The 56,352-nt window shown below is 67.5% G+C and carries 57 protein-coding genes (1 of these 57 running past the window's edge); 27 read left to right on the top strand and 30 right to left on the bottom strand.

Features of this window, described 5'->3' with window-relative positions:
• Positions 1-46 precede the first annotated feature (46 nt).
• Genes TBIF_RS25690 through TBIF_RS12845 form a run of 3 tightly spaced genes read left to right on the top strand, consistent with a single transcriptional unit; the run spans position 47 to position 3,326 of the window.
• On the top strand, positions 47-868 hold the full coding sequence (locus tag TBIF_RS25690) for an MBL fold metallo-hydrolase (protein ID WP_158506343.1): 822 nt from the start codon (positions 47-49) through the stop codon (positions 866-868).
• 20 nt (positions 869-888) lie between these two features.
• Positions 889-1,719: an MBL fold metallo-hydrolase gene (locus tag TBIF_RS12850; protein WP_158506342.1), complete on the top strand. Its 831-nt coding sequence runs from the start codon at positions 889-891 to the stop codon at positions 1,717-1,719.
• On the top strand, positions 1,716-3,326 hold the full coding sequence (locus TBIF_RS12845; RefSeq protein WP_024795199.1) for an FAD-dependent oxidoreductase: 1,611 nt from the start codon (positions 1,716-1,718) through the stop codon (positions 3,324-3,326). Before TBIF_RS12850 ends, TBIF_RS12845 begins: the two co-directional genes overlap by 4 nt.
• Before the next feature lies 1 nt (position 3,327).
• On the opposite strand, the gene TBIF_RS12840 is transcribed toward TBIF_RS12845, so the two are convergent.
• The 8 genes from TBIF_RS12840 to TBIF_RS12805 form a co-directional block, all read right to left on the bottom strand.
• Entirely contained in the window at positions 3,328-4,266 is a 939-nt protein-coding gene (locus TBIF_RS12840; protein WP_024795198.1) for an alpha/beta hydrolase fold domain-containing protein, read from the bottom strand.
• A gap of 4 nt (positions 4,267-4,270) precedes the next feature.
• A complete protein-coding gene (locus TBIF_RS24505) occupies positions 4,271-5,110 on the bottom strand; it encodes an alpha/beta fold hydrolase (RefSeq protein WP_024795197.1) in 840 nt (279 codons plus the stop codon).
• On the bottom strand, positions 5,103-7,028 hold the full coding sequence (locus tag TBIF_RS12830) for a flavin-containing monooxygenase (RefSeq protein ID WP_024795196.1): 1,926 nt from the start codon (positions 7,026-7,028) through the stop codon (positions 5,103-5,105). The genes TBIF_RS24505 and TBIF_RS12830 overlap by 8 nt, the downstream gene beginning before the upstream one ends.
• Positions 7,029-7,064: 36 nt before the next feature.
• Positions 7,065-7,826 carry an SDR family NAD(P)-dependent oxidoreductase gene (locus TBIF_RS12825; RefSeq protein ID WP_024795195.1) on the bottom strand — a complete coding sequence of 254 codons (762 nt, stop codon included), beginning with the start codon at positions 7,824-7,826 and terminating at the stop codon, positions 7,065-7,067.
• A 79-nt stretch (positions 7,827-7,905) separates the two neighbouring features.
• Complete coding sequence (locus TBIF_RS12820; protein WP_024795194.1) at positions 7,906-8,829, bottom strand: SDR family NAD(P)-dependent oxidoreductase; 924 nt, start codon at positions 8,827-8,829, stop codon at positions 7,906-7,908.
• A 71-nt stretch (positions 8,830-8,900) separates the two neighbouring features.
• Positions 8,901-9,317, bottom strand: a complete 417-nt coding sequence (locus TBIF_RS12815) for a Zn-ribbon domain-containing OB-fold protein (protein WP_024795193.1) — start codon at positions 9,315-9,317, stop codon at positions 8,901-8,903.
• 7 nt (positions 9,318-9,324) lie between these two features.
• Positions 9,325-10,083 (bottom strand): enoyl-CoA hydratase/isomerase family protein, encoded by a 759-nt coding sequence (locus TBIF_RS12810; RefSeq protein ID WP_051461521.1) that lies wholly within the window; start codon positions 10,081-10,083, stop codon positions 9,325-9,327.
• A 66-nt stretch (positions 10,084-10,149) separates the two neighbouring features.
• Positions 10,150-11,415 carry a cytochrome P450 gene (locus tag TBIF_RS12805; protein ID WP_024795191.1) on the bottom strand — a complete coding sequence of 422 codons (1,266 nt, stop codon included), beginning with the start codon at positions 11,413-11,415 and terminating at the stop codon, positions 10,150-10,152.
• Positions 11,416-11,662: 247 nt separating this feature from the next.
• On the opposite strand from TBIF_RS12805, the gene TBIF_RS12800 reads away from it, so the two are divergent.
• Complete coding sequence (locus tag TBIF_RS12800; protein WP_024795190.1) at positions 11,663-12,304, top strand: cysteine hydrolase family protein; 642 nt, start codon at positions 11,663-11,665, stop codon at positions 12,302-12,304.
• A 23-nt stretch (positions 12,305-12,327) separates the two neighbouring features.
• Here TBIF_RS12800 and TBIF_RS12795 read toward each other — a convergent pair whose 3' ends face one another.
• The 3 genes from TBIF_RS12795 to TBIF_RS12785 form a co-directional block, all read right to left on the bottom strand.
• Positions 12,328-13,116, bottom strand: a complete 789-nt coding sequence (locus TBIF_RS12795; protein ID WP_024795189.1) for an SDR family NAD(P)-dependent oxidoreductase — start codon at positions 13,114-13,116, stop codon at positions 12,328-12,330.
• A 93-nt stretch (positions 13,117-13,209) separates the two neighbouring features.
• Positions 13,210-13,428: a hypothetical protein gene (locus TBIF_RS12790; RefSeq protein WP_024795188.1), complete on the bottom strand. Its 219-nt coding sequence runs from the start codon at positions 13,426-13,428 to the stop codon at positions 13,210-13,212.
• 36 nt (positions 13,429-13,464) lie between these two features.
• Complete coding sequence (locus tag TBIF_RS12785) at positions 13,465-14,685, bottom strand: amidohydrolase family protein (RefSeq protein ID WP_024795187.1); 1,221 nt, start codon at positions 14,683-14,685, stop codon at positions 13,465-13,467.
• Positions 14,686-15,460: 775 nt separating this feature from the next.
• Between TBIF_RS12785 and TBIF_RS12780 the strand changes: the two genes are divergently transcribed.
• On the top strand, positions 15,461-16,660 hold the full coding sequence (locus TBIF_RS12780; RefSeq protein ID WP_024795186.1) for an acyl-CoA dehydrogenase family protein: 1,200 nt from the start codon (positions 15,461-15,463) through the stop codon (positions 16,658-16,660).
• Positions 16,657-17,817: an acyl-CoA dehydrogenase family protein gene (locus TBIF_RS12775; RefSeq protein WP_024795185.1), complete on the top strand. Its 1,161-nt coding sequence runs from the start codon at positions 16,657-16,659 to the stop codon at positions 17,815-17,817. Before TBIF_RS12780 ends, TBIF_RS12775 begins: the two co-directional genes overlap by 4 nt.
• 279 nt (positions 17,818-18,096) lie before the next feature.
• Here TBIF_RS12775 and TBIF_RS12770 read toward each other — a convergent pair whose 3' ends face one another.
• Positions 18,097-18,879, bottom strand: a complete 783-nt coding sequence (locus TBIF_RS12770) for an enoyl-CoA hydratase (protein WP_024795184.1) — start codon at positions 18,877-18,879, stop codon at positions 18,097-18,099.
• Between the two features lie 536 nt (positions 18,880-19,415).
• Here TBIF_RS12770 and TBIF_RS23575 point away from each other — a divergent pair.
• The gene (locus TBIF_RS23575; RefSeq protein ID WP_235174709.1) at positions 19,416-20,441 is read left to right on the top strand and encodes a TIGR03617 family F420-dependent LLM class oxidoreductase; all 1,026 of its coding nucleotides are present in this window, start codon (positions 19,416-19,418) and stop codon (positions 20,439-20,441) included.
• Between the two features lie 103 nt (positions 20,442-20,544).
• Here the strand turns inward: TBIF_RS23575 and TBIF_RS12760 are convergent, their stop codons facing one another.
• A complete protein-coding gene (locus TBIF_RS12760) occupies positions 20,545-21,051 on the bottom strand; it encodes a TetR/AcrR family transcriptional regulator (RefSeq protein ID WP_235174707.1) in 507 nt (168 codons plus the stop codon).
• 213 nt (positions 21,052-21,264) lie between these two features.
• Here TBIF_RS12760 and TBIF_RS12755 point away from each other — a divergent pair, with 213 nt between their 5' ends.
• On the top strand, positions 21,265-22,059 hold the full coding sequence (locus TBIF_RS12755) for an SDR family NAD(P)-dependent oxidoreductase (protein ID WP_024795182.1): 795 nt from the start codon (positions 21,265-21,267) through the stop codon (positions 22,057-22,059).
• Between the two features lie 23 nt (positions 22,060-22,082).
• Here the strand turns inward: TBIF_RS12755 and TBIF_RS12750 are convergent, their stop codons facing one another.
• Together TBIF_RS12750 and TBIF_RS12745 are read right to left on the bottom strand one after the other, a co-directional pair.
• Positions 22,083-23,066, bottom strand: coding sequence for an o-succinylbenzoate synthase (locus TBIF_RS12750; protein ID WP_024795181.1), 984 nt, complete (start codon positions 23,064-23,066; stop codon positions 22,083-22,085).
• A complete protein-coding gene (locus TBIF_RS12745; protein ID WP_038170971.1) occupies positions 23,063-23,710 on the bottom strand; it encodes a PaaI family thioesterase in 648 nt (215 codons plus the stop codon). The genes TBIF_RS12750 and TBIF_RS12745 overlap by 4 nt, the downstream gene beginning before the upstream one ends.
• A 54-nt stretch (positions 23,711-23,764) precedes the next feature.
• Between TBIF_RS12745 and TBIF_RS12740 the strand changes: the two genes are divergently transcribed.
• Positions 23,765-24,664 (top strand): 1,4-dihydroxy-2-naphthoyl-CoA synthase, encoded by a 900-nt coding sequence (locus TBIF_RS12740; protein ID WP_207165168.1) that lies wholly within the window; start codon positions 23,765-23,767, stop codon positions 24,662-24,664.
• Positions 24,665-24,740: 76 nt separating this feature from the next.
• On the opposite strand, the gene TBIF_RS12735 is transcribed toward TBIF_RS12740, so the two are convergent.
• Positions 24,741-25,232, bottom strand: a complete 492-nt coding sequence (locus TBIF_RS12735; RefSeq protein WP_024795178.1) for a DUF732 domain-containing protein — start codon at positions 25,230-25,232, stop codon at positions 24,741-24,743.
• 513 nt (positions 25,233-25,745) lie between these two features.
• Between TBIF_RS12735 and TBIF_RS12725 the strand changes: the two genes are divergently transcribed.
• From TBIF_RS12725 to TBIF_RS12680, 10 genes are all read left to right on the top strand, one after another.
• Positions 25,746-26,618: an LmeA family phospholipid-binding protein gene (locus TBIF_RS12725; protein WP_024795177.1), complete on the top strand. Its 873-nt coding sequence runs from the start codon at positions 25,746-25,748 to the stop codon at positions 26,616-26,618.
• Positions 26,619-26,808: 190 nt separating this feature from the next.
• Positions 26,809-28,053: an inorganic phosphate transporter gene (locus tag TBIF_RS12720; protein WP_024795176.1), complete on the top strand. Its 1,245-nt coding sequence runs from the start codon at positions 26,809-26,811 to the stop codon at positions 28,051-28,053.
• The gene (locus TBIF_RS12715) at positions 28,050-28,310 is read left to right on the top strand and encodes a hypothetical protein (protein ID WP_024795175.1); all 261 of its coding nucleotides are present in this window, start codon (positions 28,050-28,052) and stop codon (positions 28,308-28,310) included. Before TBIF_RS12720 ends, TBIF_RS12715 begins: the two co-directional genes overlap by 4 nt.
• Positions 28,311-28,316: 6 nt before the next feature.
• Positions 28,317-28,619, top strand: a complete 303-nt coding sequence (locus TBIF_RS12710; protein ID WP_024795174.1) for a DUF3349 domain-containing protein — start codon at positions 28,317-28,319, stop codon at positions 28,617-28,619.
• Positions 28,616-28,939, top strand: coding sequence for a DUF3349 domain-containing protein (locus TBIF_RS12705; protein WP_024795173.1), 324 nt, complete (start codon positions 28,616-28,618; stop codon positions 28,937-28,939). Before TBIF_RS12710 ends, TBIF_RS12705 begins: the two co-directional genes overlap by 4 nt.
• Positions 28,940-30,097 (top strand): o-succinylbenzoate--CoA ligase, encoded by a 1,158-nt coding sequence (menE, locus tag TBIF_RS12700; protein WP_024795172.1) that lies wholly within the window; start codon positions 28,940-28,942, stop codon positions 30,095-30,097.
• 96 nt (positions 30,098-30,193) lie between these two features.
• The gene (locus tag TBIF_RS12695; protein WP_024795171.1) at positions 30,194-30,715 is read left to right on the top strand and encodes a hypothetical protein; all 522 of its coding nucleotides are present in this window, start codon (positions 30,194-30,196) and stop codon (positions 30,713-30,715) included.
• Between the two features lie 39 nt (positions 30,716-30,754).
• Entirely contained in the window at positions 30,755-32,320 is a 1,566-nt protein-coding gene (locus TBIF_RS12690; protein WP_024795170.1) for a flotillin family protein, read from the top strand.
• Between the two features lie 170 nt (positions 32,321-32,490).
• Positions 32,491-33,450 carry a daunorubicin resistance protein DrrA family ABC transporter ATP-binding protein gene (locus tag TBIF_RS12685; protein ID WP_024795169.1) on the top strand — a complete coding sequence of 320 codons (960 nt, stop codon included), beginning with the start codon at positions 32,491-32,493 and terminating at the stop codon, positions 33,448-33,450.
• Complete coding sequence (locus TBIF_RS12680; protein ID WP_024795168.1) at positions 33,447-34,277, top strand: ABC transporter permease; 831 nt, start codon at positions 33,447-33,449, stop codon at positions 34,275-34,277. The genes TBIF_RS12685 and TBIF_RS12680 overlap by 4 nt, the downstream gene beginning before the upstream one ends.
• Here the strand turns inward: TBIF_RS12680 and TBIF_RS12675 are convergent.
• The gene (locus tag TBIF_RS12675) at positions 34,259-37,513 is read right to left on the bottom strand and encodes an AfsR/SARP family transcriptional regulator (RefSeq protein WP_024795167.1); all 3,255 of its coding nucleotides are present in this window, start codon (positions 37,511-37,513) and stop codon (positions 34,259-34,261) included. The two genes, TBIF_RS12680 and TBIF_RS12675, sit on opposite strands and share 19 nt — an antisense overlap.
• Before the next feature lie 101 nt (positions 37,514-37,614).
• Here TBIF_RS12675 and TBIF_RS12670 point away from each other — a divergent pair, with 101 nt between their 5' ends.
• Together TBIF_RS12670 and TBIF_RS12665 are read left to right on the top strand one after the other, a co-directional pair.
• Positions 37,615-38,631: an isopenicillin N synthase family dioxygenase gene (locus TBIF_RS12670; RefSeq protein WP_024795166.1), complete on the top strand. Its 1,017-nt coding sequence runs from the start codon at positions 37,615-37,617 to the stop codon at positions 38,629-38,631.
• A 97-nt stretch (positions 38,632-38,728) separates the two neighbouring features.
• Positions 38,729-39,247, top strand: a complete 519-nt coding sequence (locus TBIF_RS12665) for a MarR family winged helix-turn-helix transcriptional regulator (protein WP_051461513.1) — start codon at positions 38,729-38,731, stop codon at positions 39,245-39,247.
• A 17-nt stretch (positions 39,248-39,264) separates the two neighbouring features.
• On the opposite strand, the gene TBIF_RS24500 is transcribed toward TBIF_RS12665, so the two are convergent.
• Positions 39,265-40,197, bottom strand: coding sequence for an alpha/beta fold hydrolase (locus tag TBIF_RS24500; RefSeq protein WP_024795164.1), 933 nt, complete (start codon positions 40,195-40,197; stop codon positions 39,265-39,267).
• A gap of 931 nt (positions 40,198-41,128) precedes the next feature.
• On the opposite strand from TBIF_RS24500, the gene TBIF_RS12650 reads away from it, so the two are divergent.
• Positions 41,129-41,320, top strand: a complete 192-nt coding sequence (locus TBIF_RS12650; protein WP_024795163.1) for a hypothetical protein — start codon at positions 41,129-41,131, stop codon at positions 41,318-41,320.
• A 15-nt stretch (positions 41,321-41,335) separates the two neighbouring features.
• On the opposite strand, the gene TBIF_RS12645 is transcribed toward TBIF_RS12650, so the two are convergent.
• Positions 41,336-41,749 carry a DUF2628 domain-containing protein gene (locus TBIF_RS12645; protein WP_024795162.1) on the bottom strand — a complete coding sequence of 138 codons (414 nt, stop codon included), beginning with the start codon at positions 41,747-41,749 and terminating at the stop codon, positions 41,336-41,338.
• Between the two features lie 147 nt (positions 41,750-41,896).
• On the opposite strand from TBIF_RS12645, the gene TBIF_RS12640 reads away from it, so the two are divergent.
• Positions 41,897-42,766: a 1,4-dihydroxy-2-naphthoate polyprenyltransferase gene (locus TBIF_RS12640; RefSeq protein ID WP_024795161.1), complete on the top strand. Its 870-nt coding sequence runs from the start codon at positions 41,897-41,899 to the stop codon at positions 42,764-42,766.
• Here TBIF_RS12640 and TBIF_RS12635 read toward each other — a convergent pair whose 3' ends face one another.
• The 3 genes from TBIF_RS12635 to TBIF_RS12625 are packed head-to-tail and all read right to left on the bottom strand — an operon-like array spanning position 42,767 to position 43,928.
• Positions 42,767-43,159: a phage holin family protein gene (locus TBIF_RS12635; protein WP_024795160.1), complete on the bottom strand. Its 393-nt coding sequence runs from the start codon at positions 43,157-43,159 to the stop codon at positions 42,767-42,769. It lies immediately after the preceding gene.
• A gap of 26 nt (positions 43,160-43,185) precedes the next feature.
• Positions 43,186-43,707 (bottom strand): Clp protease N-terminal domain-containing protein, encoded by a 522-nt coding sequence (locus TBIF_RS12630; protein WP_024795159.1) that lies wholly within the window; start codon positions 43,705-43,707, stop codon positions 43,186-43,188.
• Between the two features lie 5 nt (positions 43,708-43,712).
• Positions 43,713-43,928: a hypothetical protein gene (locus TBIF_RS12625; protein ID WP_024795158.1), complete on the bottom strand. Its 216-nt coding sequence runs from the start codon at positions 43,926-43,928 to the stop codon at positions 43,713-43,715.
• A 77-nt stretch (positions 43,929-44,005) separates the two neighbouring features.
• Here TBIF_RS12625 and TBIF_RS12620 point away from each other — a divergent pair, with 77 nt between their 5' ends.
• Together TBIF_RS12620 and TBIF_RS12615 are read left to right on the top strand one after the other, a co-directional pair.
• The gene (locus TBIF_RS12620; protein WP_024795157.1) at positions 44,006-45,814 is read left to right on the top strand and encodes a hypothetical protein; all 1,809 of its coding nucleotides are present in this window, start codon (positions 44,006-44,008) and stop codon (positions 45,812-45,814) included.
• Positions 45,811-47,052: an acyltransferase family protein gene (locus TBIF_RS12615; RefSeq protein ID WP_235174705.1), complete on the top strand. Its 1,242-nt coding sequence runs from the start codon at positions 45,811-45,813 to the stop codon at positions 47,050-47,052. Before TBIF_RS12620 ends, TBIF_RS12615 begins: the two co-directional genes overlap by 4 nt.
• Here TBIF_RS12615 and cds1 read toward each other — a convergent pair.
• Both cds1 and TBIF_RS12605 read right to left on the bottom strand, forming a co-directional pair.
• A complete protein-coding gene (gene cds1, locus TBIF_RS12610; RefSeq protein WP_024795155.1) occupies positions 46,953-48,041 on the bottom strand; it encodes an L-cysteine desulfhydrase Cds1 in 1,089 nt (362 codons plus the stop codon). The genes TBIF_RS12615 and cds1 overlap by 100 nt on opposite strands.
• Positions 48,041-48,358: a DUF4229 domain-containing protein gene (locus TBIF_RS12605; RefSeq protein ID WP_038170964.1), complete on the bottom strand. Its 318-nt coding sequence runs from the start codon at positions 48,356-48,358 to the stop codon at positions 48,041-48,043. Before TBIF_RS12605 ends, cds1 begins: the two co-directional genes overlap by 1 nt.
• Before the next feature lie 83 nt (positions 48,359-48,441).
• Here TBIF_RS12605 and TBIF_RS12600 point away from each other — a divergent pair, with 83 nt between their 5' ends.
• Positions 48,442-48,621 (top strand): hypothetical protein, encoded by a 180-nt coding sequence (locus tag TBIF_RS12600; protein ID WP_024795153.1) that lies wholly within the window; start codon positions 48,442-48,444, stop codon positions 48,619-48,621.
• Between the two features lie 54 nt (positions 48,622-48,675).
• Here the strand turns inward: TBIF_RS12600 and ccsB are convergent, their stop codons facing one another.
• The 6 genes from ccsB to hemL are packed head-to-tail and all read right to left on the bottom strand — an operon-like array spanning position 48,676 to position 54,776.
• Complete coding sequence (gene ccsB, locus TBIF_RS12595) at positions 48,676-49,683, bottom strand: c-type cytochrome biogenesis protein CcsB (RefSeq protein ID WP_024795152.1); 1,008 nt, start codon at positions 49,681-49,683, stop codon at positions 48,676-48,678.
• A 15-nt stretch (positions 49,684-49,698) separates the two neighbouring features.
• Complete coding sequence (gene resB, locus TBIF_RS12590) at positions 49,699-51,378, bottom strand: cytochrome c biogenesis protein ResB (protein WP_024795151.1); 1,680 nt, start codon at positions 51,376-51,378, stop codon at positions 49,699-49,701.
• Positions 51,375-52,181: a cytochrome c biogenesis CcdA family protein gene (locus TBIF_RS12585; RefSeq protein WP_024795150.1), complete on the bottom strand. Its 807-nt coding sequence runs from the start codon at positions 52,179-52,181 to the stop codon at positions 51,375-51,377. The genes resB and TBIF_RS12585 overlap by 4 nt, the downstream gene beginning before the upstream one ends.
• A 5-nt stretch (positions 52,182-52,186) precedes the next feature.
• Positions 52,187-52,792, bottom strand: a complete 606-nt coding sequence (locus tag TBIF_RS12580) for a TlpA family protein disulfide reductase (protein ID WP_024795149.1) — start codon at positions 52,790-52,792, stop codon at positions 52,187-52,189.
• Positions 52,789-53,448, bottom strand: a complete 660-nt coding sequence (locus TBIF_RS12575; protein WP_024795148.1) for a histidine phosphatase family protein — start codon at positions 53,446-53,448, stop codon at positions 52,789-52,791. Before TBIF_RS12575 ends, TBIF_RS12580 begins: the two co-directional genes overlap by 4 nt.
• A complete protein-coding gene (hemL, locus tag TBIF_RS12570; RefSeq protein ID WP_024795147.1) occupies positions 53,445-54,776 on the bottom strand; it encodes a glutamate-1-semialdehyde 2,1-aminomutase in 1,332 nt (443 codons plus the stop codon). The genes TBIF_RS12575 and hemL overlap by 4 nt, the downstream gene beginning before the upstream one ends.
• A 130-nt stretch (positions 54,777-54,906) precedes the next feature.
• Here hemL and TBIF_RS12565 point away from each other — a divergent pair, with 130 nt between their 5' ends.
• Positions 54,907-56,352 carry the 5' portion of an acyl-CoA dehydrogenase family protein gene (locus TBIF_RS12565; protein WP_024795146.1) on the top strand. It continues 534 nt past the right edge of the window, so the window shows 1,446 of its 1,980 coding nt (coding positions 1-1,446); the start codon lies at positions 54,907-54,909; its stop codon lies off the right edge, out of view.

The following is a 56,352-nucleotide window of genomic DNA, read 5'->3' as shown; positions in this document are numbered from 1 at the left end:
ATGGATCGTCAGATTGTGACCATCGTTCTGCGAGACGGAGTACCCGATGAGCCCCGATCCTGTGGAAATCGTGCCCGGCAAGCTGTATGCCCTCGGCGACACGGTGCCGAATGATGGCCGAATCTCCTGGGCAGCCCCGGACGCCTACCCGCATGAGCCGATCGCCGCGTATCTCCTGCTGGAGACAGACACAGCGCTGCTGGTGGACACTGGCGTCGCGGCCCACGAGCAGACCGTCCTCGGCCAACTTTCCGGCCTGATCGGCCCGGAGGTCGAGTTGTCTGTGTTCTGCACCAGGTTTGAGGGTGATTGCCTCACGAACCTGGGACCGCTGATCCAACAATTCAACGTGGTAAGCATCTTCGGCGGCGGCGTCAGCAACCCATTCGACTTCTTCGACGACGTGAGCCCGCAAGAGCAGATCAGAACGGACCACGCCATTGAGATCCTGCGCAAGCGGGCGGGCGACAAGCTGAGCCTGGGTCCCGGCCGAGACGTCGAGCTGGTGGCGACCTCGCTGCGAGTGCTCACCACATTCTGGTTGTTCGACGAGGCCACCGGCGCCTTGTTCACCTCAGACGGCCTCGGCTTCGAGGGTCTGCACAACGCCGGGCTCGAGGGCCTCGTGCGCGATGCCCCTCCCGAGACGCTCGAGCTGGCCGATCTGGCGCCGCGGCTGTTCACCAAGTTCGACTGGCTGTTGAGGGCCGACACCAGACCGTTTGCCGCAGAGCTGGAACGGTTGTTCGCCACGCGCGACATCCGCATCATCGCGCCCGGGCACGGCCGTGTCATGCGCGGCCCCGAGACGGTCGAGTTCTATTACGCCGCGACACAGTCACTGCTCGAGACCTGTGTCCAGTCGTGACTACGAGAGCAGAGGGCAACGTGTCAAAATCCACCGAACTACGCGACCTGCCAAGGGAGATTGCGCCGGGCGTGCACTGGCTGGGCGATTGCCTCAAGTTCCTCTATGGCGAGGCGACCTGGCATGGCCACGTCTCCACCTACCTGATCGTCGGCGAGGACAAAACCCTGCTGATCGACACCGGCCACCCCTCGCACTGGGACGTGGTCGAGGCTGCGCTAGACCAGATCCTCGGGGACCGGCCACTCGACTACGTGCTGCCGACCCATCCCGAGATGCCGCACGCGGGCAATTTGCCGCACCTGGCCCGGCGGTATCCGCAATTGACCATCGTCGGCGACACCCGCGACTACCACCTGTACTACCCGCAGCTCGAAGCCCACCTCCAGCCCTCGGCGGTGGGCGACGAAGTCGACCTCGGCGGCCGTTCCGTCATCACGCTGCCCGCAGTCTGGCGCGATCTGCCCAACACGATGTGGGCCTATGACACCGGCGCTCGAATCATGTTTGTGGCCGACGGGTTCTCCTATTCGCACCATCACCTCGCCGGCGAGTGCGCGCTGTACTCCGGCGAGCTGCCTGCGGAGCCCGATCTTGAGCAGACAGTGTTCCTCAACGAGCGGGCCCTGTTCTGGACCCGCCATGTCGACGCCACGCACAGCGAGCCCGACATGGCGGAGCTGTTCGACCGTTACCCGCCCGCGCTGGTGGCTCCTGCGCATGGCAGCGTCATCAACACCTTGGACGCCATGATCCCGCTGCTGCAGGCGGGAATGGCGGAGAGCCGTAAGCGCACCCATCTCGTCGAGGCGCGGTGGGCGCCCACCGCGCCCACCGAGGACGCTTCGTGAGGGCGTGGACCACCCTGGACCTCAAGACCTTTGACGTGGTCGTCGTCGGCTCCGGCGCGGCGGGGCTGGTCGCGGCGGCCGCGGCCGCCAGCCGTGGCCTCTCCGTGGCGGTCCTCGAGCGATCGGACTATTTCGGCGGCACCTCGGCGATCTCCGCCGGCACCCTGTGGGTGCCATGCAATCCCTACCAGCGGGAGGCAGGCGTGCCCGACTCCCCTGCGGCCGCTCGCGGCTACCTTGAATCGGTGTGCCGCGGCCGCACCCCTGGCGAGGTGCTCGACGCGGTAGTCGCCGCCGGCCCCGAGATGATCGAGTTCGTCCGCTCGGAATGCGACCTGCACTTCGACGCAGCCACCGACTTCCCCGACTACCGTCCCGATTTCGATGGCTTCGGGACCGGCCGGGCGTTGCAGGTGCGCAATTACGATGGCGCCCTTCTGGGGCCGTTGCGGCAGGCCCTGCGCCCGCACAAGCAGCTCCCGTTCTCCATGAGCGAGTTCAGGGAATGGGGACCCTGGCTGAACTTCCCCTGGGCCGAGCTGCAAGAGCGCGCCGCGGCCGGCATAGTCGCGAAAGGCAATGCCCTGATCGCCGCACTGCTCCAGGCGTGCCGATCACTGGGGGTGGCGTTGGCCACCGGAGTCCGGGTGGAGTCGCTGCTGCGCGACTCGGGCCGCGTGTCCGGGGTCGAGGCAGACGGCCTGGCACTGCACGCCCAGCGAGGCGTTGTCCTGGCCTGCGGCGGTTTCGAGTGGAATCCGCAGCTCGTCGGCGAGCACCTCACGGGACCGCTCCAGACGACGTGCAGCCCGCCGCACAACACGGGCGACGGGCTCCGGATGGCCGCGGAGCGGGGCGCCGCACTGGCCAACCTCGACCAAGCATGGTGGGTGCCGATGGTGGTGGTCCCCGGCGAGCAGACCGACGGTCGGCCGGTGGGCACGATGGTCCGCGCCGAACGGCAGGGCCCGGGCAGCATCATGGTCAACCGCGCCGGCAAGCGTTTTGCCAACGAGTCGCAGAACTACAACGACCTCACCCGATCGATGATCCAACGGGATAGCACCGGCGCCACCCCGGATCTGCCGGCGTTCGTGGTATTCGACCAGTCGTTCCTGGAGCGTTACGGCTTCCTCAGCCATCGCGCCGGCAGTGACGTCCCCGAGTGGATCGCCTCTGCGCCCACGCTCTCGGAGTTGGCCGCGGGGCTTGACGTCGACGGCGCCGCCCTCGAGTCCACCGTCGCGCGGTTCAACTCCGGGGCGATCCGCGGCGTGGACCCTGATTTCCACCGGGGCGCCAACGTGTTCGACGAATTCTATGGGGACGCCGCGAACCCCCACCCGAACCCCGCGCTGGCGCCGCTCGACGCGCCGCCGTACTACGGCGTCGAACTTGTGCCCGGCGCCTTCGGCACCAGCGGCGGAGTGCGGACCGACGGCCGGGCGCGGGCGCTCGACCTCGCCGGCGCACCGATTCCGGGCCTGTACACGGTCGGGAACGCGTCCGCGCACCCGACCGGTGCGGGTTACCCAGGGGCCGGCGGCACTCTCGGACCCGCGATGACCATGGGGTATCTAGCCGGCCGCGATCTCGCGCTCGGCTGAGTCAGTCGGCCCGCCGCAGTGCCGCACGCAACACCGCGACTTCCTCCGCACTCTCTCGGCGCGAGATCGCGGAGTCGGTCAACACCGCGGAGCAGTGGAACGTGCCGGGAAACAGGTGGGCCTCCACCGGCACCCCCGCCGCCGCGAGCGCGCCCGCGTAGCCCAACGCCTCATCCCGCATGGGGTCGAACTCCATCACCCCGATATAGGCCGCCGGCAGACCCGAGAGGTCGACGGCCCGGGCTGGGGCCGCATATTCGGTGGGCGCGGCTCCCGGCCCGAGGTAGTGCCCCCAGCTCTGCTGCGCGCTGCGCCGGGTCCACATCGGAGTGTCCACGAACCGGCGCATGCTGGCTGTGTCGCACCGGTCGTCGAGCTGGGGCGCGCTGAGATACTGAAAACAAACTCGTGGGCCGGACTCGTCGCGGGTTCGCAGTGCCAGCGCCGCCGCGAGACCCCCGCCCGCGCTTCGGCCGTGCAGCGCGATCCGTTCGACGTCGACGCCGAGCTTGCCGGCCTGCGTGACCATCCACGCCAGCGCCAGCGCCGCGTCGTCGAGCGCTGCCGGGTACACATGCTCGGGCGCCAAGCGGTACTCCACCGCCACGATCACGGCCCCGACAGCGCTGCTCAACGCCATATTCCGCACATCCGCCGCATCGACGGAGCCCATGACAAAACCGCCCGAGTGCAGATGCAGTATTCCGGGGACGAGGTCCTGCTCGCGGCGCGGGCGGTATACCCGGACCCGCAGCGGCGAACCTTGGGGCCGCGCCACAACGTGGTCGGCGGCGTCCACGCCCACGTCGCCCATAGCGGCCCCGGGGTCGATACGCCGGCGGGCCGCGCTCGCCGCGCGCGCCGCCGCCGGATCGAGGAGGTCGGGCGCCGGGAATCGCTCTGCCGCCGCGCGCAATTCCGGATCGAGACGGTAGGCCACGACGCTAGCCGACGGCCATCTGCCGCGCCGCCGCGCTGATGAGCTCTGCGCATTCGGCGGGACGCTCGAGGATCAGATGGTGGTGCGCGCCGACCACCATGCTCATCGCGGTCGCGGCCGGAAACGACTCTCGCACGTTCGCCAGGACTGTCGCCGTCACCACCGCGCTGTGCTCGGCATAGACGTAGCGGGTCGGGACGGCCAAGCGCGCGATGCAGTCCGACACAAAGTCGTAGTCGACGATCAAGGGCGAGACGTTGTCGAATTTCCAGGTCCACCCGCCCTCGACCGGCCGCAGCGAGTTCTCCGCGATCGGCGCCATGAACTCCGCGGCCGGCGCCGGCTGCGGGGGCAGCACCCGGAAGCGGGCCAGCGCCTCCGCCCGGGACCCGTACACTCGCCTGCGTCCGCGGGGAATCTGCGGCAGCTCCGAGCCCTGTCCCACGATGTACGTGTCCATGAGGACCAGCCCGCACACACGCTCCGCGTGATTGGCCGCCGCGGCGATCGTGACGCTGCCACCCAGGCTGTGCCCCACCAGCACCGCGTCGCTCGAGTCCACCGCGTCGAGCACCTTGGCGACCTCCCGCGACCACTGCGCCACGGAATACTCCGCCCGATGCCCGCTGTCCCCGTGTCCGCTGAGGTCCACCGTGACCACCCGCCAGTCACGCTCGAGGATGGGCGCCACCGCGTGCCACCACCAATCGTGTGCGAGGTGCCCATGCACCAGGATCAGGTCGCGGCCGCCGCGGCCGCGCACCCGATAGTGGATGGCCGCGCCCTCCACCTGCACCGAGCCCACCTGCGCCGAGCCGACGACGCCATCTGCCACATCAGTCATGCCGAACCTCCAAAATGTAGTCATCGGGATCGGGGCGACGGGTCCGCTGCCAGAACTCCAGTGTGCTCAGCGGCCAGTTCTGCGAGACTCGGCCCGACGCGCTCTTGTACCAGCTGTTGACGCCCGCGACGCCGAAGGCCATCCGCCCGCTGGCCTCGTCCACCCGGGCATAGAACTTCTCCAGCGCCTCCGCTCGGCACTCCATCGCGCCGGCCGACGCCGCCAAGATCTCCTGGAGACAGGCCATCACATAGTCGACCTCGGCCTCGGAGAAGAGGACGATACTGCCATTGACCACCAGGTTGGTGTTCGGTCCGTAAAGAAGGAAGAGGTTCGGGAACTGCGGAACGGTGACACCGACGTTTGCCCGTGCCTCCCCGCCCCAGTGCTCGTGCAGGAGAACCCCTCCTCGCCCGGACACCTCCATCGGGACCAAGAACTCCGAGGCCGCGAACCCTGTGCCGTAGATGATGACGTCCGCCTCGTGGAGCGAGCCGTCCGCCGTGACCACCCCCGCTGGGGTGATCTTCGAGATCGCGTCGTCCACCAGCGTCACATCGTCGCGTTTGAGGGTCTCCGCCCAGCGTCCGTCGTCGCGGAGCATCCGCTTCGCATAGGGCGGGTAGTCCGGGACCACCTTTGCCAGCAAGTCGGGATGATCTGCGAACTCCCGCTCCAGATAACCTGCCAGGCCGTCACGCAGTGCCTCGTTCTCCGGGGACACCGAGTCGCGCTTGGCCCAGCCCGGCTGGACCACAGCGTATTTCCGGCGGCCCTCGACACTGACCCAGAATTGGTAAAAGCGGAACCAGCGGTGATAGTCCGGAATGTGCTGGAACAGCCACCGCAGGCCCGGCTTCAGCAGAGAGTGGTAAGTCGGGGTCGGCATGATCCAGGGCGGGGTCCGTTGGAACACCGTCAGGTGCTCGGCTTCCCCGGCCACCTCGGGGACCACTTGGAACGCGCTGGCGCCGGCGCCGATCACCGCAACCCGCTTGTCCCGGAGATCAGTCTGGTGGTCCCATCGCGCGGTGTGCCAGGATCCCCCCGCGAAAGTCTCCCGCCCTGGGACGTTGGGATAGCTGGGCTTGTTCAGTTGGCCGACGGCGCTGACCACGACGTTCGCCGTCATGCGCCGCACCGAACCGTCGGGATCGGTGTACGTCACCTGCCAGGTGGCGGTGGCCTCGTCGTACCTGGCGGCCGAGACCTCGCAGCCGAGGAGGATGTGATCGCGCAGCGCCTGGTCGCTGGCGAAACGCTGGAAGTAGGCCAGGATCGAGTCGCGCCGCGAGTATTGGTACTGCCAGGACGCTTGTTGGGCGAAGGAATAGCTGTATGAGAAGTTGCTCGTGTCGAGTTGGCAACCCGGGTAGCTGTTCTCCAGCCACACCCCGCCCACATCCGTGTTGCGCTCCAGCACCACGAACTCGACCCCGGCCTGCCGCAGCCGGTAGGCCGCGGCCAACCCGGACATACCGGCGCCGATGACCACCACCTTGAACTCGCGATCCGGCGCCACCGCGGCCTTGGTCCACGACGTCTCTCCCCCGAGCCCCAGCTGGCTCATGTGCAGGGCCACCGAGTCGGCGTCGGCCGGTCCTGTGATGAATTCGAGTATCGGCTCCAGTTCGACGGCGCCGTTCCCCCGCCGATCCGGCCGTCCCTGGGAGTTCCAGCTGCGCAATGCCTCGAAGGCGTGCTTACGGGCAAGGTCCTGCGCCTCCGCGGACAGCCCGCCCTGCGGCTCGAGGCCCAGCGGGGTCGAGTTGACGGCCGGGCGCAGGAGATCGGCCAACACGGCAGTATCACCGGTGAGATGGGCGATCGCGGGCAGCAGCGACGGCAGCTCGGCATCGGCCAACGCGAGCCGAAGCTCCTCGTCCTCGAACGGCGGGAAGTCGCTCAGCAGATCCATTGGCTCTACTTTCCTAGGGGTAGTTTGCCTCGCGCGTCACATGCCGAGCGGATAGCCACCGGACACCCGCACCGTCTCACCGGTGACGAAGGAGGCCGAGTCAGAGCACAGAAACAGCATCATCGAGACGACATCGTCCACTCCCCCAAGCCGAGGTATCAGCTGACGATTCTCGACGAAGTCCGCCACCATGCCCGGCGGGAGGTCCGCAATCGCGTTCTCAGTGGCCATCAGACCGGGTGCGATCGCGTTGACGCGGACGCCGATCGGTGCGAGCTCACTGGCTAGCGCCACCGTCAAGCCCCGCACCGCCAACTTTGAGACGCCATACGGGGTGGTGCTGAGGTAACCGCCGATCGACGAGATATTGGCGATGACGCCGCCGCCCGTCGGGGCCATGGCCTGCGAGGCGGCGAGGGCGCAATTCACCACGCCGACGACGTTGACGTCCAGCAGCCGCCGAAGTTCGGTCGCGCCGAGACTGCCGAACGGCTGGTTGTACTTGGTCAGATGCAGGCCCGCGTTGTTGATGAGCACGTCCAGCCGCCCGAAGCGCGCAACCGTGGCGTCCACCGCCGCCCGTGCGTCGGCCTCGTCGCTCACATCGCAGCGCACAGCCAGCGCGCCGGACCCCGCGGCCGTCAACTCCGAGGCCTCGCGCTCGGCCTCGTCGATGTTCACGTCGATCAGCGCCACCTCGGCGCCGGCGGCGTGAAAGGCCCGCGAGAAGGCGAGGCCGAACCCCTGTGCCGCGCCCGTCACCAGGACGACTTTGCCATCGAATCGCTGTCCCGCCACTTGCTGCCCTTCCTCAGTTCTGCCGCTCCGAGCCCCACTGCAGGGCTCGGAGCGGCAGTGGCCCCGTGTCTTCTTCCAGCTAGCCGCCGAAGCGCAGGCCCGGGGCGCGGGTGCCGAACACGTCAGTCGCCAGGATTGCGCCCAACTTGTTCGCGTCCCAGCGCTTGCCGCCATTGGAGACGGTTGCGGCGGGCGTCCAGCCCCGCAGCCACTGGATGTCCTCGCCCATCGCCCGGATCACCTGTCCGCTCACATGCGCGGCCTCGGGGCTTGCCAGCCACGCCACCACTGGCGAGCCCAGCGACGGGTCCTTGGGGTCGAACTCGTCCTCGCCGCGCTCGTCGGGCTCGATGGCGGCCTGCCCACCGGACATCGTCGCCGACATACGGGTGCGCCCGCCGGGGCTGATCGCGTTGACCGTCGCGCCGATGGAGGCCAGTTCCAGGCTCAGGGTCTGGGTCAGCCCGACGATAGCGGCCTTGGCGGCGCCATAGTTGGTCTGCCCGAAGTGTCCGTGCAGTCCAGCCCCGGAGGTCGTGTTGATGATGCGGCCGTAGACCGGGGCGCCCGCGGCCTTCGACTCCGCCCGCCACTTGCGTGCCACCGCCCGGCTGGTGAGCCAGCTGCCGCGCACGTGGACCCGCATGACGAGGTCGAAGTCGTCGGCGCTCATGTTCCACACCGCGCGGTCCCGCACGATGCCGGCGTTGTTCACCACGATGTCGAGGCGACCCAGCTCGGCATAGGCCCGCTCGACGAGCCGGTCGACCTGAGCTTCGTCGCCGACGTCGCTGAAGTCTGCGATCGCCTTGCCGCCACGGTCCTTGATGATCTGGACGACCTCGTCGGCGACCTTGCCGGTGCCCTCGCCGTCGATGGACGTGCCCAGGTCGTTGATGATGACGGTGGCGCCGTGCTTGGCCAATTCGAGTGCGTGCCCGCGGCCGATGCCGTGGCCGGACCCGGTGACTACGGCAACTTTGCCGTCGAGCAATCCGCTCATGTTGTCTCTATCTCCCTGTTCAGTGCCTACTCATGGACAATTACGTACTGCTCTGGGCCGGATTCCGCCAGTCAGGGGACAGGCTGGAAGACGGTCGCGTCGATCTCATCGGTGATGGGACGGAAGGCGACCTGCACGGGCATGCCCACTTCGAGATCGGCCGGCTCGCAGTCCACCATGTTGGTCATCAGGCGCGGCCCCTCCTCGAGTTCGACCATCGCCGCGATATACGGGAGCCGCTCCTTGAACGGATGCAGATCGTTCATGTACACCGTGGAATAGGTGTAGAGGGTGCCCCGGCCGGAGGCCTCCACCTGGACGATCTCCTCGCTCCAGCACGACGGGCAGAACGGCCGCGGGTAGTGGTGGACCTTCTCGCAGGCCAGGCACTTCGCGATCAGCAGCTTTCCCGCCTTCGCCGCGTCCCAGTACGGCTTGGACGCGTCCTCGATCGTCGGCAGGTCCGCGCGGGGCTTGTTGTCACTCATCTGCGATTCACCATCCCAAGTAATTCGTGTCGCGCTTCTCGACGAACGCCGCGATGCCCTCTTTGGCGTCGTGCGAGAAGGACTGGATCTCCTGCGCCATGGCCTCCGCCACGAACGCGCTGGCCCTATCAGTGTCTGGCGAGTCGTTGAACAGCCTCTTGCCCAGCGCGATCGCGCTCGTGGGAGCGACAGCCAGCCGGTCGACGTAGTCGGCCACCGCGGCCTCGAGCTCCGCCGCCGGCACCACCTTGTTGACCAATCCCAGAGTCAGCGCCTCGTGCGCCGGCAGCTTCTCGCCGAAGAACGCCATTTCCTTGGCCTTCTGCATCCCGATCCGCCGGGGCAGCATGTACGCGCCGCCGCCGTCGATCACCAGGCCGCGCTTGACAAAGGACTCCGCGAAATAGGCGTCGTCGGTAGCCACGATCAGATCTGCCGCATACGCGAGATGTGCGCCCAGCCCCGCGGCACCGCCTTGTACCACCGCCACAACAGGTTTCGCGCAATCCAGGACCGAGGCGATCAATCGCTGCGCGCCCGTCATGATCACGTGCATCGCGCCGGTCACCCGCTTGACGTTCTTCTTATGCCCGTCGGCCAGTCGGACCACGTCCGCGCCGCCGCAGAAGTGTCGACCTGTCGAGCGGAGCACCACCACCCGGATCTCGGGGTCGCCACTCGCCTCGTTGAACAGCTCGATCAGCGCGTTGCGCGCGTCGGGCCGGATGGCGTTGGCCGCATCGGGCCTGTTGAGGGTGATGGTCATGACGCCGTCGGCGACATCGCGGAGGACCGTCGTGCCCAGGCTCGGCTCAGTGGTCGTCACAGTCGATCAGCTCGCTTCGGTGTGGGTGTAGGTGGCCTGCAGGTGCTTGATCCCGTTGAGGAAGTTCGATCGGAGCCGGTCCGGCTCGCCGACGGCCTTGATGTCCGGGAACCGCCTGAACAGCTCGCGGAACGCCACGTCCAACTCGAGCCGCGCCAGGTGCGCGCCCAAGCAGAAGTGCGGCCCCGGGGCACCGAAGGCCAAGTGGGGGTTCGGGTCTCGTTCAATATCGAAGGTGAAGGGATCCTCGAAGACAGACTCGTCCCGGTTCGCCGATCCGTACCACATGACGACCTTGTCGCCCTTGGAGAATTCCTGATCGCCCAGCATCACCCCGTCCCTGGTGACGGTGCGGCGCATGTGCACTACGGGGCTGGCCCAGCGCAGCAACTCCTCGATGGCGGTGCGAGAGTGGGCCTCGTAGTCCGAGAGCCACTTGTCGCGTTGGTCGGGGAACAGCGTCAGCGTCAGCAGCCCGTGGGTGATGACGTTGCGGGTGGTCTCATTGCCGGCCCCGACCAGCAGGATGAAGAATCGCGCCATCTCGCCGGGCGTGAGGTTCTCGTCCTCCTTGGCCGCGACTAGCTGCGAGATCAGGTCATCCTCAGGATTCTCGATCCGCGCCTCCGCCAGTCCGCTGAGCAGCCGGATCAGCTCCTCGCTGGCGGAGGTGACCGCCAGGCCGATCCCATGCGCGGACTGGTCGGGGATGTACTCCGCATCCGACGCGCCCAGGATGACATTCGTCGCCTCGAGCAGGAACGCCTCATGCTCGCGCGGGATGCCCAGGAGCTCGCAAATGATCCGCAGTGGCAGAACCGCCGCGAATTCGCTGACGAAGTCGCATTCCCCAGACTTGGGCATCTGGTCGAGGATCTCCAAGACCGTGTTCTCGACCTCGCCGCGTAGCGCGCCGAGGTTGCGGCTGGTGAACCCGCGCGAGACGATCCGTCGCAGCCGCGAGTGCTCGGGGTTGTCCATGTCGATGATCGAGCCGCGGTACTCGCGGAGCTTCTGCGGCTGGTCGAAGATCTGGGTGCCGTCGCCCGAGCCGAAATCCTCCGGCCGACGGCTCACGGCCACGACGTCCTCGTGCTGGGTCAGGGCCCAAAACCCCTTCACCACGCCGTCCGGACCCGTGCCCAGCGGCACGAAGGGGCGGGGGTTGTCCGCCCGCAACGACGCGAACAACGCGTCTCGCTCGCCAGGGTTGCTCTGCCACCAGTCCAGATCGACCAACGGCAATCTCTGCACACTGTCGGTTTTCGTCATTGGCACTGCCTCGCTTCGACTCAAGTGGATTCCGCATACCCCACGACCTCAGCCAGCGGCACGATGCCGCCCGAACTCGCTGACCGCGACGCAATCCAGATTCTTTGTTAGACCGATTCTGGCATTCGTGTCACTATTTTACAACCATCTTGACCTGCTAGGTTACGAGAGACTTCACAAAGCTCACTCTCCCAATCGGACATAGCGTCACTTTTGAGGAGCGTGGGACCGGCAGATTGGAAACACCATGTCCACAGCCGCACCGGCCAGCTCCCACTCCCACTACGTGGCGCCTGCGCTGATCATCAGCGAGTGCCAGCGGGGCATCCTCGAGGCAGAGCGGACCGTCTCCCCCGGGCTCGCCGAGCAGGTCGCCGCCCGCGACGTCGTGACGCGCACCGCCGAGCTGGCCCGCGCCTTCCGGGCCAGAGGCCTGCCCGTATTCCACTGCGTCATCGAGCATCGGGAAGACCAAAAGGGCATGCTCCCCAACTCGTACCTGGGCACCATGGCCCTGCGTCATCACCGGATGACCGTCGGCACCACCGATGTGGAAATCCCCGCCGAGCTCGGACCGGAGCCCTCCGATGTGGTCAGCCGTCGCGCGACCGGCCTCACCGCGTTCTACGGCACAGACCTCGACGCACTCCTGCGCCTGCAGCGGGTCCAGACCGTCGTCCTGGCAGGGGTGTCCACCAACGTGGCCCTGCCCGGACTGGCGCTGGACGCCGTCAACCGCGGCTACGACGTCGTACTCGCCGAGGACTGCACCGCCGGCTCGTCCGCCGAGGCGCACGAGTTCATGGTCGCGAACCTCTTGGGCATCCTCACCCGGGTGACCCCGGCCGCCGACGTCGTCGGCCGGCTGCCGGGGTACGCGACGCCGTAGCGTCTCGCGCTCAGCGGGCTAGCTCAGCTAGGCGCCGATGCCTCCGCATCCTGCACCGCGTCGCCGTTGATCGAGAACCCGCCATCGACAGTGACCATCGATCCGGTGGCGAAGGCCGCCTCGTCCGAGACCAGCCAGGTCGCCGCGTGGGCGATGTCCATGGGGTTGCCGATGCGCGTCAGCCGCCCCCCGCCTGTGTGGTGGCCGGAGTCGCCTCGGCCCGCAACCACCCGGCCCACCAGGATGCAGTTCGCGCGGATCCCGTCGGCGCTGCCCTCTACCGCCAGGGACCGGGTGAGGCTGTTGACGGCGGACTTGGCGGCGCCATAGGCGCCGAATCCCTTGAAGCCCGAAAGCGACTGGCCCGAGGAGATATTCAGTATTGATGCGCCCTCCGCCGCGACCAGATGGGGCCAGGCGTACTTCGAGGCCCAGAACACGTTGCCGGTGACCGTGCCTGTCATGATCCGCTGCCACTCCGCATTGGAGTATTCGTGGATCGGCTTGATCGTGGTGGCCACCGCCTCCGTCGGCGCGGCGTTGTTCACCAGGGTGGTGAGCGCCCCGAAGCGGGCCACGGTCGCGGCGACCACGTCCCTGACGCTGTCCTCCGAGGTGACGTCCAGGGGGAAGAACTCCGCCTCCCCGCCGACCTCCCGAATGCGGGCGACCACCTTCTCGCCACGGTCGACCGTGCGCCCGGTCACCGCGACCTTCGCGCCCTCCGACGCGAAGTGCTCGGCCATCGACCGCCCGATGCCTCGGGTGGATCCAGAGATCAGCACAACCTTGCCGTCTAGCCTTGTTCCCATATCGACTCCTCAACGTCGTCAAACTCGTTGCCATCAACCATTTCCACAAAGCACAGGGGTGTGGCCACCGAATCGGTGGACACACCCCTGGTGTCAGAGCGTCTTGTGCACGTTCTCCATCGCGGTAAGCCGTCGGCTGACCAAGGCCAACGACGATGCGGTGCCGGGGTCGTCGCCGGGCAAGGCCTCGAGCTCGCTCTTACGCACCCGCAGCTTCGCCATCTCCTCTACGAGCCGCTCCGCCGCCAACTCGCGCGTCAGCAGGTCCTGATCGGTCCAGTCCGCGGCCGCGATATCCTGCTCTTCTGCCATGATTCGCCCCAAGCCCCTTCTATGCTCGTCGTCGGCTCAGTTGGCGCGCGGGAAGTTGTAGAGCCTGCGGGCGTTGAGCTCCACGATCTGGTGCGCCTCGGCATCCGGAACCTCCTGCAACAGCTTCTCCGTGTACTGGCGGCTATTCGGCCAGTTGGAGTCCGAGTGCGGGTAGTCGCCCTCCCACATGATGTTCTCGATCCCGATCTGGTGCCGCCGGGCCACACCCTCGAAGTCGTCGATGAAGCACCCGAAAATATTCTTGCGGAAGATATCCGAGGGACGGATCTCCTTGTTCACGTTCTGGTACCAGCGATGCTTCTCCCACGTGAGGTCGATCCGCTCGAGCAGGTACGGCATCCAGCCGATGCCGCCCTCGGACATCGCCACCTTGAGGTCCGGGAACTTGTAGAACACCGGCGAGAACAGCAGATCCGTCGTCGCGTACATGGAGTTGGTGCCGAACAGCGCGATCATCACAGCCATCGGCGCCTCGGGAGAGGTCATCGGGGCCTTGCCCGACGAGCCGAAGTGCATATTCAGCGGCATCTTCGTCTCCTCCGCGGCGCGGAAGACCGGATCCCAGTGGTCGGTGTAGAACGAGGGCAGACCCAGGCCCACGGTGTTCTCCGGGAAGGAGATCGCCCGGGCGCCCTTGGCCGCGCAGCGGTAGATTTCCTTCGCCGATTCCTGTGGATCCCACAGCGGCAGGATGATCTGCGGGATGAAGCGGTCCGGCGCCGCCGCCGCCCACTCGTCCAGGTGGAAGTCGTTCCACGCCTTGACCGAAAGCAGCGCGAGCTCCTTGTCCTTGCCCTCCAGGAACACAGTTCCGGCAAACCTAGGGAACGAGGGGAAAGACATCGTCGCCTCGACCCCGTCGAGGTCCATGTCGGCAAGGCGGGCGACCGGGTCGTAACAGCCCGGCAGCATGTCGGAGTAGCGCGTGGGGTCCATCCCGTATTCCTGGGGCTTCTTGCCGGCCACCGCGTTGAGCCCAATGTTGGGGTAGATCCGACCCTCGTAGGTCCACACCTCCGCCAGCTTCGGCGCGGCGGGCGCGGCCTTGCCTTGACGCGCCGTCTCGAGCAGCAGCGCCGACAGGCCTTCGTCGCCCGAGTTCTGGCTCATGTCCATCTCGACGATGCGAGGGCCCTGTTCTTGGAACTTCCTCGGCAATCGATCGGTCCACACGTTTGGCGGCTCGATCAAGTGGTCATCCACGGAGATCAAATGCATATGGTCCTGAAGCGGCACGGCAACTCCTACTGACGGCTAGACAGGGCACTCGGTATTCGCACCCACTCAGATGTGTTCTGACACTCTGTACGCTAGTGATGGCAATCACAAACGTCAAGGGGCCGGCCAGGCAGAGTAGGTTCAACCTCCCCCCGACCGTCAACAGACCTGCCGCCAAGGCCACGGTTGCGCCACACCCGTCCACCGAGGCCGGGCCGCGTCGACAGATCGTTCTCAGTTTGCCCCCCACGCCCAAACCCGCACGCCCAACCCGAAAGCCGCCCAGCGCTCGGCCAGCGAAAATGGGCCCCCATAGCCGTCCCCACATGCGGGAGACCAGGCCGATCACCCGAGGAGCCCTCTGGATCTGCACGCCGGCGGACCTCGACCCGGCGGCCACCGGCACCGAACTACAGGCCAGGCGGAGTTGACGATCGCATGAGGCCCCATTCGCCCATCCGGCTGGGCGGAAATAAGGTGGCCGATCTTCTCCGGAATCGCCGATACGACTAGATCTTAACGATCATTCGAGCCGCGGAGCCAGCAAAAGTATGTACAGTGAACCCAATCTGGCGGTATTGTCACATCAGGCTCGGAGGCTCGACAACATGGGACTTGGCATCTGGGACGAGAGCCCCCGCAAGCGGGTGGGCGCGCCGGAGACCCAAGAGCCTCCCATCGCAACCCCAGCAGGGGCCGTGGACGGGCCGGGGGCTGAACACGATGTCGGCTCCGATTCCAGTCGCAACTCCTTCCACCAGGAAGTCGCCGCACCCACCCTAGGAGCACTTGTATGACGTCGGCCGCAGGTCCCCCGACCACTGAGTCGGACGTGCTCACAGTGGTAGAGAATTTCCTGAAGACCAACGCGCCGAGAGGGCTGTCCGAGCGCGAGTTTCTCGGCCGCCGGTTCGATGCTGGCCTCGCCTGGATACATTTTCCGATCGGCTCAGGCGGCCTAGGCGCACCACGCTCTCTGCAGGGCCTAGTCGAATCGATGCTCTCCGGTGCTGGCGCGGAGCCTGCGGACAACATGCGCAATCCTGTCGGACTTGGGATGGGAGCACCAACCGTCGTGCACCACGCACCAGAAGATTTGAGACGCCGCGTTCTACGCCCGTTGTGGACGGCTGAGGAAATCTGGTGCCAGTTGTTCAGCGAGCCCGGTGCGGGCTCAGATCTCGCAAACGTGTCCACCAAGGCTGTGCGCGATGGCGACGACTGGATTGTGAACGGCCAGAAGGTGTGGACATCGCTCGCACACCTCTCTCGATGGGCGATGTTGCTGGCACGTACGGACCCTGCCCAGCCGAAACACCAAGGGCTGACGTATTTCATCCTCGACATGCACACCCCCGGTGTCGAGGTGAAACCCCTACGACAGGCCACCGGCGAGGCCGATTTCAATGAGGTGTTCCTCACCGACGTGCGCATACCGGACGCCATGCGCATCAGCGCAGTCGGTGACGGCTGGGCCGTGGCCCGCACAACTCTCATGAACGAACGAACTGCCATTGGCGGTAAGCCAGCGCCTCGGGAGGAAGGCCATGTCGGTCGGCTCACCAGTTTGTGGCGCTCACGCCCGGACGTGCGCACGCCCGGTTCCCACATCGAGTTGATGCGAATCTGGGTCGAGGTCGAAGTTGCGCGGCTAACGAACGAACGAAGCCGACAGCTCGCCGCCATGCGCGAGCCCGGACTCGAAGGCTCGGGAGCCAAAGTGACCATGGCACGGAACAACCAGCAAGTCACAAAGTTGCTCGCGCGCTTGAGCCCGCAGGACGCTCTGAGGTACGACGCGTGGTCGATGGGAAGTGCCCCTGAACATCCGCGAGACCGCCCGGAGACATTCCACTATTTGCGGGCTCGTCCGAACTCCATCGAGGGGGGTACCACAGAGATCCTTCTCGGCCAGATCGCCGATCGGGTGCTGAATCTTCCACGTGAACCGAAAATCGACCTAGCACTCGCCTGGCAGGACATTCCCAAATGAGCACTTCCACGGTCCCTTCCCTCCTCTACGACGCCACCCAAGACGAACTTCGGTCAGCCCTACGCCGGATGCTGGACTCACATTCGACGACTGCGCATCTGCTGGCACTGGCGCATGAGGGCACGGGATACGACAGCGCCCTGTGGATGACCGTGGCCCGCGACATGGGACTTGCAGGGCTTCTCATCCCTGGCCAGTTCGGCGGCGCGGGCGCCTCGGTCCGCGAGGTCGCCGTCGTGATGGACGAACTAGGTCGGGCACTCGCGCCGATTCCCTATCTCGCGAGCGCAGTGCTTGCCACCGCTGCCCTGACGAGTGGACTTGAAACAGGCCAGCTTGCGACGTCAGGACCAGGCGGTGCCGCGCTGCGTCGACTGTCCGACGGGGAGATAGCCACTTTGGTCGTGCCGGCGACCAGCGGCCCACGGTCCCACCCCGCGGCGCTTCCCGGCCGGCGTGCAAACAATGATCAGCGTATTGCCCTGACCGGCACGGTGACAAGTGTGCTCGCGGCCGACTGCGCGGCAATGCTGGTAGTCCCGGCAATTGTGGACGGAACCCATGTGGTCACGCTCGTCGAACGCAGTAGCCCGGGCATCTCGGTGACCGCGCCGGTAAGCATGGACATCACGCGTCCAGTGTTCGATATCCACTTTGACAGCACGCCGTCCGATGTTTTGATCATCGGGCCAAGCGCCGTCCACGCAGTCGAAGACGCCCTGAGAATCGGCACTGCCATGGTGGCGTCCGAGCAGGTCGGCGTCGGGGATTGGGCACTCGGGACTGCGCAAAGGTATTTGACAATTCGCCATCAGTTCGGCAGGCCGATAGGCTCCTATCAATCGTTACGACACCGAGCAGCCCAACTATGGATCGATAATCAACAGGCGCGGGCAGCCGCACAGTATGCCGCGGCGATGCTTGCCGCCGATTCTGGTGACAGCCGTGTCGCAGCCTCCTTGGCAAAATCCTACTGCGCAAACGCGGCTTTAATTGGCGTCGAGGAGTGCCTTCAGATGCATGGGGGGATTGGGTTCACGTGGGAACACCCGGTGCACTTCTACCTCAAACGGGCATTCACATCTACCGTAATTCTTGGCAGCGAGGAAGAGCACTACAATGCTCTAGGCGATCTAGTGGGCCTGCCCGCCCCATAGCTTCACAAGAAATGGAATATATTCAACCGAAGATTCATTTGCGGTGGGTGGATCTGCTCACTTCAACGCCCATCATATTTTCCAGCGCCACGTTGTTAAACCTGGATATTATCGGTGGTCCAGCGAATCTACTCGACAGCCGTCGTGGCATCATAGAGAATCACGGTCGAATCCTCCCCGCGGCGAATATGCTGGGCACACCAGCCTTGCCGCCGAAGGATCCATCCGTGATTCTCACGACCACATTCGCATCTCTAGAAGTTGCCCTCACCCCACATTCTAATAGTCCCCAGACTCTCTGTGTCCGTGTTCGACCACGCTCTTCGCGCGGGTCGCCACCTCGTTCGCCGCGATACTCCATCCCCGGTTGATCACCGATTCGCGGTCGACCCCCGCGGTTGTGCCCTCGGCAGATATCGCGTCATAGAGGCTCCAGACTGCGGCCAGGGTTCGCGCGTCGGCCACCATGATGGATTCCGCGATCGCCCAACCACGCTCATGCAACTCCGAAGCCGGCACGATCTCGTTGACCAGACCCCATGCCAGTGCGGTAGCTGCATCCAGATATGAACCGGTGGAGCTCATCTGGCGCGCGCGCCGGACCCCAACAGCTTCGCTCAGCCGCGCTGTCATGCCGCCACCAGGGACGATTCCCACTCGGCTGTGGGTGTCCGCGAATCGCGCGTCGGGGGCCGCAAGTAGGAAATCGCACGCCAGTGCCAGTTCAAACCCGCCGGTCACGGCCGGCCCGGACACAAGCCCGATGACCGGCGTTTTCACCGCAGCAAGGTGCGTGATGCAATTTTCGCCGCCGGAATCTCCACCGTCGAATCCGTGCTCGGCAAGATCCCTCAGATCGACTCCCGAGCAGAAGGCGCCGCCTGCTCCAGCCAGCAGGATGACCCGAGTGCCAATATCACGATCCGCCGAATGCAGTTCGTCGATCAGCGCATCGCTCAGCGCCTTGCTGAGCGCATTACGGACATGTGGCCGATTGAGAGTCAGTAGTCTTGCCTGGCCTCGTTGCTCGACGATCACCAGTGCGTCTTTCGAGTCATTCATGACGATGTGTCTACTTTCATAGCGGGGAAATTTGTCCAGTAGGAGACCTGCGTCGAACCACGGCTGGGGCCGCCCACTTGGCGTGCGCGTAGAGGCTCAGCTGTCGCCGAACGCAACGAGTCAAACCAACCCGGGGTTGTGCATGTACATCCGTCGGAGCCCTGTCCAATCCAGCGTGCGCCTGCGCGAACCCGGCCATACCATTGCCGATACTTTAAGCATTTATTCGAACACATTAAGATCGCCTCCAAATCCTCGTGGATCAGCGACTGTCAGACATAGACTCCTTCCATCAGTTCCGGTGCCGGAATCGAGGACTCCGCCCGCGGCCCAGGCTGCTGACGCAATCCAGTAATCGGACCGTGGTGCAAACTTGGAGGCGCGCCGAACAGGATTGCCCACCATTCGGCATGGGTGCTCTCAGCTTGCGGATCATGTAGACAGATCGAACTGTATCTGGTCTACTGATTTCAAGGAAGTAGCTCGACACTTATCGCATAGCGATTATCATTTTGTCAGAATTGGGGTAAAGGCCTGTGGTTGCGAAGAGCTCCTCGTTCGATGTTCTCGTCGACCCCGGCATGGGGAAGGTGGCCACCATTGCAGGACGCGCCGAAGCGGTAGGTTTCGACGCATTGTGCTTGGGCGAGACCAACCATGACCCGCTAGTGCTTCTCGCCGCCGCGACACAAAGCACCACCGAAATTCGACTGGCGACCAGCATTCTTGTGGCGTTCGCGCGTAGTCCGATGGTGACCGCCACAGCAGCCAACGATGTGCAGGCGCTTGCCGGCGGACGGCTCCAACTCGGATTGGGCAGTCAAGTCAAGGCTCACGTCACTCGACGATTCGGCATGCCGTGGTCTCGACCCGCGGCCAGGATGCGCGAATATGTGCAGGCTCTACACGCGATTTGGGATGCGTGGGAGAATGGCTCGCAGCTGAAATTCGAGGGCGAATTCTATTCACACACGCTAATGACACCGATGTTCGATCCTGGACCCAATCCGTTCGGACGACCTCCGGTCATGATCGCCGGCGTGGGCGCCGGTATGTCGAGAGTCGCAGGCGAGGTGGCTGACGGGTTCCAAGTGCATTCGTTCGTGACCGAGAAGTACCTGACAGACGTCATCTTGCCGAGCGTCGAAGAGGGCCTCGCAGCGTCGGGTCGATCTCGCGAAGATCTGATGATTGGCGTCACCCCGATGCTCGCGACCGGTACGTCGGAGGACGAGATCGCCGCCGCAATCCAGCATGTGAGAGGTCAGATTGCGTTCTACGGGTCCACGCCCGCCTACCGCGGAGTGTTCGAGTTACACGGGTGGGTCGGCTTGCACGAGGAGCTGAACGAACTATCCAAATCGGGGCGATGGGACACCATGGCCGCGCTGATTGGCGACGATATTCTCGCCGAATTCGCCGTCGTCGGTTCGATGGCAGACGCGGCGCTAGAACTCAGGCGTCGATGGGGACCGCTGTCCGATCGCATCAGTGTTGCCGCGCAGACAATGAGCAGCCTCGAGAGCTGGCAGCCGATACTGTCCCAGCCGGATGGGCAGTGAGCATCAGCAACCTCCCGGCCCGGCATGCACTGGCCTGTGGTCCTAAGCCTGGCGAGGCGCCCGGTGGGCATTGAGGCCAGCACCGCCCAGGTCCGATGGGGAATCAGGCGTGCGCGCCACCCTCCGACGCCGTCAACCCCAATCCGCCGAGGACAAATCCGCTAACCCGGTCGACCTCAAGACGTTCGGGCCCCACCCCGCTCCAGAGATACCGCCGCATGGCTCCGAACACCAAGTCGGAAATACAGTCCACGCTCTCAGTACGCCCTTCGCCCAATTCCGCGAGTGGGCCGAGGAGCAGGTCCGCGATAGGCGCCAGCAACTCTGCCTGGCCGCCCTTCCCGTTCGAGACACCCGCCCGGCCCAGATGCCCCAACACCGACCGGCTCGTCTTCGCCGCGTCGCCATGGCTGACTTGCCGCAGGACACCCCGCACCCATTCGACCACTTGCTGCTGGGGATCCGTCGTGCGCGCCATCCGCTCCGCGACGGCCTCGGCGACCCGAAACACGCCCTGCTCGAGCACCGCCAGCATCAGGTCGTCCTTGCTGGGAAACGACCGGTACAAAGTCTGGTTTGAGATCCCCGCGGCGGCAACGATCTCAGACACTGAGGGCATTGCGGGAGCTGACGACTCGATCAACTCCAGGGTAATCCCAAGTAGTCGATCAATCTCGTCCTCCGCAACCTTGCGCTGACGCGCCGTCCTACGCTCGGCCGCCTGCGCCGCTCGCGACGAGACTCCCGAGTACCCAAAATCTGATGTATCGTTTCGTATCATGAGTAACCTCATTCTGATTCTAGGAGAATTATGACTGCCAGTATGGACGCAGCAACCTCCCCAGCGCGAACAGGCGCGCCCTCGCCATTCGATCTGTTCAGCCTCGAGGGCAAGGTGGCTCTCGTCACCGGCGGCAGTCGCGGCATGGGCAAGGAGATGTGCCTAGCCTTCGCGCGGGCCGGCGCGAACGTCGTGGTGGCCAGCCGCAACCTCGAGAACTGCGAGGCCGTGGCTCGCGAGATCACCGAGACCACCGGTCGCGAGGCCTTGGCCTACGGCTGTCACATGGGTCGATGGGACGAGATCGGGGGCCTCGTCGACGCGGCGTATGCGCGCTTCGGGCACATCGACGTGCTCGTCAACAACGCCGGCATGTCTCCGTTGTACGACAAGGTGACCGACGTGACCGAAAAGATGTACGACAGCGTGCTGAACCTCAACCTCAAAGGCCCGTTCCGACTCACGGCGCTCGTTGGGAGCCGCATGAAAGAGCGGGGCTCGGGCAGCGTCATCAACGTCAGCAGCACCGGCTCGCTCCGCCCGATGGGCTCGATCATCCCCTACGCCGCAGCCAAGAACGGCCTCAACGCCATGACCGAGGGCTACGCGGACCTGCTGGGTCCCGAGGTCCGCGTCAACACCTTGATGCCGGGCCAGTACCTCACCGACATCGCGGCGTCCTGGGATATGGAGCACACCAACAAGATGGCCGAGCGGCTTCACCTCAAGCGCGTCGGCAACCCGCCCGAGATTGTGGGCGCGGCGCTGTTCCTCGCCAGCGATGCCTCGAGTTACACGTCGGGCACTATCGTCCGGTCAGACGGCGGCATTCCGTAGGAACTGCCTGGGCAGACGCGCGGCTAGCTTCGGCTGAGCTCCGCGTGGCAGCGGGCCAGCCGCTCCAGCCACCAGGCCTGGCGCTCAGCCTGCGCGGCCAGCCCCGCGACCCGATCCGGCTCCGGCGCCTGTGCCTCGATGGACAGCTCCCCGTCGACCATCCGCCGCGGCTCGGCCACGTCTTCGAGGAAGAAGCCGCCGGTGCCCAGCCCGCACGCGTGGGCCAGTCCCGGCAGCGCGGCCGCCGTCGCCAAACCGGTGCCGATGCCGACGGTGGAGTCCAGGGCACTGGAGACCACGACCGGCACGCCCAACTGCTGGGCCACGCTAAGCAGCCTGCGCGGGCCGCCGAGCGGGGCGACCTTGACCACCGCGATGTCCGCGCCGCCTGCCCGCACCACTGTGAGCGGGTCTTCAGCGCGCCGAATGCTCTCATCCGCGGCGATAAGCACCGATCCACGCATCCTTCTACGCAGCTCCACCAATTCCGGGACCGAGGCGCACGGCTGCTCGGCGTATTCCAGGGGCCCGTCGGCGGTGAGCCGGCGCAGCGCGACCTCGGCCTCGGCCACCGTCCAGCCGCCGTTGGCATCCACCCGCACGGCGGGGACCAGCGCGCGGACGGCGTCGACCCGGGCGATGTCGTCGGCCAGGGTCTGCCCCCTCTCGGCCACCTTCACCTTGGCGGTGCGCGCGCCGGGGAACCGGGCGAGGATCTCGGGCACCTGGGCGGCGGGCACCGCCGGGACCGTCGCGTTCACCGGGACCGTCGCGCGCAGCGGCGGGGGCGCCGGCAGCCAGGCGGCCTCGATCGCGGAGGCCAGCCAATGCGCCGACTCCGCGTCGTCGTACTCCGGGAACGGCGAGAACTCGCCCCAGCCCGCCGGGCCACGCAGCAGCAGCACCTCGCGGGCGGTGATGCCGCGAAAGCGCACCCGCATCGGCAGCGATACCACCGTCGCGGCGGCGCGCAGCTCCGCAAAGGGCGGGATCGCCATCGAGGTCATGGCTGCCAGGGCAGCAGCTCGATCATGAGGGCGTCGGACTCCGCGAGGAGCGTCTCCCCGTGGAATAGCCGGGCGGAGACATAGGTCTTGCGCCCGTCCTTCTTGTCGACGGTGGCCTCGGCGGTCAGCTCGGTGTTCAGCGGGGTGATCGCCCGGTAGTCCACCTTCAAGTAGCCGGTGCGCGAGACGGTCTGGCCCTCCATGTGCGTGATCATGCCGAAGAGGTCGTCGAACAGCAGCGGCAGCGTGCCGCCGTGAGCCGCGCCGTTGCCGCCCAGGTGGAAGCGGCGGAACACGCCCTTCGCGGTGAGTCGGCCGGACTCGTAGCCGGTGACTGTCCACGGCAGCATCAGCAGGCTGCCGCGCCCCGGCAGCCCGATGGAGCGGTTGGACGGGGACTTGCCCTCATCCGACTCGTACGGCTTGAGCAGGGCGACGAGCTCCTCGGCCTTGATCGCGGCTTCCTCGAAGAGCTCAGGCTCCGGCGCCGCGGAGACCGCGAGGTCCTGCAAGTCCCGCATGGCCTCGATGAACCGGCCGTAGTGTGGGCCGCCGTCCGCCAGGGCCGCGCTGAACTTCCGGAAGCCGCCGTGGCGCTTCTCCTGTGCCTCTACTACCTCTTGCGCATCGTCCACACCCTGCACGCTAACCGGCGCCGGTGTGCCTGGCAGACCCCGGTACCCATTCGTCCTATCCTGATGTCTGTGACCTTCAACGCAGAACTCTGGCAAACCGTCCCCGGCTTCGAGTCGCTGACGGATATCACCTATCACCGCCACCGCACCCAGGGCACGGTCCGCGTCGCATTCAACCGACCCGAGGTGCGCAACGCCTTCCGTCCGCACACTGTCGACGAGCTGTACTCCGCGCTGGACCACGCCCGCATGAGCTCCGACGTGGGCGTCGTGCTCATCACCGGCAATGGGCCGAGTGAGAAGGACGGCGGCTGGGCGTTCTGCTCCGGCGGCGACCAGCGCATCCGTGGCCGCAGCGGCTACCAGTACGCGGACGGCGACACGGCAGCGTCCGTGGACCCCGCGCGCTCCGGGCGCCTGCACATCCTCGAGGTCCAGCGCCTCATCCGCTTCATGCCGAAGCCGGTGATCGCGCTGGTCAACGGCTGGGCGGCTGGCGGCGGCCACAGCCTGCACGTGGTGTGCGACCTGACTCTCGCCAGCCGCGAGCACGCCCGCTTCAAGCAGACCGATGCCGACGTCGGCAGCTTCGACGGCGGCTACGGCAGCGCGTACCTGGCCAAGCAGGTCGGCCAGAAATTCGCCCGCGAGATCTTCTTCCGCGGCAGCACCTATACGGCCGAGGACATGCATCGCATGGGCGCGGTGAACGAGGTCGTCGACCACGACAAGCTCGAGGACGTTGCCCTCGAGTGGGCCGCGGACATCCTCGGCAAGTCGCCGCAGGCGCAGCGCATGCTCAAGTACGCGTTCAACCTGATGGACGACGGCCTGGTGGGACAGCAGCTGTTCGCCGGCGAGGCCACCCGCCTGGCGTACCTGACCGACGAGGCCGTCGAGGGCCGCGACTCGTTCCTGGAGAAGCGCGATCCCGACTGGACGCCCTACCCCTGGTACTTCTAGAGCTGGAGACGGAGATGCCCGCCCGCTGGTCCATGTGGACCGCCGGGCGGGCATCGCCGTCAGTTCTGCGGCCGGGTCAGTAGCCCAAGATCTCCATGTTCTCCGGGCAGAAGAACACAGTGGAGAGCCCGATGAACTTGCCGGCGTCATATTCGGTGAGCCCGTTCTTATCCACCAGCTGCAGGCCGTAGGGGACGATGTCGTCGCCCACAGCCATGGTGTCCAGCTGGGCGCACGTCTGCCGAGCGACCTCCAGCTGGGTGTCGTCGTGGCCGACGTAGATCGCCTGCTGGTCGAGCACGGCCAGGAAGTTCGACTCCCGCTCCGCATCCGTCATGGCGGCCACCTGCGCGGGATCGAGACCCTCGTCCAGGTTGATGTCGGTCTCCCGGGGCATCCCGGTGTCGGCGTCCGACGCTGTGGTCTCGGCGGCCTCGGTCGTCCCGGCGGCCGAGGTGGTCTCGGTCGCGCTCGGCGTCTGGGTCGCCGGGGCTACCTCAGCCTTGCCCCCACAGCCCGCGACCAGCAGCGCCGAGCCGATAACCAGCAAATATGCCAACTTTTTCATGCCGAACTCCCAGGATAGTAGACAACTCGAGGGTGAACGGTAACAGTCTCCGGGCTAGACCTACTGGTCGCTCAATAGGACGCTCAATAAATCACTCGGTAGTTCGACACCGCGCCAATCGGGCCAGAAATACGCCGCCCAGCCAGGTCAACATAGCTGGACAACCGTTCTATTTCCTTGGGTTAGACACCCGCGATGAAGCCGCCAATCGTCTGCGTCAAGTTATCCCAACCGCCGATCCAGTACACGACGGTTACCAGGGCCAGTTCCGCGAATACATTCATGCCACCCACTCCTCATGCCGAAATACCGAACCCGGCCGACGATGCGAGTCCAGACTTGCTGCCGGAAGCCCATCCTAGCCCCGCCCACTAATGATTGACCGGCGCAAACAGGCCACGACGCCCCGTCGCACACGCACGCGCCACGATCCGCGCCCCGCGCCGTAGGCTTGGCTCGAGTCGACCAACGCCCGGGACCACGGGCCCACCAACCCCTCCGGAGCGATGCGACGTGCTTGATCCGTTTGATATCGGCTGGCAGCGCCACATCCGGGGACTCGAGCGCATCGTCGACACAGGCGTGGGGCTCGGCTGGGGCATCGGCAAGGCCCTGCTCTACAGCGAGGTCGGCACCTCGCTGACCAGGCCTCTCGCGCTGGCGAGCTCCGTCCCGCTGACCCCGGCCCAGGTGCTGCAATCGGTGATGAGTTCCATCGCGGAGCAATTCCTGGACAAGCGGATCAGCATGGCCGTCACCAACGACACCGCCACGGTCTCCATGACGCCCAAGACCCTGGTAACCGATGTGAACTCGCTGGGCCTGGCCCGCGGCCAGTTCGCCAGCATCAAGATGACGGCGGCGGACCTGGTGTGGCAGTCCGGCAGCCGCACGATCAATGTCGACCACCTCTCCGTCGACTGCCACGACATCCGCCTGCGCACCTCCCTCACGCCGGCCCTGGTGTTCGGCACGATCGACGTGGGTGTGACCGTGTCCGCCCGCGAGCTGCGCGCGCTGATCCTCGAGCAGCAGCCCGACCTCACCGTGGACATCGGGCCCGACGGCGTGCTGCGGGCCTCGTGGAGCCGGCTGCAGCGCCTCGGCCATGTGGTCGTGGAGGCTGAGGTCGACGAGGACGGCAACATCGCGCTGACCCCCTCCTCGCTCCACATCGCCTCGCTCACGGTGGGGCTGCGCCGGTGGTTCAAGCGACAAGTGATCGAAGTGCCACCCCTGCCGTGGAAAATGCGCCTAGTGGGCTTAGAGACCGACGGCGGCCAGCTGCGGCTGCGGGGGCTGAGCGAACAGGCCGAGGGCCGGATCTCCACCGTGCCGGTCACCGAGCTGTTGACTCTTGTTCGCGCAGCCGTCCGCATCCTTTAACCGCCGCTTCACCGGCGCGCCTCCAGCCATTCACCGGGGTGGTGTAGGTCTCCTTTACTCTCGCAAAACCGACTAGCAGGCACCCGCAAGGTGAACGGCAGATGAACTTTGCTTGACCCATTGCAGAACATGCAGGTCAACCGCCATTCCATGTTCGACATTTCGCTGCGCGCATCCCAGACTCTCCACTGTGGATGCAGAGTTGCTCGTTCTCGGAATCGTGATCGTCACTGCTTTAGCCTTTGACTTCACCAATGGGTTCCATGACACCGGAAATGCGATGGCCCCGTCCATCGCGACCGGCGCCTTGAAGCCGAAGACCGCCGTCGCGTTGTCGGCGGTGCTCAACTTGGTCGGAGCCTTCCTGTCGGTGGCCGTTGCCGCGACTGTGGCAAAGGGCATCGTCAACCTCGGCGCGGTCAATGGCACGGACCTCCTGTATGTGGTGTTCGCCGGTCTCGTCGGCGGCATCCTCTGGAACCTGTTGACCTGGCTGTTCGGCCTGCCGTCCAGCTCCTCGCATGCCCTCTTCGGCGGTCTGATCGGCGCGGCCCTGGCGTATATGGGCATGTCCGGCGTCGAGTGGAGCGGCGTGCTGTGGCGCGTCGTGCTCCCCGCCCTGATGGCGCCCGTGATCGCCGGCCTGGTATCGACTGTCGGCACCCGCCTGATTTACAAGTTGACGAGCTCCGTCCCCACGGAGAAGCGCGCCCGCGGCTTCCGCTGGGGCCAGATCGGCACCGCCTCCCTGATCTCCCTGGCGCACGGCACCAACGACGCGCAGAAGACGATGGGCGTGATCTTCCTGGCGCTCGTCGCGACGAACGAGATCGACCAAGACGACAAGATGCCATTCTGGGTCAAGGCCGCCTGCGCCATCGCGATCGCCGCTGGCACCTACTTCGGCGGCTGGCGCATCATCCGCACGATGGGCAAGGGCCTCGTCGAGATCGACTCCCCACAGGGCTTCGCCGCGGACTCCGCGTCCGCCGCGATCATCCTCACTTCCAGCCACCTGGGTCTGCCGCTGTCCACCACGCACGTCGCGACCGGCTCGATCATGGGCACCGGCCTCGGCCGCAAGGGCGCCGAGGTCCGCTGGTCCGTTGCGGGCCGCATGGCCATCGCCTGGGTCGTCACCCTCCCCGCCGCCGGCCTCATGGGCGCGCTCTGCTGGGCCCTGGCCCACTCGATCGGCGACTGGCAGGGCATCGTCGTGGTGTTCGCAATCCTTGTCGCCGCCGCTGGCTGGATGTGGACGCATTCCCGCAAGCAGGCTGTCACCGCCGACAACGTGACCGAGGAGTGGACCGCGGCCGAGAGCAAGGGCAAGAACAAGCCCAGGGCCGCCGCAGCCCCCTCGATCCCCGCATCCGCCGAGCCGGCCATGCTCGAGACCCCCACCGCCCCGAGCACTGAAGGAGCCGGTCGATGAACCTCATCGGCAGTACCGCCAATTCGCTGTGGCAGGTCATCGCCGTCGGGCTGCTGCTCGGCGCCGGACTGCCCGCCCTGTTCGCGATCGGCCTGCGCTCGATGTACGGCGGCGCGCTCGGCGTGGACGAGTATGGCGAGACCACCACGGCCAGGCCCACCGTCGCCCGCATGGCAGTCGCCTACTCGTGCTTCGCCGTGGTCGTCGGTGTCGTCGCCGCAGGCATCGTCCTGATCGTCGTCAACGGTGGCCACTAACCACCCATGCACCCACTCATCAGCACGGTCATCGGTTGGCTGCACAGCGGCTATCCCGAGGGCGTCCCGCCAAAGGACTACTTCCCGCTCCTCGCCGTCCTCCAGCGCAAGCTGACGGACCAGGAGATCCGCGAGGTCGTCGACGCGCTCATCGAGGACGTCGACACCCCGATCGAGGTCGCCGAGATCGAGGACACCATCATCCTGCTCACCCGCGAGATGCCGCTCGACGACGATGTCAAGCGCGTCACCGTACGACTCGCCGCGGGGGGCTGGCCGCTAGCCGAGCCGACGAGGGCAGAGCAGTGAGTTTTCCCCCCACATTCATTAGCTCCATCGTCGACTGGCTGCGCACCGGCTACCCAGAGGGCGTGCCGGAGCAGGACTACCAGCCGCTGCTGGCGCTGCTAGAGCGCCGACTCAGCCACGACGAGGTGGAGCAGATCACCGACCGGTTGATCAGCGACGGCGACCTGCCGATCGCCAAGGCCGACATCGCCGTGCTGATCACCAAGGTCACTAACGAGATGCCCGCCGAGCGAGACATCAATCGCGTCCGCGCGCACCTGGTCGAGGGCGGCTGGCCCATCGCGGAGGTCCAGCAGGACACCCGCAACCAGCGCGGATAGTTGGACCGCCAACTCCGCCTGCTGCCGGTGCCCTCCGGGGACGCCATCGCGGGACTCCTGCCGCGGCTCGCCGACGGCCTCGCCGGGAACGGCCCCGCGTGGCTCCCCGTCCCCGCGGATGATCCGCTGGAGACCGCCCGGCTGCGCGACGCGTTAGGTCCGGACTCCCCCATCGACCCCGATATCGCCCTGGTCGTCGCGACCTCCGGCACGACGGGCACCCCAAAGGGCGCGCAGCTCACTGGCGCGGCCCTGCTCGCCGGCGCGCATGCCACCCATCACCGCCTCGGTGGCCCCGGCTCCTGGTTGCTGCCCCTCGCAGCCCACCACATCGCCGGCATGCAGGTGCTGGTGCGCTCCATCGTCGCCGGCACGGAGCCCGTGATTCTCGACGTGTCCGCCGGATTCGACCCGCTGCTGCTACCGGCCGCCGTGGACCGCATGTCCGGCGCCCAGCGCCGCTACACCTCACTGGTGCCGACCCAGCTCGTGAAGGCACTCGACGCACCTGACGCCGTGGCCGCGTTGCGGGAGTTCGACGCCATCTTGCTCGGCGGCGCCGCCACCCCCGTGCCGCTGTTCGATCGCGCCACCGCCGCTGGCCTGCGCCTGATCCGTACCTACGGGATGAGCGAGACATGTGGGGGCTGCGTGTACGACGGCGTCCCACTCGACGGCGTCGACCTGCGACTGGACCCCGCGGACGGACGCATTCTCCTCGGCGGCGCAGTCCTGGCCAAGGGCTATCGGAACGCCCCGGGACACCCCGCCTTCGCGGAGCCCGGCTGGCTCCGCACCGATGATGCCGGGATCCTCGACGGCGGGGTCCTCACGGTCGTCGGCCGGCTCGACGAGGCCATCACCACCGGCGGGCTGACGGTGGTGCCACAGGTTGTCGAGACAGCGATGTCGCGGCTGCCCGAGGTTCGGGAGTGCGCAGTGTTCGCGCTGCCCGACGCCAAGCTCGGCCAGCGCGTCGTCGCGGCCGTCGTGCTCTCCCCCGGCTCCGAGCTCGACCTCGCGGGGCTGCGCGCGGGGCTCGCGGCAACGCTGCCCGCCACCGCCGCCCCGCGCGCGTTGTTCGTCGTGGACGCGCTGCCGCTGCGCGGGCCCGGCAAGGTGGACCGGCGCGCGCTGGCCGCGCGGTTCCGCCACTAGCTGGTCGGCAAGCGGTGCCGCTCCGTCGTTGATAGGCTGCCGCCGCGGGCACCTAGGGGACGGTGGCCCACTGCAACTAAGACCGGGGGCCACCACATGGGCATTTTCGCTGCGCTATTTCTGATCACGTTCGTGGTGGGCCTAGCGGTGCTCATCGGCACCGCGGTCTTCGGCGAGTTGGAGATCAGCGACGCGGACGGGCCTCTCGGCGGGCTGCTCAGCGTCACGTCCGCGTCCACCCTGCTCTTCGGCTGGGGCGCGTCGGGCCTGGTGCTCGCCGCGGCCAGCGACCTGCCGCATCCTATCGTCGCGCTGCTGGCCATCGCGCCCGCCGCCAGCCTGCTCTTCGTGTTTCGAGGGCTACTCCTGCCCTGGATGGCGCGCCAGCAGAGCAACTCTCACGCCAGCCGGACGGCCTATATCGGGCGCACCGGCCAGGTCCGGGTCGCGATCCCCGCCGATGGCTGGGGCGAGGTCACCTTCCTCGACGAGGACGGCGCGCTTACCGCCGCCAAGGCCGTCACCGCCGAGCCTGCGGGCATCACGATCGGCCAAGAGGTCTACATCGCCGACGTCGATGCCGACGTGGTGCACGTCGTCGCTATCACGCCCCTGTAACTTCCCAAACTTCCCGAACCGACTTACGAAGGGATCACCTTGTCCACCACCACGATTCTGATTGTGATCGCGGCGTTGATCGTAGTTCTCGTCGCCCTACCGGCGATCTATGTCGCAAACTACGTCAAGGTGCCGCCGAACCTAGTGGCCGTGTTCACTGGCCGCGGCAAGACCAAGGTGGTCCGCGGCGGGGCGCGGCTCAAGATCCCCGGCCTCGAGCGAGTGGACTTCATGTCCCTCGAGCCGTTCAACGTGAACATCAACCTGCTCAACGCGCTGTCCAACGACGGCGTCCCGGTCGATGTCGAGGCCGTGGGCCTGGTCCGCATCGGCTCCGCAGAGGAGGCCGTGCAGACGGCGGTCCAGCGCTTCCTGACCTCCGACCTGGACCAGCTGCGCGTGCAGATCAACGAGATCCTCTCCGGCTCGCTGCGTGGGATCACCGCCACCATGACTGTGGAGGACCTCAACTCCAACCGAGACACCCTGGCGCGCAACGTGATCGACGAGGCCGGTAGCGACCTCGCCCGCATCGGCATGGAAGTCGATGTCCTCAAGATCGCGGGCATCTCCGACAAGAACGGCTACCTCGAGTCACTTGGCCAGCGCCGCATCGCCGAGGTCAAGCGCGACGCCGAGATTGGCACCGCCGAGGCCGAGCGCGACTCGCAGATCCGCTCCGCCCTGGCCCGCCAGGAGGGCTCGATCGCCCAGGCCCGCGCCGACACCGAGATCGCGTCCGCCAACCAGAAGCGCGACGTCGAGCTGGCCCGGATGCGCGCGCAGACCGAGGCTGAGAACGCCGAGGCCGACCAGGCCGGCCCGCTGGCCGAGGCCACCGCGGAAAAGGCCGTCGGCATCGCCCGCGAGCAGGCCGAGGCCGCCCGCGTGGAGGCCCGAACCGAGGTCGAGCGCAAGCGCGCCGAGCAGTCCCAAGCGGCTCTGCAGGCCGATGTGATCGCGCCCGCCGAGGCCGAGCGCCAGGCCGCCATCGCCCGCGCCGAGGGCGCCCGCCAGTCCGCGATCCTGCACGCTGAGGCCGACGCCGCCGGTAAGCAACAGGCTGGTCTCGCCGAGGCCGACGCCCGCAAGGACGCCGCCGACGCACGCCGCGCGGAGCTCGAGGCAGAAGCCGACGGCCTGCGCGCCAAGCTCCAGGCCGAGGCCGTGGGCAAGCGCGAGGTCGGCGCCGCCGAGGCGGACGCCCGCAAAGCCGCCGCCGACGCGCTGCGCGCGGAGCTCGAGGCGGAGGCCGACGGCAAGATGCAGATAGCCGAGGCGTTCAACGCGTTCACCCCACAGGCCGCGCAGCTGCAGAACCTGCCGGCCGTGCTCGCCGCGCTGGTCGAGGCCACCTCGGCGGCGGCCAAGCCGATCGGGGACATCGACAGGATCTCCATCATCGGCGGCGCGGACGGTGCCAAGGGCTCGATCGGTTCCATCCTGGGGATCAGCCCCCAGGTCATCGCCGGCGTGATCGAGACCCTGGAGTCCTCGGGCGTCGACGTCACCGGGCTGCTCAACGGCCTCGGCACCCGCGCCGCGGCCGCACCGGCACCGCTCGACGGCCACGTCCATGACGGCCAGGCTCCCGCCGGCAGGTAACTCCACCCGCTCCACCTCCACTTGCGCGTGTCGTCCCCACGAGGGCCGGCACGCGCAAGTCGTCTCTGGGGCCGTGCGCGAAGGGTCCGTTCGCGCGCATGCACCCGCCTTGCAAGAGCAGCCGTCCCGGTGCAAGCAGTCTGCAAGCGGCTCTGGGCACAGTGGCCGTCATGAACAACACCACACCCGCCATCGAGGCGGAGAATCTGGTCAAGACCTTCGGCGACTTCCGCGCCGTCGACGGCATCAGCCTGACCGTGCCCGCCGGCTCCGTTTACGGGGTCCTCGGCCCCAACGGCGCTGGCAAGACCACCACCATCCGCATGCTCGCGACGCTGCTGCGCCCGGACTCGGGCTCTGCCCGCATCTTCGGCCACGACGTGGTCCGCGAGCCCACCCAGGTCCGCTCGCTGATCGGCGTCACCGGGCAGTACGCGTCGGTCGACGAGGACCTCAGCGCCACCGAGAACCTCATCATCTTCTCCCGTCTGCTGGGCCTGAGCCGGCGCGACGCGAAGCGCAAGGCCGCCGAGTTGCTTGACGAGTTCTCGCTCACCGAGGACGCCACCCGGCCGCTGAAGAATTTCTCCGGCGGCATGCGCCGGCGCCTGGACCTCGCGGCGAGCTTGATCTCGGCCCCGCCGCTGTTGTATTTGGACGAGCCGACCACGGGCCTGGACCCCCATGCTCGCGCTCAAATGTGGGAGACCATCCGACGGCTCGTCGACGACGGCTCCACTGTCCTGCTGACTACCCAGTACCTCGACGAGGCGGACCAGCTTGCGGACCGCATCGGCGTCATCGACAACGGCAAGCTCGTCGCGGACGGCACCGCCGACGAGCTCAAGGCGTCCGTCGGGCTTTCCTCCCTGCGGCTGGTCCTGGCCGATCCGTCGCAGTCCAACCTGGCGCGCGCGCTCCTTGGCTCCGCGTTGCAGACCGAGATCGGCGCCGCGGCCGAGTCCGGCAAGCTCACCGCGCCGATGACGGACCCCTCCAAGGCCCCCGAGCTGCTGATCCACTTGCGCGAGCACGGCATCGAGGTCAGCGAGCTCGCCCTGCAGAAGCCCAGCCTCGACGAGGTTTTTCTCGCCATCACCGGAACCCAGAATGACAGGAGCGCGGCATGACCACCACTGTCTTGACCCGGCCCACCAAATCCCCCACCGAATCCCCCGCCGCGAAGCGGGTCACGCTGGCGCAGACCCTCGCGCACACCCGCACCATGGCCTATCGCGGGCTGCTCAAGATCAAGCACAATCCCGAGCAGCTCGTCGACGTGGTGATCCAGCCAATCATCTTCACGCTGATGTTCACCTATATCTTCGGCGGCGCGATCTCCGGCGACATCGCCAGCTACCTGCCCGTCATCATCCCCGGCATCCTCGTGCAGACCGTCATCACCACCTCCATGGTCACCGGCACCCAGCTGCGCGAGGACATGGACAAGGGCGTGTTCGACCGCTTCAAGTCGCTGCCCATCTCGCGCATATCCCCGCTGTCGGGCGCGCTGCTGGCCGACGTCGTCCGCTACGGCATCGCGACCGTCATCACGGTGATCGTGGGCCTGTCCATGGGCTACCGCCCCGGCGGCGGCGGCGTGGTCGGCGTCATCGCCGCAGGACTGCTCGTGATCGCGTGCGCCTGGGCGATCAGCTGGATCTTCGCGTTCATGGGCGTGATGATGAACAAGGCCTCCGCGGTGCAGGGCACGTCGATGCTGATCCTGTTCCCGCTGACCTTCATGTCCAACGCGTTCGTCCCGGTGGAGACCATGCCGGGCTGGCTGCAGGGCTTCGTCAACGTCAACCCCGTCTCACACCTGGTCAGTGCCGTCCGCGAGCTTGCCAACAACGGGCACTTCGGGATGGACGTGGTGTGGGCGCTCGTGGGCGCCGCCGTCGTGGTGGCGGTGGTGGCACCGATCACCGTGCGGACCTACATGCGCAAGGCCTGACGGCACCGGTCCAGCTCCCGGCCCACCTCGGCCAGAGCCACCCTGCGGGGCAGTCCGGCGGCCCGCCTGAGCTCGGCGTCGACCACTTCGTCGCCGAGCGCCAGGCGGGCCGCCGCCATCCACCGCTCGTGCCGCAGCGCCGGGTAGTCCTGCCGGGAGCCCAACGCGACGGCCAGTCCGAGGGCTCGGGCCGCCCGGGCGGCGCCAGAGGCGATCTCCACAGCGGCCGTCGCCATCAGCATGGCGCCCATGATCGGCACGTCGACATATTGGCGCTGGGCCTCGGTGGCACCGTGTTCCGAGCCCAGCATCTCCCCCAGCATGTCTCTGGCCTCGCTGAGTCGGCCCGCGTCGACATGCGCGCAGACTGCGGCCGAGGTGATCAACACGGCATACGGCCCGACGAAGTTGCCGCCGTCCTCGTCCCGGCACAGCCCGACGGCCCGGCGGTAGCGCTCGAGCCCGCTGTCAACGAGTCCCTCCGCCAGATCGGCCTCGGCCAGCGCGCCGGTCACCGCCGCCTCGTACTCGGAGCCGCGCCGCTCGCCGGCTGCGGTGCCGGAGGGCAGCACCGCGGAGACCTCCAGCGCCGCAAGCGCTTCCGCCCGCCCCTCTCTCGGCCGTCCGGCGCCGACCAGAGCGGCTGCGGTCACCCCGCGGACCTGCGCGCTCTCCTCATAGGCCCGCAGCTCCCAGAGGATCGCCCCCGCCGATCGGTAGTGCCCGACGGACTCCTCGTAGTGCCCGACCTGGCTGCTGAGCTGGCCGAGCATCTGCGAGGCCATCCCCTCCGCCCACCTGTCGCCGCGCTGGCGGGCGAGATCCAATGCACGCTCCGTGTCCCGGCGGGCGGCCCGCCGGTTGCCCGCGTTCTCCTGCGAGTTCGCGCGCAGCACATGCGCCAGGCACCGCTCGGCAAGATCGGGCGAGCGGACGCCGCGGGCGAGTAGACGCCCCAACACGACACCGCCGGATCCGTTGCCGGACAACAAGACCTCGCCCAGCAGCCGCATCGACGGGCTGATCGTCGAAGTCGCGGCAGCGGCGTCGGCCCTCAGCACCCGGCGCACCACGCCCCGCGCCCGCATCGCGCCCCGCAGATCCTCGGAGACATACAGATAGCCCGCGACGATGATTTGGCTGGCGAGCACGAACGCCGGCTCCGCATCGGCGAAAGCTGTTGGCCGCCCACTGATCTCGAGAACGCGATGCGCCCAGGAACCTGCCTCGGAGTGCGCGCCGCGGACCGACCAGTACAGCCCCAGCACCGAGTACAGCGGCAGCGCCAACGCGGTCTGCCCGCCCTCCACGGTCCAGCGCAGCATGTCCAGCAGGTTTTCGTGCTCGCTCTCCGTCCGGGCCATCGCCGAGACCTGGTCGCCGCAGGTCAGCGCCTCGAATAACTCCGCGGCATGCCCCGCCGCCCACTGGGCGCGCAGCCGTGCGACCTCCGCGGCCTCAGCTGGCGACGCGGCCAGCCGCTCTTGTCCGTACTCCCGCACGGTCTCCAGCATGTGATACCTGATCCCCACTGGCGCTGGGCTTTCCGTCACCTCGAGCAGCGACTGGTTGACCAGGCCCTCCAGCGCCGCATCGACGTCCAGCGCGCCGGCCCCGCCCACCACCGCTGCCGCCGCGGACCGAGTAAAGCCGCCCGGGAATCCGGACAGCCTGCGCAGCGCGGCGCGCTCCGGCTCCGCCAGCAGGTCCCAACTCCAGTCGATCACCGCGTGCAGCGTGCGATGCCGGTCAGGGGAGGTCCGGTCGGTGCCCCGCAGCAGGGTGAAGCGGTCCGTCAGCCGTTCGTTGATCTGCTCCACGCTCATCGTGCGCACGCGCGCCGCCGCCAACTCGATGGCCAGGGGCAGGCCGTCGAGGGTGTGGCACAACTGCGCCACCGCCGCGGGGTCCAGCCGCACCGAGGGCCGCACCGCCGTGGCCCGCGCGATGAAGAGATCGGTTGCGGGAGAGCCACTTTCCTTGATCAGCAGCGGCGGAAGCGGGTAGGCCGCCTCCCCCGCGATCTGCAGCGGGGTACGGCTGGTCGTCAGCACCGTGAGCTCCGGGCACCACGCTATGAGCTCGGCGGCTAGGTCCGCGCAGTCCTCCACGACGTGCTCGCAGTTGTCCAGGATCAGCAGCGTCGGCCGCACCGCCAATGCCGAACGCAACACCGCCCGCGCATCCCGCCCGCGCCCGCGCAGGATGCTGTCCGGCGCGATCTCGACCTCGCTCAGGCCCAGCGCGGCGGTGACAGCGCCCGGCACATCCGCACCGCTGCGCACGCCGACCAGCTCGACGAGCGTGACCGCCCGGCCCGCGGCGGCCGCCAGGCCCAGCTCGTTCGCGATGCGCGTCTTGCCCATCCCGCCCGGCCCGAGGATCGTCACCACCCGAGAGCTGTCGAGCAGGTCCCCCAGCCGGGCGATATCCGCCTCGCGGCCCAGCAACGGGTTCGGCCCCGAGCGCAGCCCCGCGGGCCGGGGTGCGAGCTCGCCCCGCAGGATCTGCAGGTGCAGCCGCGCCAGCTCGTCCGAGGGGTCCACGCCCAGCCGCTCCGCCAGCCGCTCCCGCAGGGTGGCGAACAGCGCGATCGCCTCATTGCTCCGCCCCAGCGCACACAGGCAGCGCATCAGCTGGCCGTGCGCGTGCTCGTCGACGGGGTCCAGCTCGCACCGCTCCGCCAGGCTCGGCAGCGCCTCCGCGTATCGGCCGGCCGAGAGCCGCGCCTCGACGAGGAGGCCGTCGAGCCGCTGCCGTAAGCCCGCCACGACGGCGCGGAGCTGCGCCGCCAACTCGGCGTCCGCCAGATCTGCGCCGGCCTCGCCGCGCCATAGCCGGGCGGAGTCCTCCAACAGATCCAACGCCGCCTCATGCTTACCCGCGCGGTGCGCGGCCTCGGCCTGGACGACCTGGTCTTGCGCGGTGGCGAGGTCGACAGCGGCGCGTCCGAGGGCCAGCCGGTAGCCCGCGGGACCGGCCTCGATCGCACCCTCGGGCAGCACAGCCCGCAGGCGGGATATCTGCGTGTGTAGTGCATTCATCGGATCCCGCGGCGCAGTCTCGCCCCAGATGTCCTCGATCAGCCCCGCCGCACTTCGGAACCGGCCAGGGTCCAGCGCGAGCGCGGCGAGGACCGTCCGCGCCCGGCCGCCTGGAACCGGCGTCAGCACCCCATCCCGCCGCACAGAGACCGCACCGAGCAACCCCACCTGCGTCGACTCTCCCAATTGCATCACCACGATCCTGCCATCGTATTCGGCTACCCGCCCACGCTGGGCATTTACCGTCTGAGCACTGCTAGATTTGATGTTGGTTTTCAAGCTTCGGAGGAATCATGGCTAGCTCAGGATCAGCACTGCCGATCATCGACCTGTCAGACATCGACAACCCGGAGATGGTCGCCGCCCTGCGCGACGCCACCCACGAAGTCGGCTTCTTCTACCTCACCGGACACGGCATCGACCCGCAGCTGACGACGGACATCATCGCCGCGTCGCGGAAGTTCTTCGCCCTGGACGAGGCCGAGAAGAAGAGGATCGATATCGTCCGCAGCGCCCAATACCGCGGCTACACGCCGGTGGGCAACGAGCGGACCGAGGGCAAGATCGACTGGCGGGAGCAGATGGACTTCGGCGACGAGCGCGAGCTTCGGCCCCGCGAGTCCTGGAAGGGGCCCTGGGACGTGCTCGTCGGGCCGAACCAGTGGCCGACGGCCGTCCCGGAGCTGCGCGGGCTGGTCCTGGAGTACCAGGAGCGGGCCATCGAGGTCGGATTCACGCTGATGCGCGCCTGGGCCCGCTCACTGGGCCAGGACGAGGGCGTTTTCGACCCGTCCTTCTTCGACCGCCCGTCGACCCTGCTCAAGGTCGTCCGCTACCCGGGCCACGATCAGTCCGTCACCGCCCAGGGCGTGGGCAGTCACAACGACCCGGGCGTGCTGACCCTGCTGCACGTGGAGCAGGGCGGTGACGGCCTGCAGGTCGAGCGCGACGGCGGCTGGATCGACGTGAGCCCCATTCCCGGACACCTCATCGTCAACATCGGCGAGATGCTCGAGATCGCGACCAACGGCTACCTCAAGGCGACGATGCACCGGGTGTTGCCGCCCGCGCCCGGCACCGAGCGCTACTCGATGCCCTTCTTCTTCAACCCGTCCCGCGCCGCGTCGTTCCCCACACTGGAGCTGCCGCCTGAGCTGGCTGCCGAGGCGTGCGGAGTCACCGAGAATCCGGACAACCCGCTGCACGCGACCTATGGGCTCAACGAGCTCAAGGCCCGACTGCGCGCGCACCCGGACGTGACGGCCGCGCACCACCAGGACCTCATGGGCGTGGACCTGTCGACGCTGTGACGTGAGCGCCGAGGGACCCGGGGGAATACTGAGGGCGTCCGACGCGTAATTACTTGCGAGCGCAAATTATTCACATTGGACCTTCAGGAGGACCTCAATGGCCGAGGAATCGGGCTGCACGATGGCCGCCCCCGACCCCGCGAGCATGCGGACGTGGCGGGACCTGATGTTCTCGCACAGCGCCATCCTCGGCAAGATGGGCGACGACCTGCAGGAGGCCACTGGGCTGACTCTCGCGCAGTACGACGTGCTCCTGCGCCTGCACGAGGCCCCCGAGAACACGCTGCGAATCGGTGAGATCGCGAAGGGCGTACTGGTGACCACGAGCGGACTCACCCGCGTCGTCGATCGGCTGGAGCAGGGCGGGCTGGTCACCCGACTGCGGGTGGCGAGCGACCGACGAGGCGTGCGGGTGAGGCTTACCGAGAGCGGCGCGGCCACCCTGCGCGTCGCCTCCGACGTGCACGCGGACGGCATCCGCCGCTACTTCACGGAGCTGATCCGGCCCGACGAGGCCGAGGCGCTGGCGCGCTTCTTTGCTCGGCTCGACGCCGCGCACAGCAAGACACAGCCCGTCGCGCTCGAGATGCCAGCCTTCGCGGCAAGCCCCCGTTGACCAACGCGGCCCGCTCGTCAACGCCGTGCAACGCGCTCAAGGATCAACCGGATCATGCCGCTGGTGAGGTCAGGGTCGCGGACCTGCACATAGTGGTCACTGCCTGTTGCGAACACGTGGGGCGTGTTCGGCTCAAGCGTGACCAGAGCATCCTGCACCCGCGGCCACGCTTGTTCCAGGGTCTGGGTCAATGTGGCCGGAACCGTGGGTGAGACACCAAACGGTTCGGTCTTGCTGATCACGGCGGCAGGAACCTCCGGCAGCGGGCCGCCGTTCTGGATGGCGCTGATCGCCTCGTCCGCGTCAACCGTTTCCCAGTCAGGCTGATTGTCGAGCGCGGTCCCCGGCTTGTTGAGCGTCTCGGCGTAGTCGGGCCACTGGGCGTCGAACAGTTGCTTGATGTTCGGGCCGAATGCATCCACGAACACGAGCCCGGCCGTGGACGAGGGGCACGTCTGGGCGAACGAGCGCACGATCATGCCGCCGTACGAGTGCCCGACCAGCAGATACGGACCGGGAATTTGGGCCGCCGCCAACAGCTCATGCAGGTCGGAGACCATGCTGACCAGCGTGCGCGGCATCGCAACCGGGGTGCTCCGGGTCGTCAACGCGGGCGGATCGGTGTAGCGCACCGTGCCGGGCCGGTCGTACATGCACACGTGCGTGTACGTGGAGACCTCGGCGAAAACCGGTGCCGCCTCCGTGTCGCTGGAGGTCCAGGTATCCGATGAATCGTGGATGCCGGACTCCAGCAGCACTGTCGGCCCGCCTTCGCCCGCGCACTGCAGATAGAGCTCGCGGCCGTGGCCGATCGCGATCTGCCCCGCGTACGTTCCCGAGCGCGGGTTCTGCGATTCAGCGGCCTGCGTCGACGTCGCATTCGAGGCGTTCGCTGCTTCGCTCGTGATCACCACAGCGCTGGACACCGTCAGCCCGAGCGCGGCGAGCACCGCGATGACAATTATCGTTCGTGGCGCGTTCACTGGGACTCCCTTGCCGGGGCGGTTCCTGTACCCGACTCAGCGCGGCGAATTTCGAAATGCCAGCGCCCTCGGCAACCGTGGCACTGACTCGATGTGCGACGGCCGCCGGAGCGGCCTTCTCAGTCGGGTAGACGTCCTCGGAAACGATAGTAGCCCCTGGCTTCCACGCTGATATAGCGACAACCTCCGAAAATCAGAAGAATGACACCCTGGACAGGGACAATAGAACTTGCGACGGTTCAACAATCTCCGAAATAGGGAGCACCATCCTGGTGAGCAACTCTACAAGCCCGTACCTTCCGCTCCTGTCGTTCGTCGATCACGACAATGCCAACACAGGAGAATCGGTCGCCGCGCTGCGGCGGCCCGTCAACACCAGGTCGAGCAGATAGGTGCTGGTCCGCACCGACGACGCCGGCGGCACCCACGGGGTCATCGAATACCTCGACAATCGAAGACTCTCGCATCCCGTCTGCTCCACACTAAACACCACCCTCGCCGGGATGATCAAAATGATTCCGACAGGCAGCTGGATCCCGGCCTACAACTCCGACCGGATGCCACGAAAAGGGACTTGGGTCGCTGTGGGAGGCAAAGGGACTGTCCCGGCTAAAGACCCTGGTCGGCCTCGGCCATGCGCTCGGAACCACCGTCCCCGACCTGATCGACCACATTGTTGAGCGGACGGCTCAACAACTTCCGAGCACGCTAGCGCGCGACACCAGCACCGGATCGTTGCCGCCATGCACAGCATTGGACTGAGCCCACGCGGGGACGCGATCCCCTCCGATCGCTGCTACACATGGCCCTTTGCGGTTCAATATTGGCGTGATCGTCGTCCTCGCGGCGTCCCCGATGTGGACAATCGGCTCGCTCAACGTGAGGCAAGAAATCAGCGGTGTTCGCGGCGGTCACCTATCTGTCGTTCGGCGCGGTCATGGCCGTCGGGCAAGCGCTCTCCGGACATCTCGCGACGATGATCGCTATCGTCCTCACGCTGCCCCGGTTGCCGGCGCTGGTGACCAGCGCCCGGCGAACGCTGCGGTGGATCAATCGGATTGCCGGGCACACCGGGAGCCGTCCGCTGTGAACGAGCACGCGGCGATCACAGCCACCAGGTCTGCTCCACCCGCACCATCAGGTCGTAGTAGTACATGTTGGCGCGGGCGGCCACGAACGCGACCAGCGCCACGCTCAGCCCGAACTCCACAGACTGCGGGAGCGTGAGCTGCCAGGTGATCGCCGAGATCACCACTCCCAGCACGCAAAGGGTGATGGCCTTCTTCCACAGGCCCAGGATCAGCAGGTAGATGAAGCTGAAGAAGAACGCCGGGAAGTTGAAGGCCAGAATCCGACGCTGGTTCAGGCTCAGTTTGGCGAACTCGGCCCGCGTCTCCGGCGTGGTCTTCGTCAATCCGGGGACGCCGTGCTTGGCGAAGAAGCGGAACTTGAACTGCCACTTGTCGCTGACCTTGCCGACGCCTTCGAGCAGCAAGGGGTCGAGCTTGCGGTAGGTCACGCGTCTTGCCTCCGGATTCCTTCGGGTTCACATCGGGCGCTGGCTCCGACCGCTCCAGACTACCGACCCGATCCCGGCCGGATCTTGTTGTGCATGAAACAACCACCGGTTGCGCGCAAACAACTAGCCCCTGAAAGACTCGTGGGCATGGCCACCACCGCTGAATGGATCGAGGGCGCACGCCCCAAGACGCTGCCCAACGCAATCGCCCCCGTGCTCGTGGGCACCGGGGCCGCGGCGTCCATCGACGGGTTCGTCTGGTGGAAGGCGCTGTTGGCACTATTGGTCTCAGTCGCGCTGATCCTCGGCGTGAACTTCGCGAACGACTACTCCGACGGCATCCGCGGCACGGACGACGAGCGCGTCGGCCCGCTGCGGCTGACCGGCTCGGGCCTGGCGTCACCGAGCTCGGTGAAGTACGCGGCCGCGTCGTTCCTGGGCGTCGCCGCCGTCACTGGCCTGGCACTGTCGCTGGCCAGCGCCTGGTGGCTGATCCTCATCGGCGCGGTGTGCATCGTCGGCGCGTGGTTCTACACCGGCGGCAAGAACCCGTACGGCTACCTGGGCTTCGGCGAGATCGCGGTGTTCGTGTTCTTCGGCCTCGTCGCGGTGCTGGGCACCCAGTTTGTGCAGGCCGGGCGCGTGGAGTGGGCCGGGCTGGTTGGCGCGATCGCCGTCGGCTGCTTCTCCAGCGCGGTGCTGGTGACGAACAACCTGCGCGATATCGCGACGGACTCGGAAACCGGGAAGATCACCCTGGCGGTGCGGCTGGGCGATGCCCGCACTCGCCTGGCGTTCCTGGCCCTGCTCGTGCTCCCATTCGTCATGACGCTGGCGCTCGTCGTCCGCACGCCGTGGGCGCTGTTCGGGGTCCTCGCGCTGCCGCTCGCCGCCCGTGCCTACGCACCCGTCCGCTCTGGCGGGCTCGGGATGGCGTTGATCCCCGCGCTGCGCGACACCGGCCTGGCGATGCTGGTGTGGTCGATCGCGACGGGGCTCGCCCTGGGCCTGGGCTGACTACCGCCGGCCGTCGATTTTGTCCGGGATCAGCGCGGAGAGCACCATGTTGACGATGGCGATGACAATCGCGCCGCCGACCGCGGTCCAAAACCCGTCGACCTCCAGGCCCCAGCCGAGCTTCTGCGTGACCCAGGCGGCGAGCAGCAGCATCAGGGCGTTCACCACCAGGTAGAACAGCCCCAGCGTGAGGATCAGCAGTGGCAGCGAGAGCAGCGTCACGAGGGGCTTGACGTACATGTTGATCAGCGTGAACACCAGCGCCACCAGCAGGTAGATGCCGATGCTCGCCCACGTGCCATGATCGTTGGTGTCCACGGTGATGCCGCTAAGCCACGAGGCGGCCGCCCAGATCGCGACGGCGGTGGTGGCGACTCTGGCCAGAAATGGGATCATCCGCCCATCCTGCCACGCGCCGATCAGGCGGCATTGCCCATCGAGCCGATCAGCGCATCCCGCAGCTCCCGCGCGGAGATGTGCTCTGCGATCAGCCGCGCCGTCCGGGCCTCGCCGCCGCGCAGGATCCCGAGCAGCAGGTGCTCGGCGGTGATCGCGCGGTCCTTGCGCAGCACCGCCTCCCGCAGTGAGAGCTCCAGCGCCTTCTTCGCGTCCCGGCCGAACGACGGCCTCTTCGCCCGCCCCGTGTGCGACGGCTCCAGTGGCTCTCCCAGGTTCGCCCGCACTGCGTCGAGGTCGATGCCGATCGATCTGAGCGCCTCCGCGTCGGACTCCCCCAGCTCGATGTCCCGGCGGATGTCTGCGCGCACCGCCGCAGCGTCAAGTCCCACGCCCTCGAGGACCTCCCGGGCCGGCGTCGCGCCCGCGGTGAGGATCCCCAACAGCAGGTGTCGGGGGCCAACATCCGGACTGTGCGTCGCCGTCGCCTCCGCCATCGCAGTGGTGACCGTGTCGCGCGCGGCCTTCGTGAATTTCTCGAACATCACCGCTACCTCTTTCTCTTGCCGTGCTTCTGATGGACGGCCTGGCGGCTGACCTGCAATTCCTCCGCGATCGCCTGCCAGGACCACCCGTTGGCGCGCGCCGCGTCCACCTGGACCGACTCGAGCCGCTCGGTGAGCCGGCGCAGCGCACGCACTGCCCGCAACCCCGTCGCGGGGTCGGCGCTGGCCGCCGCCTGGGCCAATTCGCTCTCTTCGCTCACATCTGTCAATTTACGTTGACATCAGGTAGGCGTCAAGGAAAGTTGACAGATTGATTTCTGGGATAGGCTGGCCGACCGTGGCCATTAGCGGAACAAAGACTCAACTCGGTGCCCGCCACGTTCTCTCGGCCGCGCTGGCGCTCATCGCCCTCCAGATCGCGGTGCGATCCTGGGTCGCGGCGGACGGCTTCTTCTACTGGGACGACCTGATCCTCATCAGCCGCTCCGGCGCGATGCCGCTGCTGTCGCTGGACTTCCTGCTCTACGACCACGACGGGCACCTGATGCCCGGCGCCTTCCTGCTCGCCGGGATCACCACCAAGATCGCGCCGCTGAACTGGGCCCTCCCGGCCCTGACCCTCATCGCGATGCAGGCGCTCGCCTCCCTCTCGGTGCTGCGGCTGCTCAAGCTCATCATGGGCTGGCGGCCCGCCCTGCTGATCCCGCTCGCGTTCTATCTGTTCTCGCCGCTGACGCTGCCGTCCTTCGCGTGGTGGGCCAACGGGCTGAACCAGCTGCCGTTCCAGATCGCCCTGGCGTGGGTCGCCGGCGACGCGATCCTGCTCCAGCGCACCGGCCGCACGCGCTACGCGGTGACTGGCACTCTAGTTTTCCTCGGCTCGCTCCTGTTCTTCGAGAAGGCCGCGCTGGTCCCGTTCGTCGCGTTCGCCGTCGTGTGGCTGCTGGCCCGCGCGGCGGGCGCCCCGCAGTCGCTGCGCGCCACCGCCCGGGCGGGCGCGAAGCTGTGGTTGCCGGCGCTAGTGGTGCTGCTCGGGTGGGCTGCGGTCTACCTCACGCGCGTCGATTCCCGCCTCACCCTCGGCCACCTCGACATGCTCCCGGGCCTGCTGGAGCATGGCACGTCCAGGGGCCTTGTCCCCACGCTGGTCGGCGGGCCGTGGACGTGGGACCGGTGGCCGCCCAGCCCGCCGTGGGCCACACCGTCCACCGTCTTGATCGTGCTGGCCTGGCTAGCCCTGGCGGCCGTCGTGGCGGGCACGCTGGTGCGCCACCGGAACATCGGCTGGGTCTGGCCCGCCTTCGGCGCGTACACGCTCGGCTCGCAGCTGGCGATGGCGCTGACCCGCAGCAGCGAGGGCACCGCCTATGAGATCGCCCAGACGCTGCGCTACGTCGCGGACGGCGCCGTGGTGTTCGCCATCGCCCTCGCCATCATCGCCACGGCACCCCGACGCGAGCCCCAGAGGCTCGCCCCGCAGCCTGCGGTCGCCGGGGTGCTCACCCTGCTCTTCGTCGCCAGCAGCCTGTGGTCCACGGCCACCTTCATGGAGCGCTGGCGGGAGAATCCCACCGTCGACTATGTCCACAACGCGACGCGGGCCCTCGCCGCCAACACCGGCACCCCGCTGCTCAGCCAGCCCGTGTCCATCTGGGTGCTGCTGCCGGTGGCCTCCCCCAACAACGAGACCCGCAACCTCTTCGGGCCGCTGCGCGACCGCCCGCCGTTCGAGGACTGGACGGACAAGCTGCATATGTTCGACGACGATGGCCACCTGGTCCCGGCGCAGGTGGCGCCGGTCCGCACGATGCTCGACGGCCCCGTCCCGGACTGCGGCACGCGCGTGACCGGGGCTGCGGTGGAGTTCGAGCCGGGCGCCGACGCGACGCTCGAGCTCGACCAGCCCGTCCTCGAGTGGGAGTGGACCGCGCAGCTGAACTATCTCGCCAACCGCGACGGCCTCGTCGAGGTGTCCATGCAGAACGGCGAGCCCGTCACGGTGCCGGTCACCGGTGGACTGAACACCGTCTACGTCCGGATGATCGGCGGCGGCTATTCCGTCCAGGTCTCGGCGGTCACGCCGGACCTCAACATGTGCGTCGGCGCTGGCCCGCTCGGCGCGGTGACACCGGTGGAGGCCAAGTGAGCCATAGCCCAATCATCCGGCACTATATCGACTCCCTCACCGGCCTACGGGCCGTCGCCGCCGTCCTCGTGGTGATCTCCCACGCCGCGTTCTGGACCGGCAACTACACCACCGACACCCTCGGCTACTTCTTCGCTCGGCTCGAGATCGGCGTCCCGATCTTCTTCGTGCTCTCCGGCTACCTGCTATTCAAGCCGTGGGTGGCGGTCGCCGACTCGGGCCGGTCCACCCCGGTGCTGGGCACGTACTTCTATCGCCGGGCCCGCCGCATTCTGCCCTCGTACTGGATCGTCGTCATCGTCGTCTACCTGGTGTACCTCCGCCGGGACGCCGGACCGTTCGGCGGCGGTTGGGACGGCTTCCTGCGGAATATGACGCTCACGCAGATCTACGGCTACGGCAACTTGCACGTCTCCCTCACCCAGATGTGGAGCCTGGCCGTCGAGGTCGCGTTCTACCTGGTCCTGCCGTTGATCGGTTGGCTCATCATCGTGGGGCTGTGCCGGCGCAGGCCCCGCACAGGGGTGGCCGCTGCGGCGTTGACGGGCCTGATCGCGCTGAGCGTGGGCTGGATCGTCCTCACCCACAGCGACTGGTTCTATGCCGCGGTGCCCGTCGACGTCACCGCCCAGCTGTGGCTGCCCAGCTTCATCGGCTGGTTCGCGGGCGGGATGCTGCTGGCGCTGCTCGCGCCGCGGATCCAGGGTCGCGGCGGAGTGTGGCTGACGGTGGGGTCCCTGACCGGCGCGGCGGCGGCGTTCGCGGTGGCCTGCACCGGACTCGCGGGCGAGCCGACGATCATGCCGTTCGACGTCACCCACGCGGTCACGAAGTCGCTGCTGGACCTGGTGATCGCGACGCTGCTGATGCTCCCGCTGGTCGCGGGCACCCCCACCTGGTACTCGCGGGCGCTGTCCTGGCGGCCGATGGTGTGGCTCGGCGAGATCTCCTACGAGCTGTTCCTGGTGCACCTGCTGGTCATGGAGTTCGTCATGGAACTGCTCGGCTTCCAGCCATTCACCGGGAACTGGTTCGGCGTCTTTGAGATCACGCTCATGGCCAGTGTTCCCCTGGCGTGGGGCCTGCACCGGCTGACGATGCGCCCGAACCGGAAGCGCCCTAACAAGCAGGCCAGGGCTCAGCCGGTCCAGACGCCCGTCGCCGCGAACTCCGCCAGCACCGCGGTCGAGCCGGACAGCTCGATGCCCTCGCTAGCCACCCAGGCGTCGTCGAAGTAGGTGTCCGAGTAGCGCTCGCCGCCATCACACAGCAGGGTGACGACGCTGCCAGTGCGGCCAGTCTCGACCATCTCCGCGATGAGCTGGAACGCGCCCCACAGGTTGGTGCCGGTGGAGCCGCCGAGCTTCTTGCCCAACGCGGCGCTGCCATGCCGGGCCGCGGCGATCGAGCCCGCGTCGGGCACCTGGACCATGTGGTCCACCGCGGCGGAGACGAAGGACGGCTCCACCCGGGGCCGGCCGATGCCCTCGATGCGGGAGCCCTGGGCGGAGGTGAGCGCGCTGTTGCCGCCCGCCCACGCGTCGTAGAACACCGAGCCCTCCGGGTCCACCACGCACAGCCGGGTGTCATGGCGGCGGTAGCGCAGGAACCGCCCGATGGTGGCGCTGGTGCCCCCGGTGCCCGCACCCACGACGACCCACTCCGGCACCGGATGGTCCTCATTGGCGAGCTGGTCGAAGATCGACTCCGCGATGTTGTTGTTGCCTCGCCAGTCCGTCGCCCGCTCGGCGTTCGTGAACTGGTCGAGGTAGTGCCCGCCGGTCTCGGCGGCCAAGCGGCGAGACTCCGCATAGATGGTGGACGGGTCATCCACGAAATGGCAGCGTCCGCCAGCGGCCTCGATCAGCGCCACCTTGGCCGTGCTGGTGTGCCGCGGGATGACGGCCAGGAAGTCCAGGCCGAGCAGCTTCGCGAAATACGCTTCGCTGACGGCCGTCGAGCCCGAGGAGGCCTCGATGATCGTGGTCTCCGGACCGACCCACCCGTTGCACAGCGCGTGCAGGAACAGCGACCGCGCAAGCCGGTGTTTCAGGCTGCCGGTGATGTGGGTCGACTCATCCTTGAGATACAGCTGGATGCCGCCACGCTCCGCATTGGAGCCCGCCCAGCTCTCGGCCAGGGGGTAGCGCAGCAGGTGGGTGTCCGCACTGCGGCAGGCGTCCGCCTCGATCAGCCGGACCGCGTTGTCACACCAGGCCCTGGCCACTATTCCCGGTCGCCCCGCAGCTTGGACTCCAGGTCCTCCCGCTGCTCGCGCCGCTTGGCGTCGACCGTGGCGATATCCGCGTTCACGGCCAGGCGCAGGCTCTTGAACGCGAACATCGAGATCGGCAGCGACAGCAGCAGGCCGAACGCCATCGCGACGAGTAGCGGCACATTGACGTCGATAAGCCTGGGGACATAGAAGATCGCCCCCGCCAGCACGGCGAACAACGCCAGCCTGGCCAGCGTGTACAGGACGAGGTTCTTGATCAGACTGGACTTTGCGCCGGCATCCTCGGGCGCGGTCAATTCATCACTCACGCCCCCTAGGCTACCGACCTCGCCGCCGTCGGCGAGGCTGGGCCGCAATCACGGCTAAGCTAGATGGCAGGAGGAGATGCGCAGTGATCCAATTATTGGCCATTATCGGCCTGGCCACCCTGATCTACCTGGCGTGGCGTGCGTTCGGCCCTCAGTCGTCGGGACCCACGCGTGGCATCGGTCCCGATGACGATCCAGAGTTCCTGCGCGATCTGGGCGCCCACCCGAATACCCCGGATGGGAAAGAGCCCCCGCAGGCCTGACACAACAAAAGCTGCCCCGGCCGATAAGGCCGGGGCAGCTATATGTCGGGCGGGTCAGTTCAAGCCGGCGTACGAGTGCAGGCCGGAGACCACCATGTTGATGATGAACAGGTTGAACAGCATCGCCACGAAGCCGGCGATGTTGATCCAGGCGGCCTTGGTGTCGCGCCAGCCGGCCGTGGCCCGGGCGTGCAGGTAGGCCGCGTAGACGACCCAGGTGATGAAGGAGACCGTCTCCTTGGGGTCCCAGCCCCAGAACCGGCCCCAGGCCGCCTCGGCCCAGATGGCGCCCATGATCACGCCGGCGCCGAAGATCGGGAACGCGATGACGACGGTCTTGTAGGCCAACCGGTCGAGGTACTGCGCGTCTGGCAACTTCACCGCGAAGCGGCCGAACCGGGTGTCCGGCTCCTGGCCCTTGGGGTATTTGATGCGGTAGAGGAACAGCATGCTGGCCACGCCGGAGACCAGGAAGATGCCGCTGCCGAGGCAGATGACGGTGACGTGGATCGGCAGCCAGTAGGACTGCAGGGCGGGGGCCACCTTGGCGGTCTCCGTGTGCAGGACCGTGCCCGCGATGAACACCAGGATCACGATCGGCACCAGGATGAACGCCAGCAACGGCCGCTTCTCCTGCTTCCGCATGGTCCACACGCCCACGCCAAGACTGACCACGCACGTCATCGTCACGAACTCGTACATGTTGCCCAGCGGCATGCGTCCGGCGGCGAAGCCGCGCAACAGCATCGAGCCCGCCAGCAGCAGGAAACCGAGGACCGTCAGCCCGTAGCCCATGTTGGCGAGCCGCTCGAACAGCGGACGACGCTCCGGCTCGGCCGGATCCGACGGATCTACGGGCGGCGGGTCCAGGCGGACCGTCCCGGCCCCCTCGACAGCCTCGCCGGCGCCCACGAACTCGCGCGCCTTGTCCTTCTGCACGATGGCGTTGGTCCGCACCGCCGAGTAAGAGAACAGGATCAGGACTAACGCAAGGACTATGACTCCGAAGGCAGACCGGAACGCGAAGTCACTGTACTGCGCGAGCGTCTCATTAATAGGCATAAATCTTCTCCCGCGTCACGCCTGGGGCGGACGCTGCTCTTCTCGTGTTTCCTCGGCAAGCAGTCGCTTACTCAGTTTTGTGAACTCCTCGCCCCAACCGGCATGGTCGGTGCGCGCGAGTCCGCCAAGCTCTACTACGGTACGTCGTTCAACGCCATCGGGTCCATCCCCAGAATCTGGGGGCGGTCCGGCGGCCATGACCGCCGGGGTGATCCGGGCCCAAATACGCCGCCGCTTGATCACCAGCGACACCAGCATCCCGGCCATCATCGTGACCGCGGAGACCAGCACCCAGACCTGCGTCGGATCGTAGGAGACCTGCAGGTTCACGAACTCCTGCGCGCCGTCGAAGCTGACCACGGTGCCGTCCTCGAGCGTGACGGACTCGCCCGCCCTGAGGTTTGTCCGCTCCTGCTTGACCAGCCGCCCCTGATCGATCATGCGGGGATCGAGCCGGAAGATCGACTGCGCGCGGCCACTGTCCAAGCCGGAGTCGCCCTTGTAGATATCGATGGCGACTGCAGGGTCCGTCATCGTCGGGGCGCCCGACGTCAGCAGGGTGCCCTCGAACACCGCGGTGGGGGCGAACAGGCCCTCGATCGCGATCTGGTGCTGCCGCGACTCGGCCAGGGTGGGGTACAGCTCCCCGGGCGGGTCAAACAGGACTGCGCCGCTGCTGAGGAACGTCTGCACCTCCTCGGGCGCGAACTGCAGCGTCTTGGTGCGAACCGAGCCGTCCGGGAAGGTGACCGTGAAGGTGGGCGCGAAGCCGTGCCCCTGCAGGTAGACCCGGGCGCCGTCGACCCGCAGCGGGTCGTTCACCTTGAGCTGGTAGTCATGCCAGGTGCCCGAGTCCAGGTCCGTCTCCGCTTGATATCGGATGTTGGACGTGAACATGTCGGCCTGCCCGTTCGGCAGGTAGTCCGCCTTGAAGTCCTTCACCTCGACGCAGAAGGGGTGTAAGCCCGTGCCGTCCTCCTTGAGTCCGGCGCGGAACGTGTCATACATCGCCGGCGAGGAGTTGCAGAACCCGCCCTGGCCGTCTGCGATGATGATGACGTTGCCCTCATAGCCGAAGATCTTGCCCATCGCGACCGTGACCAGCACCCCGACCAGCGCTATGTGGAAAACCAGGTTGCCGGCCTCGCGCAGGTAGCCGCGCTCTGCGGAGATCGTGATGACGCCGCCCGGCTCGGTGCGAGTCTCCTGGCGCCAGCCGCGGAGCGCCGCGCGGACCGTGTCCGCGTTCTCCTCGGCGGAGCCCTCCACCTCGCTCTCCGCATGGTGCGGCAGCCGGGACAGCCGGCGCGGGGCCCGGACCGGTGGCGTCCGCAGCGCCCGGAAGTGCTCGGCCACGCGTGGGGTGATGCAGCCGACGAGGGAGATGAACAGCAACACGTAGATGGCGGTGAACCAGGAGCTGCCGAACACGTTGTAAACCTGCAACGTGTCGAACAGCGGCCCGATGTGCTTGTGGTCGGCGATGTACTGGTCGACCTTTTGCGAGTTCAGGCTCCGCTGCGGGACCAGCGCGCCGGGGATTGCGGCCAGGGCCAGCAGGAACAGCAGCACCAGCGCCGTGCGCATGCTGGTGAGCGATCGCCACAGGTTGCGCACGGTGGCCGCGGCGCGCCGGATGGGCGACGGCGTGGCAGTCGTCTCAGCAGTCAACTCGGGGCCTTCCTTAGAGGTCATACCGGTAATACCGTGTCGGTGATGAAGGCGATGCGTACCCAGTCCACGAACACTGCCCACATCCCCGTGACCAGTGCGAGGCCGACCAGCACGAGCATCACGCCGCCGATGATCTGGATGGTCCGCGCGTGTCTGCGCAGGAATCCGACACCCTGCAGCGCGCGGGCCGAGCCGAGCGCCAGGATGACGAACGGCAGGCCTAAGCCCAGGCAGTACGCGAAAATCAGGAGTACCCCGCGTGCCGCCGTCGTGCCCTCCGTGCCGGCGGCGACGGAGATGACGCCGGTCAGCGTGGGCCCGAGACACGGAGTCCAGCCGAGGCCGAACACCGCGCCCAGGATCGGCGCCCCAGCGAGGGAGGTGAAGCGGGTGGGCGCCATCCGGGTGTCCCGCTGGAGCATCGGGAAGAAGCCGATGAACACCAGGCCCATGATGATGGTGATGACGCCGCCGATGCGCTCGAGCAGCTCCCGGTTGAGTGTCATGGACTCGATGGCCCCGAACACCGACGCGGTGAGCAGCACGAAGACGACGGTGAAGCCGGCGACGAACAGCGTCGCCGCGCCGGCCACGCGCCAGCGGCCGGCCCGGGCCTGCGCCTTGGCCTCCGCCGCCGTGACGGCAGGCGCGTCTGCGCCGACCACCCCGGCCAGGTAGGAGAGGTAGCCGGGGACCAGCGGCACCACACAGGGCGACGCGAAGGAGACCAGGCCAGCTACCACGCAGGCTAGGACTGCGAGCAGCAGCGGCCCGCTGATTGCCGTTGTGCTGAAGGCTTCGCCCACGCCGTCGGCAAGGATCATGTCAGTCACTGTTCGGCGGCGATCTCCTCGACCACCGGCTGCAGCTCCTCTGCGGTGAGCGCCTTGAGGAACACCGCCGCGACGCGATGCTCACGGTCGAGGACGATCGTCGACGGGATCACGCTGGTCGGGAATGAGCCGAGCGCGATGACGCTGCGCATCTTCGGGTCGTAGATCGACGGGTAGTCGACCTTGTTCGACGTGTACCAGTCCTGCGCGCCGGAGCGGGGGGTGTCCTTCACATTGAGGCCGAGGAACCGCACCCCTTGGTCATATGTGACAGCCGCCACCTCGCCCAGCGCCAGAGCCTCGCCGCGGCAGGGGCCGCACCAGCTGGCCCAGAGGTTGAGCACCACGACCTGGTCGTCGAAGTCCTCGAGTCCCACGGTCGCGCCCGCATTCATGAGGTCATCGCCGGAGAGCGTGCCGATGCTGCCGCGATCAGCGGGCGGGTCGTAGCGGATCGTGGTCTGCCCGCCGGGCGAGACGAAGTCGAAGGTGCCGCCGCCGGTGGCCACCGCGTCGGTGCCCGTCGCGCAGCCGGAGAGCGTCAGCACGCTACATAGCGCGAGCACCGCCCCGGCCAACCAAGCCTTGGGGGACCTGGTCATGCCCCTGTCACCATGGGGTCGGACGCGCCGGCGGGCTCCGAGTAGACGATGTCGACCAGCAGGTCGCCCTCGTAGATCAGGCTCGTCAGCGACGCGAGACCGCACTGGCGGTTGCGGGGGTCGTGCCAGAGGCGGTTGCCCTGCATAAAGCGCCGGAGTGTCCACACCGGCAGCTGGTGGCTCACGCACACGGCCTCGTGGCCGCGCGCGGCGTCCCGGGCGGTGTTCGCGGCGGCGAGCATGCGGTGCGCGATCTGCAGGTACGGCTCGCCCCAGGACGGGGTGAAGGGGTCCCGCAGCTTGGCCCAGTGCCGGGGCCGGCGCAGGGCGCCGTCGCCGACGGCCACCCGCAGCCCCTCGAAGGCGTTGTCCGCCTCGATGAGGTTGTCGTCGGTCGCGATCTGAAGGCCATGCGCGGCGGCGATCGGCTGGGCCGTCTCCTGCGCGCGCTGCAGCGGCGAGGCCACCACATGGGTCACGTCATGGTCGGCAAGCGCCGAGCCCACGATGCGGGCCTGCGACTGGCCATTGAGGGACAGCCGGAAGTTCGGCAGCCGCCCGTAAAGGATGCCAGTGGGGTTGTGCACCTCCCCGTGCCGGAGGAAGTGGACCACCGTGCGGGTCTTGTCTTCGGGGGCAGGGCTCAACTGGCTCACTGGTCGCCTTCCTTGGCTGCGGCCGCTGCACGCGCCGCCGCGGTCGCTGCGGTGGAAATGGTCTCGAACGCATCGTCGTCTAGCGCCGCGGACACGAACCACGTCTCGAACGCGCTCGGCGGCGCGTACACGCCATGCTCCAGCAGCGTGTGGAAGAACGGTCGATAGCGCCAGGTCTGGCTCGCCCGCGCCTCGTCGTAGTTGGTGACGGGGGTCGGCGAGAAGAACACTCCGACCATAGTGCCCGCGTTCTGCATTTGGTGCTCCACGCCCGCCGCCGTCAGCGCCGCGCCGAGGATACTGCTGAGCCGCTGGGAGTTGCGCTCCAGAGCCGTGTACACCGCGTCGTCCGCCGCCCGCAGCGTCGCGAGGCCCGCGGCCACCGCAACGGGGTTCCCGGACAGCGTCCCCGCCTGGTAGACGGGGCCGAGCGGGGCCAGGTGCGCCATGACATCCGCGCGACCACCGAAGGCCGCGGCGGGCAGCCCGCCGCTCATCACCTTCCCGAAGGTCGTCAGGTCGCCGGCGACGCCGTCGATCCCATGCCAACCTGTCGAGCTGGCGCGGAAGCCGGTCATCACCTCATCCATGATCAGCAGCGCGCCGTTCGCGGCGCAGACGTCCTTCAAGCCCTGGTTGAAGCCGGGCAGCGGCGGGACGGTGCCCATGTTGCCGGCGGCCGCCTCCGTGATCACGCACGCGATCTCGCCGGGGTTCTCCGCGAACGCCCGCCCGACCGCGGCCAAGTCGTTATAGGGCACCACGATGGTGTCCGACGCCTGCGCGCCGGTCACGCCGGGCGAGGTCGGCAGGCCGAACGTGGCCAGGCCGGAGCCGGCCTCGGCCAGGAGCGCGTCGACGTGCCCGTGGTAGCAGCCCGCAAACTTGATGATCTTGCTGCGGCCGGTGAAGCCGCGCGCCAGGCGCACCGCGGACATCGTCGCCTCGGTGCCGGAGTTGACCAGGCGCACCTGCTCGACGGCGTCGATCCGGCGGACGATCTCCTCGGCCAGGTCGACCTCACCGACGGTGGGCGCGCCGAACGACAGCCCGTGCGTCGCGGCCTCCTGCACGGCCGCCACGACCTCGGGGTGCGAGTGGCCCAGGATCATCGGCCCCCACGAGCACACCAGGTCGACATAGGTGTTGTCGTCGACGTCGGTCAGCCGACAGCCCCGAGCCTCCCGGATGAAGCGCGGGGTCCCGCCGACGGAGCCAAAGGCCCTGACCGGGGAGTTCACCCCGCCGGGGATCACAGCAGAAGCGCGCTTGAACAGGCCCGCCGACACGGGCACATCACGGTCGGCGGGGTGGATTGAGGCAGTCACGACCTCGATTGTCCCAGTTCTTATCAATTTGCCAACGTCAGGGGCTATGCCGTTGAACACCTTCTAAACTTTTAGACTCGGCGATCCAGACAGTCCTGCAAGATCCGGCCGTCACCCATAGGCTTCGGACATGTCGACTCAACCGCTGCAGATGACCACCGCCGACCATCTCCGCCAGGCGCTCGACGGCCGCTGGGCCCATATCCGCGAAGCGAGCCGCGAGCAGTTGGCAGACCCGAGGTTCCTCGACGATCCCAATTTGCCGCTGGACGAGGCTCGCGCCCTGGCCCTGGCCCAGATGCAGGAGTTGGCGAAGACCGACTGGCCGGCGACAGGGTTCAGCGCGGACCATGGCGGCACCGGCGATCCGGGCGGCGCGGTCACCGGCATCGAGATGATGGCGTTCGCGAACCTGTCCCTGATGGTCAAGGCCGGCGTGCAGTGGGGACTGTTCGGCGGGGCCGTGGAGAACCTGGGCACGGCCCGGCACCACGAGAAGTACATCCGCCCGCTGATCGACCTCGAGCTGCTGGGCTGCTTCGCGATGACAGAGATCGGGCACGGCTCCGACGTGCAGGCTCTCGAGACCACCGCCACCTATGACACGGCCACCGGCGAGATCGTCGTGCACTCCCCCACCCCGTCGGCCACCAAGGACTACATCGGCGGCGCCGCGCTGCACGCCCGGATGGCCGCGGTGTTCGCCCAGCTGATCACCGACGGCGAGAGCCACGGCGTGCACTGCGTCCTGGTCCCCATCCGCGACGAGGACGGCAACGACCTGCCGGGCGTGCGAACCGAGGATGACGGCCTCAAGGGCGGGCTGCGCGGGGTCGACAATGGCCGCATCACCTTCGACAACGTGCGCGTGCCCCGGGAGAACCTGCTCAACAAGTACGGCGACATCGACGTCGACGGCGTCTACACCTCTCCGATCGACCACCTGGGCCGCCGGTTCTTCACCATGCTGGGCACCCTGATCCGGGGCCGGGTCAGCGTCGCCGGCTCCGCGGGCTCGGCCACCCGCCTCGCGCTGGAGATCGCCGTCCGGTACGCCACGCAGCGCCGCCAGTTTGACGTGCCCGACGGCCAGGAGGTGCTGATCATGGACTACCTGGCGCACCAGCGACGGCTGCTCCCGCTGATCGCCCGCTCCTACGCGCTGGGCTTCGCCCAGAACCAGCTCGTCTCGGATATGCATGACCTGCAGGTGGCCGAAGACCCAGACCGCCACGCCCAACGCGAGCTCGAGGGCCGCGCCGCCGGGATCAAGGCCGCCACCACCTGGCATGCCACCCGCGCGATCCAGGAGGCCCGTGAGGCGTGCGGCGGCGCCGGCTACATGGCCGAGAACCGCCTGACCACGCTCAAGGCCGACACCGACGTGTTCACCACCTTCGAGGGCGACAACACAGTCCTCACCCAGCTCGTCGCGAAGGAGCTGCTCACCGCGTACGCCGACGAGGTCTCCGACTTCGGCGCGGTGGGCTGGCTGCGCTTCGTGGCGGAGACCATCACCGGCACCCTGCGTGAGCGCAGCGCGGTGAGCACCTTCATCCAGTCCCTGCTGGACTCC

The sequence above is a fragment of the Tomitella biformata AHU 1821 genome, from assembly GCF_000524475.1.
Lineage (GTDB): Bacteria > Actinomycetota > Actinomycetes > Mycobacteriales > Mycobacteriaceae > Tomitella > Tomitella biformata.
The sequence above is the reverse complement of the archived record's forward strand: the minus strand, read 5'-3'. Positions and strand labels throughout refer to the sequence as shown.

Bases quoted from the DNA above. Each gene is read 5' to 3' on its own strand.
- TBIF_RS12640 (WP_024795161.1), top strand. From the start codon at position 41,897: ATGGCCACCACCGCTGAATGGATCGAGGGCGCACGCCCCAAGACGCTG.
- resB (WP_024795151.1), bottom strand. From the start codon at position 51,378: ATGACCTCTAAGGAAGGCCCCGAGTTGACTGCTGAGACGACTGCCACG.
- TBIF_RS12795 (WP_024795189.1), bottom strand. From the start codon at position 13,116: ATGGGAACAAGGCTAGACGGCAAGGTTGTGCTGATCTCTGGATCCACC.
- TBIF_RS12805 (WP_024795191.1), bottom strand. From the start codon at position 11,415: ATGACGAAAACCGACAGTGTGCAGAGATTGCCGTTGGTCGATCTGGAC.
- TBIF_RS12670 (WP_024795166.1), top strand. From the start codon at position 37,615: ATGGCTAGCTCAGGATCAGCACTGCCGATCATCGACCTGTCAGACATC.
- TBIF_RS12790 (WP_024795188.1), bottom strand. From the start codon at position 13,428: ATGGCAGAAGAGCAGGATATCGCGGCCGCGGACTGGACCGATCAGGAC.
- TBIF_RS12815 (WP_024795193.1), bottom strand. From the start codon at position 9,317: ATGAGTGACAACAAGCCCCGCGCGGACCTGCCGACGATCGAGGACGCG.
- TBIF_RS12580 (WP_024795149.1), bottom strand. From the start codon at position 52,792: ATGACCAGGTCCCCCAAGGCTTGGTTGGCCGGGGCGGTGCTCGCGCTA.
- TBIF_RS12800 (WP_024795190.1), top strand. From the start codon at position 11,663: ATGTCCACAGCCGCACCGGCCAGCTCCCACTCCCACTACGTGGCGCCT.
- TBIF_RS12665 (WP_051461513.1), top strand. From the start codon at position 38,729: ATGGCCGAGGAATCGGGCTGCACGATGGCCGCCCCCGACCCCGCGAGC.
- TBIF_RS12715 (WP_024795175.1), top strand. From the start codon at position 28,050: ATGAACCTCATCGGCAGTACCGCCAATTCGCTGTGGCAGGTCATCGCC.
- TBIF_RS12695 (WP_024795171.1), top strand. From the start codon at position 30,194: ATGGGCATTTTCGCTGCGCTATTTCTGATCACGTTCGTGGTGGGCCTA.
- TBIF_RS12740 (WP_207165168.1), top strand. From the start codon at position 23,765: ATGTCTGTGACCTTCAACGCAGAACTCTGGCAAACCGTCCCCGGCTTC.
- TBIF_RS12820 (WP_024795194.1), bottom strand. From the start codon at position 8,829: ATGAGCGGATTGCTCGACGGCAAAGTTGCCGTAGTCACCGGGTCCGGC.
- TBIF_RS12775 (WP_024795185.1), top strand. From the start codon at position 16,657: ATGAGCACTTCCACGGTCCCTTCCCTCCTCTACGACGCCACCCAAGAC.
- TBIF_RS12830 (WP_024795196.1), bottom strand. From the start codon at position 7,028: ATGGATCTGCTGAGCGACTTCCCGCCGTTCGAGGACGAGGAGCTTCGG.
- TBIF_RS12675 (WP_024795167.1), bottom strand. From the start codon at position 37,513: ATGCAATTGGGAGAGTCGACGCAGGTGGGGTTGCTCGGTGCGGTCTCT.
- TBIF_RS12755 (WP_024795182.1), top strand. From the start codon at position 21,265: ATGGACGCAGCAACCTCCCCAGCGCGAACAGGCGCGCCCTCGCCATTC.
- TBIF_RS12770 (WP_024795184.1), bottom strand. From the start codon at position 18,879: ATGAATGACTCGAAAGACGCACTGGTGATCGTCGAGCAACGAGGCCAG.
- TBIF_RS25690 (WP_158506343.1), top strand. From the start codon at position 47: ATGAGCCCCGATCCTGTGGAAATCGTGCCCGGCAAGCTGTATGCCCTC.
- TBIF_RS12810 (WP_051461521.1), bottom strand. From the start codon at position 10,083: ATGACCATCACCCTCAACAGGCCCGATGCGGCCAACGCCATCCGGCCC.
- TBIF_RS12750 (WP_024795181.1), bottom strand. From the start codon at position 23,066: ATGACCTCGATGGCGATCCCGCCCTTTGCGGAGCTGCGCGCCGCCGCG.
- TBIF_RS12710 (WP_024795174.1), top strand. From the start codon at position 28,317: ATGCACCCACTCATCAGCACGGTCATCGGTTGGCTGCACAGCGGCTAT.
- TBIF_RS12685 (WP_024795169.1), top strand. From the start codon at position 32,491: ATGAACAACACCACACCCGCCATCGAGGCGGAGAATCTGGTCAAGACC.
- ccsB (WP_024795152.1), bottom strand. From the start codon at position 49,683: ATGCCTATTAATGAGACGCTCGCGCAGTACAGTGACTTCGCGTTCCGG.
- TBIF_RS12680 (WP_024795168.1), top strand. From the start codon at position 33,447: ATGACCACCACTGTCTTGACCCGGCCCACCAAATCCCCCACCGAATCC.
- TBIF_RS12630 (WP_024795159.1), bottom strand. From the start codon at position 43,707: ATGTTCGAGAAATTCACGAAGGCCGCGCGCGACACGGTCACCACTGCG.
- TBIF_RS24505 (WP_024795197.1), bottom strand. From the start codon at position 5,110: ATGACTGATGTGGCAGATGGCGTCGTCGGCTCGGCGCAGGTGGGCTCG.
- TBIF_RS12780 (WP_024795186.1), top strand. From the start codon at position 15,461: ATGACGTCGGCCGCAGGTCCCCCGACCACTGAGTCGGACGTGCTCACA.
- TBIF_RS12735 (WP_024795178.1), bottom strand. From the start codon at position 25,232: ATGAAAAAGTTGGCATATTTGCTGGTTATCGGCTCGGCGCTGCTGGTC.
- TBIF_RS12585 (WP_024795150.1), bottom strand. From the start codon at position 52,181: ATGATCCTTGCCGACGGCGTGGGCGAAGCCTTCAGCACAACGGCAATC.